Here is a 57671-nt window from a genome sequence, read left to right as displayed (position 1 = left end):
TTGGTTTCGATATTTATGTATTTCACACTTGGAACAAATTTTAAGTAACTATCTCGATTATCAACTCGGCCTGTTGCATGAACATAGCGTAGTGTTGATGCCGATAAATCAGCAAGAACATTCATATTCTGCTCGATGAGAGCCTTAGCTCGTGACAAATGTGCTTGCAAGACTAAGCCCTCATCCACTGAATAATAAGACGCTTCCATTTAGCCTCCTAAAAGTTCATTGTCAAAGAACACTAAAGTAATCCTAAATACCCAGGCAGCCATAACGACAACATGGGCACTATATTAATTAGAGCCATAAACAGAAACATAGCCAAAAGAAATGGCATCATCGCCATAAAAAGCCTAGACATTGATATATTCGTACCAGCCATAACCACAAATAATCCAGGACCTAAAGGCGGTGTCACTAATCCAACTAAAGTAGCTAAACTAATAACCACACCAAAATGTATTGGATCAATACCCATAGCGAGCGCGGCAGGTAATACAATCGGAACCATAACAATTAGAATGCTCATACTTTCTAAAAACATTCCTAAGAAAATAATCAGTAGATTTACCAACAATAAAAAAACCAATGGTGAATTAGTCCATGATGACATGGCTTCCACTATACGATCTGGAACACCCTCAAATGAAAGAGCCCATCCAAACATGGTTGCCGCGGCAATTAACCCAGTTATTAAAGCGGAATTAAGCGAGACCTGAAAAAGTGCATCAGGTAGTTCCTTCCATTTAATGGTTTTATAAACAAACTTACCGATTAAAAGAGAAAGTAAGGCGCCAATCGCGCCGGCTTCCGTCGGGGTCATTACACCCGCACCAATACCAGTAACAATCAGAATGGGGATCGACAATGGAGCGAGATTACTTAGCACTTCCGTAATGCGAACTTTAGGAACATCTTTCTCAGTATTTTCTGGAAAACCAGAAATCCAACCGGTTAAAAAAATGACAATTCCAAAGGCAAGGGTCAGAAGCAGACCGGGTAATACTCCAGCCATAAACAAGGTTCCTACCGGCTGATATGCAATAACACCGTAGATAATCATCACCATAGATGGTGGTATGATTGGCCCTAATAACCCACCAGCAATCGTCACAGCAGATGAAAAACCTCGGTCAAAGCCTTTTTTCTCCATCGCGGGAATCATGACTCGGCTCATGACGGCGATTTGTGCAAGTGCTGAGCCTAAAATAGAGCTGGCAATGGCGTTTGTTAAAAGGTTTACGTAGGCAAGCCCACCTTTAAATCGGCCCACAAACAGGAAAGCCAAACTAATCAATCGATCAGTTAGACCACCTCGATTCATCAACTCCCCTACCATCATAAACAATGGAATAGCCAGCAAGCCGCTTTTTTCAAGAGAACCATAAAACTGTAGCGGTAAAGACCCCATTAACATATTTAAGTCAGATTGCTCTAGGAACACCAATGACCCAATGAGTAAGGTGGTAAAAATAGGCAGACCTAAAAACAAAGTAATAAAAAAGACGAGTATCGTAGCCATTATGATTTTCCTCCACGAAACAGCTCGCTAAGGGATTTGAAACAGTGCCTTAACTGATGAAAGCTCATCGAACCTAAAGCAATCAGTAATATCGCATAGTTATACCAGCGTGGTAGCTGAGTCGTTGGAGACAGTTCATTTTGAACCATTGGCTCAGTTACCCATTGAAAGGTAAGAACCAGCATAACCATTAAGGTTAATAGCGAGATAATTTGAAAGGCACACTCTATTGCCAACCGAAAAGAGGATGGAAGTATCAGAGTAATAAAATCAATCACGACCAACTGTTTTTGATAAATAAGATAACTCACACCAAAAAAACTGATCGCCACAAAAACTTGAACAGCCACTTCCTCTGCCCAAAATAAAGGACTATTAAAAACATAACGCAAAAAAACTTGCGCAATAAGTAGAGTCACCAAACCAAAAGTTAACGTTATTAACAGTATTTTTTCTACCCGAGAGAGCCAATCATCAAACCAACTTAACAAAGCCAACATCACATTCTCCTCACTCACTGCAAAAGATTTCCAGTGAGTATCGATATATTATTTTTGTGCTTTCACTTGCTCATAAAATTCAGCAATGGTTGGGCTTTTCTTAACGTATTGATTAAGAATATCGGTCGCATTATCAACGTAACTACTCTTGTCTATTTGAGTAATCGCAACGCCAGCGTCTTTAAGAGCGTTTAGATTTCCTTCATCCGCCATAACTTGGGCCTTGACGCCCCAGGCTTCAGCTTCTGCAAACACATCACGAATAACGGCACGCTGCTCTACACTTTTGCTTTCCCACCATTTTTTCGAAACCACCACAATACCTGGGAATGCCATGTGGCTAGTCATTGCTAAGTTAGGAGCCTGTTCGTAAAGCTTTAAAGCAGCGACAAGATCTAGATCAGCATCCACTACCTCAATGAGATTGATTGCTAATGCTGACGCAATTTCCGGCATAGGTACGGCGGTTGGTATGGCACCAAAGGTTAACCACCAATCATTAAAGATAGGAACAGGGAAAATACTGATTTTTTTACCTGTGATATCACTCAGGCTCTTAACTGGATCAACTGAAATAAGGAGACGCATACCGGCAAATACATAACCTAACCCGACCATTCCTTGACGATCTAACTCGGCTAACATTTTTTTAGCGGCAGGTAACTGGGTCGCATCACCAGCATCCTGTACACTATTAAATAGTCCAGGTAAGAACCAAGCATTCAACGATTCTTCGCTGTTTGCCATAAACGCAGCAGGAATAACAGCGAAATTCAGCGCTCCAGTTCCAACCATGATGGCATTTTCAGGATCAGTGCCTAACTCTCCAAACGGGAAGACTTTGATGTCTAACTCACCATTGGTTCGAGCTTTTAAATCCTCTGAAAATTTCGTCGCAACCTTGGTGAAAATATGATTTGGCGGGACTGGTGTACTGAAACGTAACGTCTCTGCAAACAACGATTGGCTACTAATACCCATCATCAAAGTCGTTATAACGACACTAGAAAAAACACCGAGCGCTTTCAGGTTTAGATTTTTCATCTTGATTACCTTTTTTATTATTATAAATATTCGATACGTACATAATTTAAGAAATATCCAAACAACCTCAGTTCATTGAAAAAGATTCCAATGAACTGATCGTCGAGTTATTTCTGAGCTTTCACCTGCTCGTAAAACTCAGAAATTAACGGTGTCTTATTAACGTATCTATTCAGAATCTCAGCGGTACTGTCTGCGTAACTACTTTTATCAATTTTAGTTATCGCAACACCGGCATCTTTAAGCATTTTTAAGTTTTTCTCTTCTGCCATAACTTGGGCTTTTATCCCCCATGCCTCAGCATCTGCAAATACTTCACGAATCACAGTTTGCTGCTCAGCTGTTTTACTTTCCCACCATTTTTTCGATACCACCATAATGGCTGGAAACGCCATATGATTGGTTATTGCCAAGTTAGGAGCTTGCTGATAAAGCTTTAGAGCCGTTACCAGATCTAGATCAACGTCAACAATATCGATTAAATTTGTCGTTAATGCTGGTGCGATTTCAGGCGTTGGTAATGCGGTAGGAGCGGCACCAAAAGTTAACCACCAATCATTAAAAATTGGCCCTGGGAAAGTACGAATTTTTTTATCTTTAATCTCTTTCAGATTTGATATCGGGTAGACTGAAACAAGGTTACGCATTCCTGAAAAGACATAACCTAGCCCGACCATGCCTTGTTTATCTAATGCCGCTAACATCTCTCGAGCAGCGGGCAATTGGGTCGCAGCTCCAGCCGCTTCAACATCATCGAACAATCCTGGAAGCAGCCAAGCATTTAACGACTCCTCTCGATTAGCCATAAATGCAGCGGGAATAACGGCAAACTGAATCGCCCCAGTTTGAATCATTAATGTATTTTCAGGATCGCTACCCAGCTTGCCAAATGGGAAAACTTTAATCTTAAAGTCCCCATTCGTTCTAGCGCTTAAATCTTCGGCAAACTTCGTTGATACCTTAGAAAAAATATGGCTTGGAGGAACGGGCGTACTCAGACGTAAAGTTTCTGCAACCGTCTGCATACTAGTAACACTTATTGTCAAAGCAACGGCTGTTGCACTACAAAAAGAACAAAGCTTTTTCAAATATAATGTTTTCATCTCGATTACCTTTTTTTTGTTATTATCAATTTTAGATGCATCTCTATTTTTCATATTTCTATTAATTAAAATATTACCTAATTACTTACCTCATTCTTTTAAAATGATATTTAATACTCAAGAAGGAACATAATTAGGTAATGAATCAGCCATAGATGCTAAATTCTTTGGTGTTATTTCTGCGACAATATATCTATCTGGTCTTATTAGAAATATTGACGATGATGAACGATTAAAAATCCACTTTTGCGCTTCATCTTTATGATCTCGAACAACCGTCGCATCCTGAATTTCAACAGGATTCCAAGTCCTAGGAGTAATACAGACACGATGAATTTTGTCGTTATAAATAGCACTATAAGGTTTGAGCATATCGAAGGCGGATTCAGGGCAATCAGAATAGGCGACTAAACAAAACCCAGTTTGCAAAATATCATCCAACAACACTTGTTTACGGTCAGGTGTTTCTAAACAAGGTTGCGCAACCATCAATCCTGTTGATGAGTTTTTGTCAGATGCATCTTTAACGAACCAACCACTAGGAAATCGAGGTTTAGGTTTGTAACGCATTTGAGTTACATAATCACGGGCAGGTTTATAAAGACCAAGCAAACGGAAAAAGCCTTGGATCAACTTTGCTCTAAACACCGTTTTAGGCATCATTATCCGTCCTAGCATCTCAGCCATTTCGATCAACTGCCAAGAATGAGGCATACGCTCTTCTTCATAGGTTGCTAAAATTTTGTCAGACATGCCGTGTTTAATAACCCAGGCAAGTTTCCAAGCCAGATTAGCAGAATCTCGTAATCCACTATTCATGCCTTGTCCAGCAAAAGGAGGAGTTAAATGAGCAGCATCACCTAATAGGAAAATACGCCCGACTTTCCATTGCGCAGACTTACGAGCATGAAAGGCATACACTTGTTTTCTAACGATAGAGGCGTCACGATCTGGGCCGTACTGATCCATTAACCCTCTAACAAAGTCTTCTTCTACAACCTGTTCATCGGTTTCACCAGGTAAAACCATAAACTCAAATCGACGAGTGCCATTTGGCCCTGGTAAATTAATCCCAGGTCTTTTAGGGTTGCAATAGACTCGAGTCTGGCGGAAGGTATCTTTCGTGCCTTTTATATCGATTATTAGCCACTTTTGACCGTAGGTTAAACCTTCCAAAGGAATCCCTAACGATGTTCTAGTGAAGCTTCTTCCGCCATCAGCCGCCGCAAGATAATCGGCTCTGACCTCATAGGTTTGTCCTTCAGCCAAAACGGTAATAAATACTTCATTATCATCTTGAGTAAAATGAGTCACGACATGACCAAAGCGAACATCAACACTTTCGTATCTCGTTGCGCCTTCTCGCAAAGTCGCCTCTAGATCAGGTTGTGAAAAAGCATTACGACGAGGGTAACCATATTCGCTGGCAGTAGGCTCAATTTTGGCAAAAGGTTTAGCATCAACGCCGAAGTAAACAGACCCATAGTCCAATGCACAAAAAGACTTCACCTTTTCGTGTAATCCAATGGCCTGCATCGTTCTTAATGATTCATCGTCGATCGATACGGCTCTTGGCTCTAATACCGTGTGTTTATTTTGCTCAAGAACAAGCGTTTTCACACCGTATTTACCCAGTAGGTTAGCAAGCGTCATACCACTTGGCCCACCGCCAATAACGACAACTTCATACTTTTCGTTTAAGACTTTTTCACTCATATTCATTAACCGCTCCAGCCGCACGACTGAATTTCCATCATGCCCATGAAATTTTGTTGATACGCCTGTCTAGAAAAACGTTTTTAACTTCTTAAAAACGCTTGTCCCCAATAATTCAAGGTTTTAGGTTCATGAACCCACTCCCCTGCTGGAGCATCTACAGGAACAACTTGTAGCTCTGCGGAAATTTCCAACCAATTACCATCTGGATCATGAATGAAAATGAACAGGTTATTGCCTGGGCCATGGCGGCCAGGCCCCCATTTAAGTGGAATATCAAAAGTCGACAAATGGTCTGCCCAGTCACGAATGGCGTTCCAATTGGAAGATTCATAACAATGGTGATCGAACCATTTTTCTTTGGCTTGGAAGATAGCTAATGAATGGTGCTCGTTGTCACTTCTTAAAAAGGCGGTTTTTAATTTTTTATTTTCATCAAACACATTATCACTGATTAAATAACCAACAGTGTTCTGATAAAAATCTACCATCTCTTCAATGTTGTTTGTCGCAAAAGCAAAATGTTGTAAGCGAGCAGGTAATTCGGCTTGAGAGTTATTTTTTTCCTCAACGCCAAAGGTTAACCAGTTACCATCAGGATCTTGAAGGGCGAACGCTTTATCATCAAAAAGAGGCGATGGTGAAGCACTTAATTGAATATTCTTCGCCAATAAAGCATCACGTAAGAGGTCTAAATTTTCCTCAGTCATCCCCATGGCAAAATATTTAAGTTCTTTCGCTTTACCAGAAGTGAACAAAAGCTTTCTGCCTGGGCCAGTAGAAAGATAACCTTGGTCAATTTCTTCAATGGTGTTGCCCATGGTTTTTTCATAGAACTTTGCCATTACTAATGGGTCAGGACTACCAAGTGTCAAATGGCTTAAATGTGCATTAAGTGCCATACCAACTCTCCTTTAAAAAAGTGAGAATAAAAACTCTTTATTATTGTTAAGAAACCAAAAGTGCCCCATTGCTCCTTCTTTAAATACAAACAAGAAAGAGCAATGAAATGGGACTACTCTATTTTTGTTCTTCGTCTACAATCGTATTTCTCAAGATGCCTATTTCAGAGATTTCTACTTCAACCACATCACCAGGTTTCATCCACACTGGTGGCTGACGAAATGCCCCTACGCCACCTGTGGTTCCTGAAACAATCACATCGCCAGGAGCCAGTTCGGTAAAGGTGGAGCAATACTCAATCAACTTCTCGACAGAAAAAATCATGTCGTCCGTATCGGTATCCTGCATTACCTCACCATTTAAACGAGTTGTTAGATGAAGCTTTTGTGGATCTGGAATATCAGAGGTAGTAACAAGGAAAGGCCCGAAACCGCCAGTGCTAGGGAAGTTTTTTCCTGGCACAAACTGAATGGTGTGTTTTTGCCAATCACGAACACTGCCATCGTTGTAACAAGAGTAACCTGCCACATAATCTAAGGCGTCTTTCGCCGCGACATGGCGGGCTGTTTTACCAATAACCACAGCAAGCTCACCTTCAAAATCCAACTTGTGCGAGATAGTTGGTCGGATGATTGCTTGCTCATGTGCCACTTGAGTATCGGCGAAACGAGTAAAAATCATTGGATATACAGGCATATCACGGCCTGTTTCTTTAACGTGAGTCGCGTAGTTAATACCAATGCACAGCGTTTTGTTTGGGCTGGCAATGACAGGTAGATAACGAATCTCATCTAATTCAATTTCCGGCATATTCGATAAATCGAGTTGCTCTATCTTCGTCAAATTACCGTTTAACAAAACCTGCTGAAGGTCCTGTCCTAGCTTAGACTTCATTGACTCAAGGTCTTTCACTACGTGATCTACCACCACACCATAAGAGCTACGATTCTGGAACTCAAAAGACACTAACTTCATTCTTCCCCCTTATGACATCCTCACAATAGCGCGGTATGCCATTTTTTTGATTGTCAGATTTTTTGTTATGAACACACTATAATTTCAAATTGATAAAAAATCAACAAATCCTGCAATATGGGATTATTTAATTGTTTCATTTTTTATTTTGATATGTATCAACTACATTATTCAAGCAGGCTAAACTCTAGGAGGTTGATTTCATTACAAGGTATAATTCAACAGGGAATGGACACGCCAAGGTATTGCACTTAGTGAGTGGATCAGTATCGTTAAACATGACTAAATAAAATGGGCTGACAAAATTGGAAGATAAAAACACAGAAATTAATGATAGAGATGTAAAACGCAGCAGTTTAGAGCGAATGCTGCGCATTTTAGACTTGTTTACCCAAGAAAAGCCTATTTGGTCTGTGGACGATATCTGTACTGAATTTGACTACACCCGATCTACCGGATACCGATACACCAAAGAATTGGCAGATGCCGGATTGCTGTTTCAAACAGGAAAAAGCAATTACAGCCTTGGTTCACGTATTATTCAATGGGATCGTCAATTACGCTTATCTGATCCTCTTGTAAGATTGTCCAAAGAAATTGAGGAACAACCGTACGAGCTAGAAGGTAAACAAGCTTGGTTAGTTTGCAGACTATTTAAGGATCAAGTTGTCTGCGTTTATCACTTTGGTAATTTAGAAACTAGCCTTAGTTATTCAAGGGGAATTCCAAGACCCTTGTTCAGTGGAGCAACCTCTAAAGCCATACTGGCGTTTTTACCAAATGCTCAGCATATGCGTCTCTTTGTAGAAAACCCGAGTGAAATAGAACAATCCCATCTAGGTACAAACTGGAAAGATTTTAGAGCGAACCTGCAAAAAATCAGAGATGACGGCTATGCATTATCAATATCAGAAGTTGATAAAACAGTATTCGGTTTAGCGGTTCCTATTCTCAGTCAAGATGGCAAAATTCAAGCAAGCATCAGCTGCGTACGCTCTGTGAAAGATTATGATTCAGACAAAATCAAAGCTGAGGTTGAGGTTCTTAAAAAATACGCCATTAAACTAAGCAGCGGACTAATTTAATATCCCCCTCTAACAACCTATTAAAAAAGGCAGGGTGACTGAAAGTCACCCTGCCTTTTGCTTTTTTGTCTCAGCCTAAAAAGTCTGAGATCAATTAGCTTTACGCAAAAATTACGCCTAATATTATTGTTTTGCCTCAAGAATATTAGGTGTCGCGCCACCTTTCTCTTCGTCTTTTTTATCAGAGAAGCCTGCACCTGCGCCAATAGCGATTTGCAGTGACGCCCACTCTTTTACAGCTGAATTATGAGCGGATGCTGCATTAATTTGTGCCGACGCTTCAGAACGAACAGTGTCCAACAAGTCTAAAAGTGTCATCGCACCATTGCGGTAGTTATTACGACCTAACGCTAATGCTTTCCCATAAGAAGCAGCCGCTTTACTTAATAGCTCCGTCTGCTCTTGATATAAAGTAAAATTGGATTGAGCAACTTGCACATCTTCAACCGCTCCTCTCACACTAGAACGCCAATCTATTTCAGCTTGTTTTGCTACTGACACTTGAACGTCATGCTGTGCATGAAGCGCACCGCGATTAAATATACTTAGTGAGATGGATGGACCGAAGCTCCAGCCATTAACCGAGTCCGTGTTTGAAACGGTACCGTTCAGGCTAATCGATGGGTAAAGTGAGGCTTCATCTACACCAACTGTCGCAACCTGCTGATGAAGAATAGCCTCGTAATAACGAACATCTGGTCGATTTCGTAACAAATCAGCAGGCAAACCTATACTAATGCCAGTAGGAACAGCTAATTTCTGAGATGTCAATTGAACGTTTCTTAAAAAGTGAATTACCGATAAAAGAAAATCTTCGCCTGTTAATGTCTGATTTCATGCAAGCTGCGACATCAAATAGAGAAGAACTACTTATCGTATTAGAAATTGTTCGCACTCATCCAAAAGCAGGACAAATCCAGTTAGCCCGAATGTCAGAAGCTAGAAGCCATCTCAGCGAACTACTCGCAATGAAGATCGAAAACAACTCACCATTGGTACTAGATATTTTAGCTGAGGTGCTTTTGTTTAGTGGATGGACAGGCATTTTACGTTGGTTAAAGGAGTCAATAGAGCTCCAAGAAGCATTTGATGAGTCGTGGGAAGCACTAGGAGAAGTCACCAAGATTTTGGCCGTTTAAGCACAAAGAATACGTTAAGAAAATCAACGAGAAATTAGTTAATAATAAAGCAGCGGCCAATTTTACTTGACCACGGCTTTATTAAATTTAAAGACTATTTAGCTGCTTTTAGCTTCATTTCCATAAAAAAGAATAAAATTATCAACAGCATCAGCCACCAGCGCCTTGATGTCGTCCTCACTGGGTAAAGAATCGATTCCCCAGATCAGCTTTTCAAACATTGTCCCTTCACATAGGGCTTTAAAATGCACGGCCATTTTATTCGCATCTTGATCGACAAGGGCCCCTCTCACCACGAGAGAATCCACAGCCAAGATCAGGTTAGCAAGTGTCCGTTTAGGACCAACAGCATAAAAACGCTGAGCGAGCTGTGGAAACCGCTCCGCCTCACCAATGATGAGTCGATTTATTGAAATAACCTCTTGTTTTGTAATCAATTTTAAATAAGCCGTTCCTACCCTAAATAAAACGTCACGGGGAGTCATGTTCTCATCGATCGCCGCAACCAGCTGCTCAAATGCCCCCTTTCCAGCCTCAAAAGCCCAAGCTTCAAATAGCTCTTCTTTAGAAGAAAAATAATTATAAAGTGTGACTTTAGAGCTATTTGCTGCTGCAGCAATAGACTCCATAGTAACCGCTGAAAATCCATAATTCAGAAATAGGCTACCTGCGGCCTCTACAAATACCAATCGTTTTGCTGCTGTTTTTCGTCTCATACCAACCTCATTCATAACTGTACTAGATAGTACAAAAAAGTTGACCTTTGATCTAGATCAGATCTAAACTGTACATAGTCGTTCATTTATAAAAATTATTACGTGACGCTTTAATAGGAAGTTATCAGACTTTACTTAGGCTCATCTTCTTTAAAAGGTGATAAACGACAGCCTCAGTCGCTACTATAGGAAATGAATCTTTTCAGATTCTCTATTCAGGCGAATTGTTTAAAACACCACGTAAATTTTCTAATATGAAACCTCATTAAGGAGGCTTATATGAGCTTTACATTCCCAAACACACCAGAATTTACTGGTCTTTATAAACCCAGCCGAATAGAAGCAGAGGTGAAGGATCTCGAAATTGAAGGCGAGTTACCAAAGGAAATTAACGGGACTTTTTACCAAGTTGCCCCCGACCCTCAGTATCCACCAATGTTAGGCACTGATATGTTTTTCAACGGTGATGGCATGGTAAGTGCTTTTCAATTTGATACTGGGAGTGTGAGCCTTACTCGTCGTTACGTAAAAACAGACCGTCTGATGGCACAACGCCGTGAACAACGCTCATTAAATGGTATTTATCGTAACCAATATACAAATGATCCTCTTGCGGCAGACAACAACACCACAGCAAATACCACTGTGATTGAGCACAATGGCGTACTTCTAGCGCTTAAAGAAGACGCCTTGCCTTGGGCAATGGACTTAAACACTCTTGAAACATTAGGCGAATGGGATTTTGATAAACAAATAAAGTCAGCCACCTTCACCGCACACCCAAAAATAGATGTCGATAATGGCGCTCTGCTTTGTTTTGCTTATGAAGCGAAAGGCGATGCCACCCCTGATATCGCCTACTTCGAAATTTCAAAAGACGGTAAACTAACCAAGGAAATTTGGTTTCAAGCACCTTATGCTGCAATGATCCATGACTTTGCCGTCACCGATAACTATGTCATCTTCCCTGTTATACCCCTAACCGTTGATGTAGAGCGTATGAAAGCAGGCGGCAAACACTTTCAATGGCAACCAGATCTTCCACAGCTATTTGGTGTTCTACCACGAAATGGCTCAGCAGAGGATGTTCGTTGGTTTTATGGACCTAGCAATGGTTTTCAGGGGCATACATTAAACTCCTATGAAGAAGAAGGAAAACTGATTGTTGATATGCCTGTCACTTCTGGAAATGTCTTCTACTTTTTTCCTCAAGCAGATGGTCATGTTCCCTCTCCACAGTCGTTAAAGTCGGCTCTAATGCGCTGGGTATTTGACTTAAACTCAGAAGAATCTCAGGTAGAGCCTGTGATGATCACGGAGAACCCATTCCCTTGTGAATTCCCTCGTTGTGATGCTCGTTACAGTGGTAAAAAATACTCATGGGGGTTCCTACTTGCCTTTGATCCAAGCCTACCATTTGACTTTGCTTCACTAGGAGAACCCCCATTCCAGTTCTTCAATCAATTAGCGCGCATCAACATCAATACAGGCAAAAGTGAAACATGGTATCCAGGGGATGCACATTGCTTTCAAGAACCTATCTTCATACCACGATCAGCGACTGCCGATGAAGGCGATGGTTGGGTGGTTAGTGTGATGAATAACTTACGGGAAGAAAGTTCAGAATTGGTTGTTATGGACACTGCCAGCTGGAGTGATGGCCCAATCGCTAAAGTAAAAGTGCCTTTCAGACTAAGAATGTCATTACATGGCAACTGGTCTGGTGCTTGATAACGTTTGCGATTCAGTACTTCAACTACACTATGCGTAGTTGAAGTACATTTTATCTGGAACTCCATATTCAAACATTACTAGATTGTCGTACCAATAAAAGCAGATATAAGGTAGGTCTACTATCTGTGCAAACTGACTATATAAAATAAGGATAAAAATATGAGCGTTTTATTAAGCATTGGTGGCCATGATGTAAAGGCCAGTAATAATAAACAATATACACGTCTTGACCCTGTTACTGGCGAGGTTGCCTCTGTATCGGCAGCAGCGACATTAGACGATGTTAATACCATCACTAAAGCCGCTCACAAGGCCTTTACTTCTTGGGCTCAAGTGGGACCAACAGAACGTCGCACTTTATTAAATAAAGCCGCTGACATCATGGAAGCTAAACAAGCTGAATTCACCGCTGCGATGATTACTGAAACTGGCGCAACAGGACCTTGGGCTGGATTTAACGTCATGTTAGCCGCTGGCCATATTCGTGAGGCCGCTGCACTGACCACGCAAATCGGCGGCGAAGTTATTCCATCAAACAAGCCGGGTACCTTGGCGATGTCAGTAAATAAACCCAAGGGAGTTTGTTTAGCGATTGCGCCATGGAACGCACCTATTATTCTAGGCGCTAGAGCAATTGCCACACCGTTAGCATGTGGCAATACTGTTATCCTCAAGAGTTCAGAGTTTTGCCCACTAACCCATCGTTTACTCATTGATTGCTTTATCGAAGCAGGTTTCCCTGACGGAGTAGTTAACGTAATTTCCAATAATCCAAGTGACGCGCCTAACATCGTAAAAGCATTAATTGAAGCACCTGAAGTACGCCACGTAAACTTCACTGGTTCTAGTCCAGTTGGACGAATTATTGGTCGACTGGCTGGCGAAAATTTAAAACCTGCTCTGCTTGAACTTGGTGGTAAAGCACCACTTGTGGTGTTATCAGATGCCGACATAGATGGCGCTGTTAACGCGGCTATATTTGGCGCTTTCATGAATCAAGGCCAGATTTGTATGTCTACAGAACGCGTCATTGTTGACTCAAAAATTGCCGATGACTTTGTTAAAAAACTAAGTGCTAAAGCGTCTACATTACCTTGGGGTAACCCTCGTGATGTGGTTGTCTTAGGAGCTTTGGTTAATCCAGAAGTATCAGACAAAATGCACGCTTTGATTGATGATGCTGTTGCCAAAGGCGCCAAATTAATCTGTGGAGGCGAAAGTAAAGGTGCTCTTTTTTCCGCAACGCTACTAGACGGCGTCACCAGTGACATGCGTATCTATAGTGAAGAAAGCTTTGGCCCAGTTAAGTCTATCATTCGTGTAGACGGTGATGACGAAGCCATTAGAGTCGCCAATGACAGTGAATACGGATTATCTTCGGCTGTATTTTCTCAAGATATTAATCGCGCACTCGCCTGCGCTAACGCCATAAAAAGTGGCATCTGCCATATTAATGGCCCAACAGTAGGCGATGAGCCGCAAATGCCATTTGGTGGCGTCGGTAATTCTGGCTATGGTCGTTTTGGCGGCAAAGCAGCCATCGCAGAGTTTACAGATCAGCGTTGGATCACGGTAGAAGATCCTAACCAGCATTATCCTTTTTAATTCATACGCAATATAACAATAACCTAAAAGCAGCCAATACTCACTATTGGCTGCTTTTTTATCTATATCTTCCTCCAATCACTTCTAAAAAGCCTCCCAAAAAGTCTTTCAAGAAAATCCTTCAGCTTTAAATAGCCAAACCCAGAAAAATACATCTCAACTCGAGTTTTCCTCATTGGCATAAATTGATTTCAATCCCCATAATAATCTGCTTTCCATAAAACAAACAAAAGTCGATTATTATGAACATCAGCCAAGAAGAACGAGACGCGGTCTACAAAACAATTTTTTCGCGTCGTGATGTTCGCCGAGAATTCAAACCCGACCCTATTCCAAATGACGTTTTAGAGCGCGTTTTACTGGCCGCACACCATGCCCCTAGTGTTGGTTTCATGCAGCCTTGGGACTTCATCCTTGTCACCAAACCAGAATCCAAAAGCCAAATCAAACAAGGATTCCTGCAAGCGCACGCAGAAGCCACAGAACTGTTCGAAGGTGAGCGTCAAACGCAATATAAAAGCCTAAAATTAGAAGGGATTGAAGAAGCGCCATTGGGCATTTGCATTACATGTGATCGCAGCAGAACAGGCTCTGTCGTACTAGGGCGAACTGCGAAGCCTGAAATGGATTTGTTTAGCGCTGTGTGCGCGGTGCAAAACTTATGGTTAGCGGCGAGAGCGGAAAACATGGGCGTTGGTTGGGTGAGCATCGTCCACGATAAAGTCATACGCGACACGCTCAACATCCCCGAGTCCATCGATATCATTGCGTATTTATGCGTCGGTTATGTAGAGACATTTCATGACACGCCCGACCTAGAAAGAGCAGGATGGCTTCCCAGAAGAGACGTTAGCTCAGCGGTTCACTATGAATCTTGGCAAGAACCAGAGTCGCATGAACCAGAGTCGCATGAACCAGAGTAATGACACGCAAGGCGGATGACGTTCATCCGCCTTATCAAATTGGATTTCAATTAAGCGCAACATCCAAAGCATGAATCAACTGATCCATTTCTTCTTCACTGGTATAATGCACGAATGACAAACGAACCACGCCGGTTTCTGTGTCCACGCCCATAGCTTCTAATAGACGCACTGCATAAAAGTGCCCTGCCCCGCAGATAATCCCTTGATCAACCAGCTTCTGGGCGAATGCTTGAACCGTTTGACCTTTAGGAATAATTGACACCGTAGCGGCTCTTTTGGTCGGATCAGTGCCTCCAAGCAAAGTCAGCTTGGGGTGCTGCTCAACAAAATTAAGCAGCTTAGCCAACAAGATTTGCTCCGCATCATGCAGCAAATTTCGCACACGCTGAGCTTTTTCGGCAACAGAATCCGTCGCATCAAAGTGATGATCGTGCAGGGCATCAAAATAATCCAATACCCCACGACTCGCGGCTATTTGAGCGTGATCAGGCCCCGCTGGTACAAACCATTTTTGGCGATAAGCCTGATTAAAGTAATGCGCCTGATTGCCGAGTTTATCCGCCATATCATCTCGAATAACCATAACACCAAGGTGCGTGCCATAGGCCTTGTAAAGAGAGAACAAGTAAATATCTGCGCCCAAAGCACCAACATCTGGCAAACCATGACCAGCAAAAGAAACGCCATCGACCAATGTGACAACGCCAGCCACTTTTGCGCGCGCGCAAATATCCGCGACAGGGTTAATGTCTGCAACAACATTGGAACAGTGGGTAAAAGCCAACAGCTTAGTGTGCTCAGTAAACAGTTGCTCTAAATCATCCGGGTTTAATGATCCGGTTTGAGCATCCACTTGCCACTCTTTAATGACCACCCCGCGCGAGGCTAAAGCACGCCATACACCAATATTTGCTTCATGATCTTGATTGGTCACAATGATCTCATCACCCGCTTTCAAAAGCTTACCGAAGGCTTGCGCCAAAACATAAGTGTTCTGAGAGGTAGAAGGCCCAAGGTGTACGTCTTTGACATCAACATTCAAATAAGAGGCTAAGCGCTCATGCGCTAAATCCATCTGTGCCCCCGCTTTTTGGGCCGCAGGATGAAGGTGGTAAGGCTGAAGTTTGGTTTCTCGGTAATATTGATCTAAATGATCAATAACGGCCTTACATGCGTAGGAGCCGCCGGCGTTATCGAAAAAGGCCTGACCAGACAAAGAAGGCTCTCTAAAAGCAGGAAATTGAGAACGTACAAACGCTAAATCTAATAAAGATGCCATAACCTTATTCCTTGATAAAAGTAGTGTGAAATCGCCCATAAAAAACAAGTGGACATCACAAAAGTATAGAGAATACTGCACGCAAGTTGTTTGCTATTTACAGGTAAAACTCATAACTTAATACAAGATAATTGTTTAAATAGAGACTGATATGAAAGAAATCACCTTAGACCGTACAGACTACAAAATAATTCAAGCACTAGAGCTGGACGGCCGAATGAGCAACACACAACTTGCTCAAACGATCAACCTCTCTCAGTCTCAGTGTTTAAGACGCTTACGCCAACTGGAAGAGATGGATATTATTAGCGGTTATCGTGCGCAGGTAAATTATCAAAAACTGGGTTATAGCGTGATGGCATGGACACTAGTGACCGTCAGTAAAGATGTGCCTAATGCGCGAGATAATGTGATGTATTTTCTACAGCAGCAAAGCGCTGCGATCAATGTTCATGGTGTCACTGGCGATGTGGATTTAATGGTAGAGATTTGTACCGAAGACATGACACAGTTTACGAATCTAGTAGTAAAACAGCTCTACGCCCACGCCGATGTCGTCAGTACAAAATCCTACATTCGATTAGACACCGCCAAACAATACGGAAGCCCGCTGGATTCAATGTAAAATCCAGCCTCTTTTTTAAAACGCTACACTATCCCGTCGTAACATCATCGTTTTATTCGATTGGTTAGTTTTATTCAGCTATTGGCGTATTTTTTATCGTTTGTCTAATTTACCTGAGGTTTCTATTATACAAGCATCAAAACACAGATTGTTTTGATGCAGATTTCAAACAACCATAGACGAGGAACACACCATGAAAAAGAATCAAACTATTGCTGAATTATTAGCAAACGTAAACTCCGCTTACCTAACAGACGCAGAAAAATACGAAGCAATCGCTCGTGCAGAACGCGCTGAATATATTGTTGAAGGCATTTCTTCTGCATTTAAAGCGATTAAAAAAGCGGCACTAAAACTTAAAGCGGCTTTCGTACCGACTTCTGCTCAGCACGCTTAATTACTATCGTTGCAACAACGTTCAATTGGGTAAGCGTCTTCTATTAAAAAGCAGACATTTTGGCTTACTCCATCAGGCTTCATGAAACAGGCCTTATGACACAGGAAATGGCGCGAGAATAATACAATAAGCGCTACCTGCTCCTTTCCCCCTACTTTTCCTTGTCACTTTGTTCTCCTCAATCATTACTTTACTTATTTTTCATTACTTCATTTTGTGCTTCGCAAAACTGTTCTATCGACTTTTTCCAATCCTGCTTTAGCCCTAGTAAAAACAGAAGTTCAACAAAGACGAATAAGGGCCCGATAATCAATCCTGTTACATCGTCTAGAAATGCTGGTTTTTTACCTTCGAAAAAATGTCCTATAAATTGAAAAATCCAACCAACCACAAACAACCCTATTCCTGATACTAGCCAAAACGTCGTACTCTGTGAGGCCGCATTCTCAGCAACACCAATAGACAACGCAAACAAAACCGTCATTGCCGCACCGACCGCTTTATCCAATCGTAAATAAAACACACAACTGGCAAGTGCAATAATCAGGGCTGGCGTAAAAACAATGTCTAACAAGGTAAAATGCGGGCGAGACAAGAGAATAGTAATACCAACAACAATCATCGGAATGCCCACAAAGTGCGTCGCCACATTACGACGGTCTTGGTGATAAAAGGCGTATTGGGATAAGTGATCAAGTATCGTTTTCATTGAATAGACCTCGTTGTTATTATTTTATAGGTATTAGTAAAACGTATTTCTAACCATCTTTGAAGTGATTTATTGTTATATCTTTTATGAGATTTCTACACTGTCTTAAGGTAAATGAACGCATAACCACATCAACGCTTTCATGTTCATGATGCAACATACTAGGCATAATATAGACGGGTATAATTGAAAGAATAAGATAGGAAAAAGTAATGGTAACTTGGCATTGTCAGCGGTTTGATGAGCTTTCGACACACACGTTATATGACGTTCTGAAACTGCGCTGTGATGTGTTTGTGGTTGAGCAGAATTGTGTCTTTCCTGATTTAGACGATTTGGACACACTCGCCGACACTCGACACCTTTTTGCAATGCAAAACAAGAAAATTGTCGCCTATGCAAGACTGCTCGCCAAAGGTGATTGTTATCCAGAACACAGCAGCATAGGTCGCGTCGTGGTTGCTAAACAAAATCGTAAAGACAAAATGGGTCATGAGCTAATGAAGCAGGCCATTAACGAAACCGTGACGTTATGGCCAAACAGCCCAATCAAAATTGGTGCACAATCTCATCTTGAAAGATTTTATCAATCCCATGATTTTGTCACAGTTTCTGAACCATACATGGAAGATGGCATTGAACATTACCATATGACACGTCAGGCGAAATGAGCGGCAAACCTCTAAGTTGCAGCGTAAACTAAAGTCAGGTTACAACTCAAAAAAAAAGCGACTTTCGTTTCCAAAAGTCGCTTTTCGTTAACGCTGTTTAGGCTTATAACCTAGTGGTGATGACCGCCTTCACCGTGCACATGGCCGTGCTCTAGCTCTTCAGCCAATGCTTCACGTACATCAACAATTTCAACATCAAAATTTAATGTTTTGCCGGCTAAAGGATGATTACCATCCAACATAATACCGTCGTCTTCTACCGCAACCACCGTCACTGGCTGTTGACCACCTGGCGTTTGCGCCATAAATTGCATGCCAACTTGGATATCATCAACGCCTTGGAAATTTTCCGTCGGTACTTTTTGGATGAGCTCTTCATGTATCGCGCCATAACCTTCTTCAGGCTCTACGGAAACAGCCAACTTATCGCCTGCCGCTTTACCTTGAAGTGCTTTGTCTAAACCATCGATGATGTTTTGTGCGCCACTTAGAAATACTAAAGGCTCTTGACCAACAGAAGAGTCTAGCTCTTGGCCTTGTTCGTCTGTCAACGTGTAGTGCATGCTCACAACGGCGTTTTCTGTAATTTGCATTGTATTCTCCTGCGTATAAATGAATAAGGGAACGAGCGCTTGATACCAGCAAACAATTTGCGCCACACCGCCACAACACGAACCCAAACAATAGTTTGTAGCAATATGATAACGTTCCATAAGCGCAATAACTACCGTATAAACCTAGAAGTTTGGTACGTTCGACGATTTTTAAAGGGATGTTTGCATATTTATTTGAAAACCCACAATAAGATGTATGAGATTGATCAGATTTAAAACGAAATTTGAAAGACTGACTGTGTTTTTACTAACGAAAACCCTAAGGCCGAATAGAACTTCTTCGCGTCATATCGAATGTCATTTGTTCGAACTCGCAAAGACACATGTTCCTCCGATGCCCAGGCCTTAACGCGTTCCACTAATGCTCGCCCTGCCCCCTGAAAACGACTCTGCTCAGACACAGACAACCCTAATATTTCAATAAAATCTACAGAAGCCATCCGAAAAGCATGTTGCGCATGAAGCCAGCCAATAACAGTACCATTCAGCTCAGCAACCCACACACGATCATATTGAGCATCAAGTAAGTACCCAAGTGCGTTTTCCGTTAGGCTTTGCTGCGCTTCCATTTTATAACCCAATGACAAGGCTATTCCAGCAATAGCCGCGGCATCATTGACACTGGCGAGTCGAATTATCATGGCTGCTTTATACTCCATTTTTTACTCTAATAGCGCATTCGATGGTTTGAATTGTGACACATCCAGAGTGTACGCCCGCCCTAGCCAACTCACACCTTGAGTATGATCAAAATAATCATCTCCCGTTACAGGATGAACAAAAACACTTAAAGTCTGACGATTTAACATCAACCAAGGGATAATTTGACCGAAGTTTTCGGACGCAAACGAAAGCTGACAGCTCCAAACAGGGTGTGGGCCAACGGGCTTCTCGTGGAAGCGACCAATGCGAATATCAAATTTTTCCGCCGCTTGCTCTGCCACTAACTTAGCCATGATGACGCCCGCATCATCTGTGTAATAAAGGTGCGCATGAAAGGCTTTTATATGCGGTAGGGAAACCTGTTGATTCATAATAATTCCTAATTGGTTCTAATCGAAGCAAAGTTTAACACTCCTCTCTTTTCAGCCAATGACAACCAGATCAAAAAAGAGTATTTCCAGATAAGAAACAACAATCTAGTCTCACTACGCGACCTAAGTCGTAGAGGATTGTTATATTGACTGTGCTACATTAAGTGTAAAACAACAATGACGTTTCAGCCTTCGTTCAGGTAATTTATTCAATGACTGTTTTCTGGATCCTGTTAGCCATTCTCTATGTCCTAGGTTTATTCTGGATTGCCATCTGGGGTGACAAAGAAAGCCCAGCCGCCAAAAAATTGACTCGCCACCCGCTGGTCTACAGCTTGTCTTTGGCTATTTACTGTACTGCGTGGACATTCTACGGCTCGATCGGTGAAGCGACCCGTTCTGGCTGGAGTTATTTACCCATATTGTTGGGGCCAATTCTGCTGTATGTCTTTGCCTTTCCCCTATTACGTAAAATGATCACCGTCAGTCGAAAGCAGAACATTACCTCCATTGCCGATTTTATTTCTTCTCGATACGGTAAGCGCCCTATTACCGCTCCCTTGGTCATACTCATCAGTATGCTCGCGGTTATTCCTTATATCGCCTTACAGCTCAAAGCCATCGGCTCTAACTTTGCCTTATTTGTGAATCAAGACGAATCTTCTGCCAGCTTAGTGGTGTTTGTCGCGACCATATTAATTGGTATTTTTGCCATGTTATTTGGCACTCGAAAAGTCGAAGTAACCGAATATCGCTCTGGCATGATGCTCGCCATTGGTACCGAGTCATTGTTTAAATTAATCGCGATTGTCGCCGTTGGCCTCGTTGCGATCATCATGACGCAAGACCTAAATATGGAAGAGCTTAGTCAGAATGTGGATTATTCCGTTTGGCACTCTGAGCAATTTTTGTCTTTCCCCTTTCTGATGCAAACTTTCATGTCCGCAGCCGCCGTCATTTGCTTACCGCGACAATTCCATGTCACCGTGGTTGATCATCAAAGTGATAAACAATCCAATATGGCGCGTTGGTTGTTCCCATTATATTTGCTGATTTTCGCGTCCATTATTCCGCCTATTGCCATTGCTGGTCAGAGTCTTTTTTCCGCCGATATTAACCCTGATACCTATGTGATTCAGTTTGCTTTGGTATCTGACAATCTACCATTGCAAATACTGATTTTTTTAGGCGGAATGTCCGCGACAACCGCGATGATCATTGTGGCGACATTCGCCTTAAGCATCATGATCAGCAACGATGTGATTTTACCCATTATGTTGGCGCGAGCCAGTGCGCAACAACAAGCTTTACCCCTATACCGACGTCGCATATTAACCATTCGGCGCTTAGCGATGACCGGCATTTTACTATTGTCCTTTTTGTACTATCAAAAAATGGCCAACAACGAATCTCTCGCTGGCACCGGAGTCTTAGCGTTCTCCCTCGTACTTCAACTCATGCCTGCCGTGCTAGGCGGTTTGTACTGGAAACGTGCACACGCCCACGGCGTATACACTGGCTTAACATTGGGTTTTTTATGCTGGGTATTGCTCATGATGCTGCCTCTTTCTGGCAACATGGATTGGGGGTTAAACAGCGCACAATCTCGTTCAGAACTGATCAGCTACGGCGCATTTATCAGTTTATTGGCAAACATTTTTGGCTACGTGGTTGGCTCTTTGTTATCGACTGAACGCTTGATCGATAGAATCCAAGCTACGGCGTTTGTCAGCCCAACCACAGAACTTGAAAAGGGCTTTTTCAAACCAAAAAGCAAAGCAACCAATGGGGATTTTTTTGTTCTACTGGAAACCTTTTTAGGCAAACAAAAATGCCAACAAGTGCTGCTAAACTTTGAACAAGATTACAGCCAAACCATTCCTGGCAACGCTTCGCCGAACCGATTATTTGTCGATTATTGCGAACGAATTTTAGGCGGTGTTTTAGGCGGTTCTTCCGCTCGCACCATCATCAACTCCATCTTGGTTGACAAACAAATCAAGGTAGAAGAAATGGTGACGTATCTGGATGAAACCACGCAAGCCATTCAGTTCAGCCAAAATTTACTGTTTGTCTCCATGGACAATTTAGACCAAGGCATCAGTGTCGTCGATAAAGACCTAAGAATTGTCGCGTGGAATAAAACCTACCTATCGCTTTATCCTTATCCAGAAGGCATGCTGACGGTTGGTTTGCCTGTTGAAGAGCTGATTCGCTTTAACGCTGAACACGGTGAATGTGGTGTGGGTGATATAGAAGAGTTGGTCAATAAACGTTTAGAACATCTTAGAAAAGGCACCACGCACCGATTTTTACGCCGCCGCGCCAGCGGTCGAGTCATAGAAATGGTGGGTAACCCTCTACCGGATGGCGGCTTTGTGACCAGTTTCACTGACGTCACAGAACACATTGAAAGTCAGCAAGCGCTCAAAGAAGCCAATATTGATTTGGAGAAACGAGTAGAAGCTCGCACCGAGGAAGTTCAGGGTGTTAACCATGAGTTGATGCAAGAAATAGAACGCCGCAATCAAGCCGAAAAAGCGTTGATTAGCGCCAAAGCTGAAGCCGAACAAGCCAATGCTTCTAAAACAGAATTTCTTGCTTTGGCCAGCCACGACATTCTACAACCACTGAATGCAGCCAAACTCTATATGGGCATATTGCAATCTACGCAACTTCCTAATGACACCAACCAAGTCATTGATCGATTATCAGATTCTCTAGAATCCACCGAAGCGCTCATCTCAACCTTGTTCGAGATTGCGCGCTTGGACCAAGGTGCTATTCAGCCAAAATTAGTGGATTGTAATCTACAAGACATTCTCACTCCGATTGTGGCGGAGTTCGGGGTTATTGCGGACAGTAAAAACATTCGATTAACCACACACATGCGCCCTTTTCGAGTACACACCGATCCTATTTATTTACGTCGAATCATCCAAAACTTCGTCTCTAACGCGGTGAAATATACTCAAAAAGGACGTGTATTATTAAGCGTAAGGCCGCGTTCAGGTGCGGTGTATTTACAAGTAAGAGACACAGGAGTAGGGATTCCTGCGTCTGAACAAACCAAAATTTTCGACGACTTTTACCGCTGGGAAAACACGCAAGAACCCGGTATGGGGTTGGGGCTTGGCCTTGTTCGACGTATGCAAAAGCAGCTCGGCTTGACGACAGAAATACATTCTGTTCCCGGTAAAGGCAGCTGCTTTAGTATAAAAATACCCTTAGCTCAAAGCGATCTGGTGGTAGATTTGCCAACTCCCCCACCCGCTTCAATACCTCAAGAAAAACTGGCGCATTGTTATGTCTGGTGTATTGATGATGAACGAAACAATCTAACAGCAATGAATACGTTATTAACCCACTGGCAGTGCGATTGTCGTACATTCAATCACTTTGATGACGCTATAGAAGCCGAAGGTGAAGCCGAGTTATTGCTGGTGGATTATCACCTTGATGAAAACAAAGACGGCTTGTCTTTGATTAAGGCACTAAGAACGCGAGCAGGCAAAGACATTCCTGCCGTGCTGATTACCGCATTACGCGATCCTGAATTGATCAGTGAATGCAAAAAACAGCAAATTACCTATATGGCAAAACCAGCAAAGCCCGCAAAATTACGGGCTTTGGTTCAACACATTCATCAATTAAGAGAAGCCAAAAAATAACATAAGAAGCAACGCGACGAACTAGCTTTCGGTGGGTAAACTCAGGCCACAACCAGCAAGAATAATCCCGCTTACGGTGTCACCGATCCGCTGTAAATCTCCGTCGGTCAGCGATTCAACACCGCTTAGCGCTAACACTTGCGCTTCGAAATCGGCGTAATGTTGCGTGGTTGACCAGATCATAAAGATCACACTAGCAGGGTCACATTGACGCATTTTCCCCGCGTCCATCCAACCTTGAAGCAATGCCACTCGTGACATAAACCAAGGCCTAAGCTCTTCTTTCAAATAGTCGCCAATGTGCAGCGCACCACCAATCACTTCCATCGCAAACAACCGCGACGTCGCACCTTTCTCGAAACTTTGCTTGAGCTTCACTCGAATAAAGCCGTCCAAGACATGCGCCGGATCATCGTTTATCGTCGCGCGATCAAAAAGGTCGTTCCACCCCATCAATGTTTGATCAAGCACTTGTTTATACAAATTGGCCTTAGACTGAAAATAATAAATGATATTTGGTTTAGGCAAACCCGCACGCTCAGCAATATGCTGCAGGCTGGCGCCATTGTACCCTTTCAAGCCAAATTCAATTTCAGCGGCATCCAATATTTTAATAAAGACTTCTTCACGGTGATTTTGACGTTTGCTCATGGGAAAACTGAGTCCTTAGTTCTATTGTTTTAAGCCAGTAATGCAGTGAGTTCTTCCGCTGTCGACAACATACCTTCGTCTTCGATATTCGGGAAAACCGCTACTGTCACATTGTCTGCCATAAGGTTGGGCAACCACTCGGTTTTAAATGTATTAAGAGACACAGATACTGGCTCGCAATCCTCCCAATCTTCCGTTGCCCATTGGGCTGCAAACGCTTCATCAGGCCAAACCATGACACAATCACCATCGTCGGTTTCAAGCATTATGAAACCTTCTTTGTCACTCAAGCTCCACACCAATTCAGTGGCTTTAGTGTGTTCAACAAAATACGCTAAACGTTCGCTGTCAGGCGCAACCAAGAGTTGAACGCGCTCATCTATCGATAATTCTTTCATGCTTACTTCTCTTATAAAATCGTAATTTATCAAACGGCTAAGTGATTAAAAGTACGCGACTTCTTCTTCAGTCAGCGCACGGAACTCACCAATGCCTAAGTCTGTATCAAGCGATAAAGCACCAATCTGATCACGATGCAGTTCTTCTACTTTGTTACCGACTGCCGCCAACATTCGTTTTACCTGATGATATTTCCCCTCTTGAATCGTCAGATAAATATCACATTCACTAATACGCTCAGCCACAGCAGGTAACGTCGGTTCTGATTCACCGTTCAGCATGACACCTTCTTCCAACTGCTTTAGCGCTTCATCACTGATGCGTTCACTCAACATCATACGGTAACGTTTGTTACAAGCACTACGTGGCGATGTAATTCGATGTAGCCATTGTCCATCGGTTGTCAGCAGCAATAAACCCGTTGTGTCTTTGTCTAAACGCCCAACAATGTTTAAGGTTTGGCCAAGGTGCGAAGGAATAAGGTCTAATACCGTTGGGTGTTCTGGGTCTTGGTTTGCACATACATAACCAGCGGGTTTGTGCAGCATGTAATAGCCTTCTGAAGGCCATGCTAACAAAGTGTCATCAAGACAAATTTTATCGCCTTCCTGCACTGTGTAGTTGGCCTTTTTTACCACCTCACCATTTACGGTAACACGGCCTTTTGATGCCGCAATTTTGGCCGCTTTACGTGCTAGTTCAGTCACGTGGGATAAATAAAAATCAAGTCTCAATGGAGTCGCCTATGGCTTTATAAGGTTAAGAAAATACTTCGTGGGTGGTTTCAATTTCTTTGTAGAAGAACGTGGCATTGTGCAACATACCGTTTGCGCTGCGAGTGTATCCAGGCACTTCACCAAAGGGAATATAGCCCATATTAACATACATATCATGGGCAATATCGTCGCTTCTGACTTCCAACATGAGGAGCTGCCTTTGCATGGCGGCAGCAACACGTTCAACACCTTGCATCAATATGCTGCCAAGTCCGTTCTCTCGTGCTTGAGTATGAACCATCAGCTTTTCGACATCGCAACGGTGCAATGCATTGGCTTTTGGCGACATCGCAATTTGTACACTGCCGACCACTTTATCGTCTTCACGAACCAATAAAACTTGGCGGGCATTTTCTTGCAAATCATCATGAATGGTTTGCCAGTAAGCTTTCGCTTCTAACTCGCTCATTGGTGGTAAAAACCCAATCGGAGCGCCGGAATCAACGGCGTCACACAGCAACTCAACAAGATCATCTAAGTAGGGATTAAGATTGTCTACTTTAAGTAACTCCAAACTCTATTCCTCTGTCTTTTTGATAGGCGTAATATTACCTGATGGACAGCCTCTTAGGAATCGTCACCTCAGCTTAAGCTTTCATAGGCACAAAAAAAGCGGCTAATATATAGCCGCTTTCACAGTATCCATCACCGTAATCGATACGCTCTAGACATTTCCCATGTATCGACCCGGTTTATGATTGACCGCAATGATCATGTTCAGCGCAATCGCTCCCACGATAGAGATAATGATTAAGGTGTAATCCACTACAAACACGGAGAGTAGCACGATCATACAATCCACCATCATCTGAAATTTCCCCATTGAGATACCATATTTTTCTGATAAATAGCGCGCCAGAATGTTTAAGCCACCCAAGCTTGCGTTATGACGGAACAGCATCAAAAAACCCACCCCCATCAGGAAACCACCTGCAACACTGGCGTAAATAGGATTTACCTGTTCAAAGGTAACTAACATCGGCGTCACATCAGAAAAAACAGACAGACAAAAAACAGACAAAAACGTCTTGATCGTAAATTCCCAGCCAAAGTGGATAACCGCTAGAAGATAGAAAGGAATATTAATAATGAAAAACGCCTGACCAAACGTCAAAGACGTTGAGTATTGAATCAAAAAAGCCAGTCCAGCTGAACCACCCGTTAACAAACCAGCATGAGTAAAAAGATTAACACCTAACGCGATAATTAAGGTTCCAAGAATGACGGCTTGGGCATCTTCAAGACGCGTGTGTTTTTTCACCTTAGGTAGCTCTGCTGTCGACATGGATTTCTCTCTGACTTAATAAAATAGTAAGGATTTTGAAGCGAGGATTCTAGAGAAAAATAACCGTAAGACCAACATCAGAGCGCAAAGCAATTTTGATCAGATATAAGAAAGTGTCTTGTTTTTTGTACACCTAATTAAGACGCGCAGATACGCCCTATAACCTTACCTATAACCCGTCGTGACGATACCCAACCAATACGCTCAGATTGCAGGCTCTTATTACTTTCACCTCCTAACCAAAGCTGACCATCTGGTGCGATATGCAGAACTTTTTTTACAATAAACCCATACAATGCATGGTCCACTACAACAAGATGTCCCACTTTTAGTTTTTTATACCAGCGACTGGTAAACACAAAATCACCATTGCATAAACGAGGGGCCATACTTTCCCCTTCTACTTTAATTAAGTGAAGCATATTTGACTCCTTTCATCATTTCACAGTAAGCCAGTGATATTAAGGGCATAAATAATCCCTTAATATCACACGTTAAATCACCCTTTTAAATCTGGGTATACGATATCTAGCATAGGCGGATATGGGCAAGACGCACGATACGTCGGTACGCCTTTCGTCAACCAAAAAGCTTCTGCAAATTCATTCACTAAAGCAACTAACTTTTCACCTTCCGCTCGGTCAATACCTTGCTTACACTTTGACGCCTGTAACATAATGCTGTGCGTTAAATTATGCGCACTTGGTACCTGCTCAAATTGAGGCGCTTTAAAATAGTCTCCCCAGATAATGCGAATCGCGTCTTTAACCTCGGTGCTAGCAGACTCTTTTTCACCCACTAAACGAGCTATCTGTGCGTAATCCGCTACAGCCAATGCGCCTTTGTCTTCGACCTCTTTGATCAAATCCATCAAACGAACACAACTTAACGCCGCTAACTGAGCCGTCGCTGGGTCATAAATTTTGCAGGGGATATCGCAATGGGCTTGTGCTGTTTTAAAGCGAATAACTTTGTCGAGTGTTTTAATCAAACTATGCATCATGGTTAATATCCTTCTGCTCGAATTTTTTACGACGGCGAATACATTGCTTATAAATCAAGCCACTCACTATGAGTCCACCAATCGCGGACATGGTCAAAATATGGATAGGTTCACTTGACCAATGGGAGTGGTCATGGCCGGGGTGCGCCTGAGCTATTTGGCTCATAACCACAAAACAACTGAACAACATGGTAGTAAAAACAGATTTCATATAATTATCCTTATGAATCATGTTAGATGGAGAAAACGATTAATGGCGAACCATTACTTTTGAACCAGAACCAGAAACGGCATGAGACAAGGCCTGCATTAAGGCTTTGCTCTGAGCGGAGACATGCTTACTGTGGCTTTGCGTGAACAACTCCCATTCGAAACGAATATGCGTCGCTGTTCTCATAATCAAACCTCTTTGCTCATCATCCACATCAGGACGAACAATAATGGCTTGTAAAAAGTTGACCGCATTTTCATATTGAGTATTCGCAGAAATGAAATCGCCCAGCGCGGTATACGACTCAGCGATGTTTAGAAAGCTAACCGCAGCCGCCGCAACAGCCGATTCAGCATCACGATAAAAATCATCATCAAATGACATTTCTGCTTGCGATAATGCCTGCTGATTGAGTTCAACAGCTTCCGAAAAAGCATGATTTGAAAAAGCTCTATTTGCTTGTCTTGTTAAACGCTCCCAGTTCTGCATTATTTTCTCCGCGATCTTTGTAATGGATTAATAAAACCTAATGAGAATCATTATCGTAAAAGATCTGAAATAAATCCAGCTTATTTGAGAATAAATCTCATTTAATTTTTAGCGCGCGGTGGTTACATCAAGATAGACAAGACGATGGTCAGATGTGTTTTTAAGAAGAGAATATGTAGCGTCGTGCAAGCTTGGCCAAAAGACCGCCTGCCCTACCGTTTTTAGCAAATAGCTAGGCCTAACGTAATCAGCCTGCATTCGCCACACGGCAGTATGATAAGCACTGTATTTTTTATTGCCTTTTGGAGAGTGATCAATGCCACCCACGCTGCGTGGAAAATCTATTGCAGACATCATAGGGTGTGTTAATAAATTGTGAATCGCTGATCGATCCGAATCACCCTCATAGGATGATGCATTCAAATCGCCCATCAACACAAAGTCGGCAGAATTAATATCATCAAAAGCAAACCCACCTCGACGTCCTTGATCGTCAATAAAATAAGGCGCCTTTGAAAGGTAGTCTGACCAAAAACGAATTTCGTCTTGGTTGCGACAAAAGTTTCTCCGTTCAGCGCCATCAAAAACAGGCGGTGTAGGATGAGAACACAAACAATGCAGATCTTGCCCGTTCACCTGAACCACAATATCCCAATGCGATTTAGACGATATTGGCAACACCGCCAAATCACCCTCATCAAACCAAGCGTCACCAGATGGGTGTTTTGGTAAACGTGCATTTGGCATATCACGCCATAGGAAGTGTTGAAAAGTCCGAGAAGCCGAATGATTTATTGGAAAGCGAGACAATAACAGCATGCCATATTGGCCAGGAAAATCCCCAAAACCTAAGGCATCGGCGCCTTTATTCGTAGCAACGCCGTCTTTGTCAAAATCTCGACCTGAAGGCATGCCAGTATTGACTGGCTGACAAAAAGAAAAGGGGTAGTCTAAACCCGGATTGGAAGCGGAAGGTTTTCTTAGTAAGCCTTGTAAAAGACGGGCGGTCTCGCCAGAAGCATCAAAATCCACCTCATTCAGCAAGAGTATATCGGCGCGCACTTCTTGCAATAGCGCGACAGTGGCAAGTACCTGTTTGTCCTTGCCAGATTGTATTGCGGTTAACAGCCCTCCGGAATGCGTTCGGCTCAGTGCGGTATTGTAGCTCGCAAAGCGAACTACCATTCAATGCCCACTTGCGCTTTCACACCATGTGCAAAAGCATGACGTTCATTTGCAATCTTGCTGTGCGTATCAACACTATCTAATAGCGCTCTTGGTGCTGTGCGGCCTGTCATCATCACATTTTGATGAAGCGGACGTGCCGCTAACGCAGCGATCAAGTCATCTTCATTCAGATAACCATATTTGTACATGTAGGTAATTTCATCTAGCAAAACAAAATGCACGCTTGGATCAGACAACATTTTCTTCGCTAAAGCCCAAGCTTGTTCTGCCGCTTCTTTTTCCAATTCAGGGTTACGAGTTTCCCACGTGAAACCGTGTCCCATAACATGAAAATCCACCAATGGATGTGAACCGAAAAACAACTGCTCACCCGTCGCTTTGCGGCCTTTGATAAACTGAATGACTGCACTTTTTTGACCATGACCTAATGCTCTCGCCATCGTACCAAACGCACTGGAACTTTTGCCTTTACCGTTGCCAGTCAGCAAAATAGTCACACCGCGCTCTTCCGTTGCTGCCGCGATACGCTGGTCAACTACCGCTTTTTTTTTCAACAAGCGAGCTTCATTTTTTTCAGCTTGTTCTGTTTCTTGCGCCTTTGCTTTTTGTTCTGGTGAAAGCGTCATCATCATTTATCTCTTTTATGCTATTTTTTTTGTACTATCGTTTTTTGTACAACAACCAACTGGGATAATACAAATCTTTGTGTATCGCAAACACCCTAAGTATAAAGACTAATGCCACGGCGTAAATCGAGTTAAATTCATGTGTGGGTATGTTTTTTTCAAGCAACACTAACAGCAGCGCGCCCAAAAATGCGGGCGTAGCATAAAACTCTCGCCCCAACACCAAAGGCGGACGATGGCTCAATACATCACGAATAATACCGCCAGCCACCCCAGTTATAATCCCCATGGTGATCGCTATTGTTGGTGGAAAACCAAGATTCAATACCTTTTCGGTCGCCACAACGGTAAACAAAGCCAAACCAAATGAATCGGCATAATGGAAAACGGTTTGCCTATTTTCAATCAATCGCACGGTAAAAAATGCCAACACAGAAGACAAAAATGCCACCCACAAATAGGAGGTATCTTTTACCCAATATACGGCTTCGACGGACAACACAGTATCTCGAATTGTACCGCCACCAAGCGACGTCACCATGCCCAAAAATACCACGCTAAAAAGATCCATGTCTTTTTTACCTGACGAAATAACACCTGTGATGGCGAACGCAGCAATCCCAAACATACCCAAAAAATATAGTAGCATTCTCTTTTATATCTCAAAAAACCTAAGCAGAAACCCAGTCACCCGCGCCCAAACGCGTCAGTGATACAAAGTCGCCTTGAATCGAAAATTCCGTCACACTGCTGAAACCGACATTAATACGATGGCATTGTGCCAAAGGCCATTGGCAAAGCAAACTGACAAACACCTTGATCACACCAGAATGAGCGACCACGACAACATTGTCGGCTGGCGAGTCTTTCACCGACAACCACCATTGCCAAACGCGGTCCGCCACAGCCTGTAACGACTCACCATTATAAGGTGTCGCATACACGATATCGTCGGCCCAAAGATCGATTTCAGCCTTGGGAATATCCTGCCAACACACGCCTTCCCAATCTCCGAAATCCAGCTCTTTAAGAGCATCAACAGATTGCGAACGGCCATCACAAACAAACTCAGCGAGTTGCGCTGCGCGACTCAATGGACTGTGATAACCAATCGTTGAAACCGCATCAAAGGACAAAGACAATGACTCTTTTAACGCCTTTGCGCCCTCTTCCCAACCTTGCACTAGCGGCACATCCATATCACCGTAACACAAGCCTTTTTGTACATCAGGACGTGGGTGGCGAACCAAAAACAATTTCACGAATAGGATACCAGCAAACATGTGATGATAAGAATTTCGCCTATTTGTTCACTCGCTCCTAATGTATCACCGTTAAAACCTTCTATTTTTTGACGCAAATACATTCGCATCAAAATAGTCAGACCGGTTGCAATTAATAAGACAGTAATCAAATCCAAAACGTTAAATGCTAAAAAGCCAATAACAAGACAAGGCGCCAACGCGACACCCCACTGGCACGGCGTTAGTTTGGCAATCATAGTAGATGCTTTGCTCTGCCCCATGGTCACATAGTCAAGGCAACTCATTAGACCTAAGGGAATCACTCTCGCCATCACATGCACGGCACACCAAGCCGACAGAGTATAAATAAACCCTAAAAAAGAAGGTGGAATGATGTCCAACAGCTCACTAAGCAACAGCCATTTTAGCGACAAAGAAAACCAAATTGATAAAGCAGCATAACTGCCGATTCGTGAATCTTTCATGATAGTCAAACGCTGCTCTTTGTCCCAACCACCAATCAAGCCGTCACATGCATCCATTAGTCCATCTTCATGAAATCCGCCCGTCAACAACACCGCGGTCAATAGCATCAAGATTGCTTGCAACGAAGAAGACCAATCAAACCAAAGCGGCCAAGCGCTGATTAACGCAACAACGATACCGATCCATGGCAAAAAGCACACCGCTGGGATGTGCTTTATATCATCACTCCAATCCACTTTTAATGGGATTCGAGTGTAAGTAACAAGACTGCGTTTAAAGCCTTGCCAATAGGGGCCAACTGCCATGCCTTTCATTTATATTTACTTCTTAATGTTGTGGTTTCATGCAGCAATTGCCATTAAAACAAGCCGCATGACTGTCACGAGGTAGAGTCGCTCACACCAGCGCTTTCAAAGCTGGCCATTGTAGTCAAAAACACACAAGCACTCTTAATCAAAGGGTACGCCAAGATGGCGCCAGAACCTTCTCCAAGACGCAAATCCAAGGACAAAATCGGTTCTGCATTTAAGTGCTCTAGTAGCAGTTTGTGGGCTTTTTCATTCGACTGATGGGCAAAAATGGCGTATTCACGCACATTCGACGCGATCTTCTGGGCAAACAACAAAGCCACAGAGCAAATAAATCCATCCACAACAAAAGCCGTACCACGTTGCGCCGATTGCAACATAGCGCCCGCCATTGCCAAAATCTCAAAACCGCCCACTTGTTCAGCCAGCGTTTGCGCACTCCAGTCTGACATTGATTGATCGGTTTCTTGCTCAGCCCGTTTTAATGACTGCTCAATAACCTTGGCTTTATGAGAAACGCCTGCGACATCTAAGCCAGTTCCGCGTCCTGCACTGTCCGATGCACTCGTGCCGATCAACGCCGTCATCATACAAGATGACACACACGTATTGCCGATGCCCATTTCTCCAAACATCAACAAATTCACACCGTCATCGATCGCAAGATCAGCTTCATCAACACCCGCTTGAATAGCGCGAGCCGCTTCGTCCGCTGTCATCGCCGCTTCTTGACTAAAGTCTTTAGACGCCATTGCCACTTTGCGAGCACCCAATAAAGGATGATCGTCCAGTGCCGCATTCACGCCTACATCAACCACTCGTAAAGGCACATTGTGCTGATCGCAGAAAACACTCACCGCCGCGCCACCCATCAAGAAGTTCATCACCATTTGGGGCGTCACCTCCTGAGGAAACAAACTAATGCCTTGCGCTACAACACCATGGTCGGCGGCAAACACAATCATTTTAGGCTTTGACACATCCGGCATGACTGTTTGCTGGATTTTCCCCAATTGAAAAGCAATCTTTTCTAATTCACCCAACGCCCCTAAGGGCTTGGTTTTATTATCAATTTTCTGCTGTAACTCGGAATCAATCGCAGACAATGGCGCTTGAATTGTGAACTGCTGAAACACGCCTTACCCCTTACGCTTTCACTTTTGCGGCACGCTGACGAACCACTTCAAACAAGCAAATTCCAGTCGCAACTGACACATTCAAACTGGACACCACACCTGCCATTGGCAGCTTAACCAGATAATCACATTGTTCACGAGTTAGACGACGCATACCGTCACCTTCCGCACCCATCACAATGGCCGTCGGAATAGACAAATCATGTTCGTAGATGGTTTGTGTTGCTTCGCCTGCCGTACCAAAGATCCAAACACCTTGATCTTGTAATTTCTTCATTGTACGAGCAAGGTTGGTCACCGCATAAACGGGGATACTTTCCGCGGCACCGCAAGCCACTTTACTGACCGTTGCATTTAACGGCGCAGAATTGTCTTTCGGCATAACCACCGCATGAGCGCCCGCCGCATCAGCACTTCGTAAACACGCACCCAAATTATGTGGGTCGGTTACTCCGTCCAAAATAATGATCAGTGGCGTTTCATCTAACCCTGCAACCAACGTGTGTAAATCCGCTTCATTACCCGCTTTGGCCATGGTGGTATAAGCCACGACGCCCTGATGAACCGCTCGCTCTTTGTTTTTCGTAAAAAGCTGATCCAACTCTTTACGAGGCACCACGCTGTAACGCACTTTATTGGATTTACAAAGCTGTACCAAACGTTGGTTTTTCTTGTCATCACGACCTTCTTGAAAGCGCACTTCTTTGACGCGTTCAGGCTGTTGGGTCAACGCATTTTCCACGGCATGTATACCGTATATCCATTCTAAATCTGACATGTTTTACGCTTTACTCTATAAATTCGAATTTTCTAAAACCAAAGGACTTTTAATCAATCTTTCGCTTTTGGTTTAGCGTTGCTCTTTTTCGGCTTCTTTGGTTTTTTCGGCTTTTTGGCCGCTGAAGCTGGCTTACCATTCGCCCCTGTGCCGTTTGTTTTTTTCAATCGAATGCGCTTGCCTTTGGAAACAGGAGGACGGCGCTTTTTCTTCGCCTTACCGCTCGAGTCTTTGGCGTCCTTACCGTCTTTCGATGATTTTTCGTCTTTCGACTTATCACTTTTCGCAATCGCTTTGTCAGCATGCTTTGGCTTAGAGCGTCCGCCTAACTCAATCGGAGGCAATTGCGCCAACTGCATTTCCAATTCCGTTTTATCGTTGCGCTCCACTTTCTTACGAGAACGCGATGGTGCAGCACCGGCATCGTCTAAACTTAAATCGATTTTGCGTTGCTCAAGATTGACGCTGGCTACGCGTACTTTCAAGGTATCGCCCAAGCGGAAAACTCGGCCGGTACGCTCGCCAATAATCGCCTGATGTTCGATGTCGTGAACAAAGTAATCCTGCCCAAGACCCGAAATATGCACCAAACCATCGACGAACAAACCTTGCAACTCGACGAATAAACCAAACGACGTTACCGCGGTAACAACACCATCAAACGCTTCGCCAAGATGCTGCTCAACGTACTGACATTTTAGCCACGCTTCTACGTCACGCGTTGCTTCATCGGCACGGCGCTCTGTAACAGAACAAGAATCACCAAAGCCATCCATGTCGGCTTGATCGTAACCGTAGATCTTACGCTCTTTTAGTTCAGGGCTACCCGCAACACGATGCGCTTGACGCACAACCGGACGGCCTTCACCACGAATCAAATAACGAATCGCACGATGCACTAACAAATCTGGGTAACGACGAATCGGCGAAGTAAAGTGAGTATACGCTTCGTAATTCAAGCCAAAGTGGCCTAAGTTATCCGCTTGATAAACCGCTTGTGACATAGAACGCAACATCATCACTTGAATGCTACGAGAATCCGCACGCTCTTTCAGCTGCTCGGCCAATTGTGCGTAATCATCTGGTGTTGGTTTCGCACCACCAGATAACTCCAACCCCAACAAACCTAAGTATGTACGAAGTGTTAACAAACGGTCTTCTTTTGGCCCTTCATGAACACGGTACAAGGCTGGCAAATCGGCTTTAATTAATAGCTCTGCGGTCGCCACGTTGGCGCACAACATACATTCTTCAATAAGCTTATGTGCATCGTTACGCTCAACCGGAATAATGTGTTCAATTTTCGAATTTTCATCGAACACCATACGAGTTTCAACCGTATCAAACTCCATCGCACCACGCTCATCGCGCGCGCCTTTTAGCGTGTGATAAAGCCCATTCAAATCATCGATATGAGACACAATAGACGCATAACGCTCACGCAATTCAATACCTTGCTCTTCTGGCTCGGCGGCGATCATCTTCGCCACTTTTGAATACGTCAAACGAGCATGAGAGCGAATCAAACCTTCATAGAATTTGAAGCCACGCATCTTGCCTTTCGTCGTCAACGAAATTTCGGCCACCATCGCCAAACGATCAACGTCTGGATTCAAGGAGCACAAACCGTTCGACAACACTTCCGGCAGCATTGGAATTACTTTGCCAGGAAAGTAAACGGAGTTACCGCGAACAATCGCTTCTTCGTCCAGCGCGGTGTCTTTCTTCACGTAATGAGACACATCCGCGATGGCAACGAAAAGCTTCCAACCGCCAGCGGTTTTTTCACAATAGACGGCGTCATCAAAATCGCGGGCGTCTTCACCATCGATCGTCACAAACGGTGTGTCGCGAAGATCAACGCGATGCGCTTTGTCTTCTTCTGATACTTCTGCAGTGAAACTCTTAATTTGTTTTTCAACCGCGGCTGGCCATTCGTTCGGAATCTCGAAACGATGCATCGCCACTTCGATTTCAACACCCGGTGCCATAAAGTCACCGAGGATTTTTTTAACTAACCCTTGTGCAGGCTTACCGCGCTCAGCATAAGACACTATCTCAGCCAAAACATACTGACCGTGTTTTGGCGTTAAGCCAGAATCCGTAGTAATCAAGATGTCTTGCGCTATGCGAGGATTTTCTGGTGTCACAAACGCCGTGCCACTTTCTAAATAATAACGACCAACCATCTGGCTGTGCTTGCGTTCTAGCACTTCAACTACCACGCCGTCTAAACGACCTTTTACACTACGACCAGAAAGACGCGCTTTTATTTTGTCGCCATCCATCACGTTTTGCATTTGACGAGCAGAAAGGAAAATATCGTCATCGCTTTGACGCAACAAGAAACCATGACCTTCTTTATTGCCCTGAACGTAACCTTCAATCAGGTCACTTTCTAAAATGGGCGTGTATTCATCATTTTGGTTGCTGGTCATCTGGTTATCGCGACACATAGCGATAAGACGGCGACGGAGGGCTTCGATTTCATCTTCGCCAGTCAGCGAAAATGCGGTGCATAAGTCCAAATGGCCCATGCTTTTATTTTGGGTCGCAAGAAATTCTAGGATGAATTCACGGCTCGGTACTGGATTGTCGTACTTAGACGCTTCTCGCTGCTTGTGGGGGTCGTTAATTTTTTTATTACTCAATGTATTTTTATCCTTGGTTTTTTAATAAGACGCCCTTTTATAAAGTAGAAATATGAACATCTTACTATTTAGAACGATTACAGCGCTTGGTTGTCATTTCTGACAAGTCACTTCCAATAAGCTACTTGAGCCAAGTCACCAATACGTTCAATTACTCGATATTATAGAGCATATTCACCAAATACTCTCCAAGTTCGCACTGCTCTTAGCATTATCTGCACACTCTATTGAGGGAAATTTGGTAATTACACAACAAAATGTCGTTATCACGACAAATCGTCCGTACCACCAACGGCATCTCTCATGCCTTTTAGGACCAAAACAAACATTTTCATTACTTTTTTGTCTATATTTCCACCAAAAAGCACCAACCTATCGAATTATTCGATCTTTTAACGTGAAAAACTTACTGGCGATGGCGAACCAAATTCATCTCTGCCATCACTTTGGTGGAAATTTCTTCCACAGACAGTTTTGTCGAGTTTAAAAAAGGGATGCGTTCTTGGCGATATAACGACTCGACTTCATCTACTTCATAGCGACACTGACGCGCCGACGCGTATTTGCTCGCCGCCATTCGACCAGTACGAATTTCGTGCAAACGCTGAGCATCGATGGTCAAACCAAACAGTTTCTTCTTATGTTCTTTTAGAATTTTAGGCAGACCAGGAGAAGAGAAATCGTCTTCGGTGATGGGGTAATTTGCCGCTTTAATACCGTATTGCATTGCCAAATACAGACTGGTCGGCGTTTTGCCTGAACGAGACACACCCAGCAAGATGATATCCGCTTGATCGAAATTTTTGATCGATGCCCCATCGTCATTTGCCAGTGCGTAGTTGATAGCGTCTATGCGCCCGTCATAAACCCCCTCTTTCATACCGTGGGCTTTTTGTGCTGTCGGTTGCGCCTTTACACCCAAGGCTTTTTCGATCGGCAAGAGCAAATCGCCAAACAAATTATAACAATGACAATCACACGACTGAACAATGTCACGAATGGCTACGTCAGATACAGTATAAAAAACCAGCAGTGCAACGCCTTGTTGCACCTCTAAATTGATCTGCTGCTTTAACCCTTCCGCCTGATCTTTGGTGGTCAAAAAAGGCACACTTTTTGTTTCTACCGCCACATCAAAGAAAGACAACATTGCCGAACCAAACACCTCCGCCGTGATCGCCGTTCCATCTGAAACAAAATACACTTTCATCCCATTTCCACCCATTTTGTTGTTATCTAACGACATTCATTTTTCCGATTGAAATAAAACTACATCGAATAATCGATTTTATTCAAGGCCACTCACCTACATACAATGAACTCAGACACCGCGTTTTGACAAGTCTCTGTGATGCGTAAACTCACAGCACTCGATCTACAGTGGATGACATTAAGCAAACTGACCGTAACACTATTTTTGCTATTCTTTATATTAAGAAAAAACAACGGGAGTCTCTTGTGAGCAAGTTTATTAAGTGGTTTAAAGATCTTCATATGGAAGATGTCGGTGAAGTTGGCGGCAAAAACGCCTCTTTGGGAGAAATGATTTCTAACCTGACAGACCTAGGTATTCAAGTACCAAACGGTTTCGCAACTACTTCCTATGCTTATCAAAGTTTTATTACAGAAAGTGGCTTAGATGACAAAATTCATAAAGCACTCGACGAATTGGATGTCGACGACGTTCACGCTCTTGCTGAAACCGGCGTGAAAATTCGCCAATGGATTGCCGACGCTACTTTCTCTGCGGAGTTTGACCAAGAAATTGAAGCCGCCTTCACCGTATTATGCGATGACAACGCCGACGATGCCTCTTTCGCCGTCCGTTCATCTGCTACCGCGGAAGATCTACCCGATGCGTCTTTTGCCGGTCAGCAAGAAACCTTCCTAAACGTCAAAGGCTTAGCCGACATCAAAGCGTCGATCAAACGCGTGTTTGCGTCTCTCTTTAATGACCGCGCGATCTCTTACCGCGTACACCAAGGCTTCGAACACCAAGGTGTTTCCTTGTCTGCTGGCATTCAAAAAATGGTGCGCAGTGACATTGGCGCTTCTGGCGTGTTGTTCACCCTAGACACAGAATCTGGTTTTGACGAAGTGGTTTTCATCACCGCTGCTTACGGTCTTGGTGAAATGGTCGTACAAGGCACGGTCAACCCAGACGAATACTACGTTCACAAACCAACCCTTGCGGCCGAACGTCCAGCGGTGGTTCGTAAAAGCCTTGGCAGCAAAGCACAAAAAATGGAATACGCCGAAGTCGATGGCGACGACGAATTTGTCAAAATCGTCCCAGTGGCATTAGACGATCAAAATCGCTTTGCACTGAGCAACGACGAGATTGAAGACCTTGCTCGCCAAGCCTGCATTATCGAAAAACACTACCAACGTCCGATGGACATTGAGTGGGCGAAAGACGGCATTGACGGTAAAATCTACATCGTTCAAGCGCGACCAGAAACCGTTCGCAGTCAAGGTAACGCGCAAAGCATGGAACGTTACAACCTAAAACAGACCTCTAACGTGATGATCACAGGCCGAGCCATTGGCCACAAGATCGGCACAGGTGAAGTGAAGGTGTTGTCTTCTATTACCGAAATGGATCGAATCAACCCTGGTGACGTTTTGGTCACCGATATAACCGATCCTGATTGGGAACCCATCATGAAGCGCGCCTCTGCGATTGTCACCAATCGCGGCGGACGGACTTGCCACGCGGCGATCATCGCTCGCGAACTTGGCATTCCCGCTGTTGTTGGTTGTGGCGACGCAACCGACGTGTTAAAGGATGGTCAAAAAGTCACCGTTTCTTGCGCACAAGGCGACATGGGCTTTGTTTACCAAGGCGAATTGCCATTCGACATCATCACTTCCGAAGTCAGCAACATGCCAGAACTGCCAGTAAAAATCATGATGAATGTGGGTAACCCAAACCGTGCCTTCGACTTTGCCATGCTGCCAAACGCGGGCATCGGCTTGGCTCGCTTAGAGTTCATCATCAACCGCATGATCGGCATTCACCCAAAAGCTTTGTTGAACTACGCAGACATGACACCCGCCTTGCAAGAAGAAATCGACCATCGCATCGCCGGCTACAACAGCCCTGTGGAATTCTATGTCGACAAACTGGTTGAAGGCGTCGCGACACTCGCTTGCTCATTCTCCAACAAGCCAGTCATCGTGCGTTTGTCTGACTTTAAATCGAACGAATACCACAACCTTGTGGGCGGTCCGTTGTTTGAACCAGACGAAGAAAACCCAATGCTTGGTTTCCGTGGTGCCGCGCGCTACATCGACGACTCGTTCCGCGATTGCTTCGCCCTAGAATGCGAAGCCATTCGCCGCGTTCGTAACGTCATGGGACTGACCAACGTACAAATCATGATTCCATTTGTACGCACACTGGAAGAAGCACAGCAAGTTACCGAACTCCTAGCGGAACAAGGTTTGGCTCGTGGTGAAAACGGCCTGAAAGTCATCATGATGTGTGAACTACCGTCTAACGCCCTACTGGCTGACGAGTTCCTACAATACTTTGATGGTTTCTCAATCGGCTCGAACGATTTGACTCAATTAACACTTGGACTAGACCGCGACTCAGGATTGATTGCCGACAAATTCGACGAACGTAACCCAGCGGTTAAAAAGCTACTCAAAATGGCGATCACCGCCTGTCGTGAACAAGGAAAATACGTGGGTATTTGTGGCCAAGGCCCATCCGACCACGCCGACTTCGCCGACTGGTTAGTGGCTCAAGGCATCGAAAGCATGTCTCTTAACCCAGACACCGTAATCGAAACATGGCTGCACCTTGATGAAGTATTGAAAAATGCGGAATTGAATAACAAAGCCATTTAATGGAACACCTCTGTTGGGCCGCTGTAAGCGGCTCTACTGGCAACCGACTGCATCTCGGTGGCGTATTGAAAAATACGTCGTTGGATCAGAATGCTGTGTAACAACAGCGCGTGACCTTATCGTACGTCACACTCTAGTTTTATAGCCCCGCTCTGCGGGGCTTTTTTTTAAGTCCCTCAAGGGGTCAAACCCCTTTTTATCCCCTATCACTTTAGACACTAAAAACGCTTTTTAAAAAGGGCTTTGACCCCAACTTTTGGGCGTACTTTGGTTCCATTCAAACACTTTGCATCCCCAACCTTTATTCCGCTCTGCTGAGCGGGTAACTTTTTGCTAGCGCCCAAAAAGTAACCAAAAATTCGCTTTAAGACCTTTAATGCCTGACTTTTTTCATAGGCACATAATTGTCCCCCTACGCTCGTTGTGTCGTAAGGCATAGATTGTTTATTCGGTGGGAGATAGCTCGTCAAACAATGACTCTGAAACTCCATAAAGTCGCGCAATCGGGATTGCGTCGAACTGACTGCTTAGAGATTTCAAGCGCAGAAGGTAATGCCTACCGATCACCAAGTCCCTTCCCCTTTTGTCTTCAAGGGGAAGGCGGAGGATGGGGTTGATCTCTTATTCAGACTCGATTCAAATGCTTTACTCAACTGCTTTTTTGAACCACAAATCAAAACACAATATATGGGCGAATATACAGTCTATTTTTGAAATAGACGCATTTTTGCGCGTTTAGCCATTTTAAATAAACCAGATATGCGCGTTTTGTACTGGTAGAAAGCAAGAAAGTCTCCTAATATCAATGAAATAATGACCTACTGTGTGGGAATAATGCGCTGTGGATAAAAGGAATAACACGCATGCTCATTTTTCTAGATATGGCTTTTTTGTATCTATATTAATCGTTTTAGAATCAATGACTTATAGCTACACGAAGAAAGCTTTTGAAATGGGTAAACGCGCATGCGCACTATTAAAATGTTAGGCATACAAGGAGAGTTTGGTGGAATTAAATGAATTTTTCGCTTCAATAGACTGGGCAATTGTTGTTGCGCTATTAGCCGTTTTTGTTAGTGTGCTCACTAAAGTAGATCAGAGAAAGCTACAAAGGGAATCTATTGAGCTGCAAAAATCACAATCTAAACTAGCGGAAAAACAATTAGAACTAATTGAAAGCGAAAAGAAAATTTCGCAAAGTACAGCCGAGTTGCAAAAAGCACAAGCTACATTATCCCAAAAGCAATTAGAGTCATTTGAAAAAGAAGAGGCTCAAAAGTTACAAGCATCTGTTCGTTTAGACTTAAGAAAGGTTTCGAGTAATAGCTATAAGTTTTTCTTATCAAATAATAGCCAGAAAAATGCTAAAAATGTTTCCTTTGAGTTAAATATTCCTTCAAATTATTCTAGCCCACTCATCAGTAGTGAAGTAGAAGAAAAGCTTCCTATATCTGTTCTTAGTTCTGGAAGCGATGTTTCTTTTATAGCCGCAATTTGTGATGACACTCCTTTGGGATTTAATGCTACAGTTTTCTGGACAAATCCTGATGGTTCACAAGGTAAGTCAGAAATATATGTATCTGCGTAAATGTATGCCTAACAAGGCGCTCAAGCAGGACAAAATACAGTTGGTTTTTTGCTCGTGCCTCGCTTATTTTAACCAACTATATTTTGCCTCTTAGCGGGGCGTTATTTGCTCACGGAGAGCCCATGGAATCAGAATTTGATCGGCTTTTAGAGTTTTCTCGTTCGTTCGATTACGAGCATGACAATGACCGTGAAATCGTCATCGTTGGCTGTGCTTATATCGAAAGCTTGATCAAGGAAATTCTCGAAGCTACTTTCATCGATGACCTCAACGAGGCCAAGGCTCTCTTGAGTGACTCTACGGGGCCTCTTTCTGGGTTGGTTCCAAGGGCAAGGCTCCTCTATCTGCTTGGGGTGATTCCTGAACCGGTTTACAAGGACATTAAAACAGTCGGAAAAATCAGAAATGAGTTTGCTCATAAAGTAACTGCGTCATTCTCCGACAACAGAGTTCAACAGCTCTGCAGAAATCTTGAATGGCATGTGCAGAGCATGTTTATAACGCCGCCTCCAGAAGCTACGGCTAGAGATATTTATCAGGTTGGAGTCAACCAACTAGTTTCGCATCTTGGGGCGTTGCCAGGGTTTCAGAGGTTCAACCGTGAGAGAAGCAACTAACCATGCCAGTCACGGCGACGGTTTTTACATTGCGGCTGCGCCTCCATTCCAAAACCGCGCGTGCTGAGCGGCGTTATACGCCATGGAAAGGATGAAAATATGATTAGCAAATTCTCTAAAAATATTGCCCCTGATGTGCAATCAGAAATCGCTCTGGCAAAGGAGCTGGAAACAGCAGGTGACCTTGCAGAATCTTTTCATCATTTAGAAAACGCACATGTCCTAGGACAGGAATCTACATGGTTGCATGTCAAAGTACATGTCCTTATGTTTCTTTGGGCTATTCGTCAAAGAGATGCCAAAGAATGCATTGGTCAAATTGTTCGTATCGTCGGCGCAGCAACTAAAACCGCAATTGGTTTGGTTCCAGCGGGGAATACTGGCGGCTCAAACATCAGCCCTTTTAAAAAGTTGTCTATTTCACCAGAGCATCAGGCTGCCATTATCAAAGCAAAAGGCAGCGTATAACAAACCGCTTTAGCTGGTCGCAAGCTCCCCGGGACAATTACACGTGGGCTCATTCGCTTCGCTCCAATTTTAGCCAACATATTATTTGCCTCTTAACGAGGCGTTGGGAGCTTCAAGGTGATTTCATATCAACCTGCCTGTGATTTATCCAAATCGGCAGAAATTACATATAACAATATGCACCCATATTATGAGCACTATTTAGTTGATTGGGAGCAGCCTAAAATACTCGAACAAATTTTGAGTTTAGATAATTGGGATATCTTATCTGAGGGTGAGGTGGTAGGAGCTATTCGCCTATCATTTGATAGCGACGAGGGTTACTTACGTGGCCTTCAAGTCAACGAAGAATTCCAAAAAAAAGGTATTGGTGCAGCTGCATTAGGGAACATGCGATCAAGTCGAGCTGAGCGCCTTAACATTCTGAAAAGCCCAACGAACAATCAGAGCCAGATGAAAATTAAACTTCTGAGTTAAGCTTGCATAAAGGCCATTCATTGACCGACGACCTGTTTAAGGACTATATTTGGTCATAACGCAGAGGTATTTATGAAACTATCAGATCAAATCAAACCTATTAGCTATTTGAAATCACACGCTGCTGAGGTAGTGCGCAACCTGTCTACAAATATGCGACCTATGGTGATCACTCAAAACGGTGAAGCTAAGGCGGTTATACAAGACATCAAAAGCTATGAGCAAACCCAAGAAACTATGGCGTTACTTAAGATGTTAGCCCTAGGTCAGCGTCAAATAGAAGAAGGTAAAGTTCAGCCCGCTGGTGACGTTGTAGCCAAGCTTCGTAATCGGAGTAAAAGCCGCTAATGAGCTATCAGGTTTTTCTCACTGATGATGCTGCTTACGACCTTGAGGTTCTATACGAGTATATCGAAACTCATGATGCACCAGAGAAGGCAGATTACATTCTCGACAACATTGAAGAGGTATTTTTAAGCCTTGCCGATAATCCCGAGCGCGGGACTTACCCAAATGAGTTGCTAGCTGTCGGCCTACGGGAGTATCGAGAAATCTATTTCAAACCCTACCGTATTATTTATCGAATAAGTTCGCAGTCTGTTTATATCATGGTGATCGCCGATGGTCGTCGTGATATGCAATCACTTCTCGAATGCCGTTTATTCCAAGCCTAAGAAATATTCGCAACCATTGGAGCAAGCTTGAGCATTATGGCTCATGTCCTCTCAAACAATATTTTTCACATCACGGTAAAAGTTTTCATGACAACCTAACGCCATAAGTTCGAGTGTAACGGTGCCATCTTCGTAGCTGTAGCCAAGTAATGTAAGTTGTTTCACCATGTTAAATTTGTAGACACGGAGGAAGGATAAAACGCCTTTCTTCTGTTGTCCTAGAAGCGGATCTTTAATCAATTCTCTGATCGCGTTATCTAGGTCGGCTTTTTGGTTTTTATGCAGTTTTTTAAACGTTGATGTTTGAAGAACCTGAGTAATGTTAGCCAAAGCTGTAGGTCTCAAGTTTTCCGGCTTCTTTTTCAGCCTTGGCAATGATGGCTTGTTTTACGAACTCATAAGGCAAGTCAGGGTTATCTTCCATCATTTCACCGATTTTCGTCCAGTGTTCAATTTGTTTAGGTGTTGTACGGCTTAGGGCTTTAGCCATGATAGCGGCTTTATCCACTAACTCTTGGGCAAGTCGAATACTTGCTGTAGACATAATAAAATCTCCTTAATGTATTACTTCAAATGTAGCGAATTGCCACATATGAAGCAATGTGCGTCAACAACATGCCTCCCATATCTCACATCTTCTGTCCTTCCATTAAAAAGAGAAAAAACTAAGACCTTGATGAAACCAACGCCCTCTCAACACAAATAGCCGAATGCACATCATTAGCGGCATAAAAGATTGGCGATAGCCCAGTAATGGATCTTTTGGTTACTTTTGTACTTTTCTGAATTTAGCAGCAGATAACAATTATCCGCTCAGCTTTTCTCAGTCACCTTTTACATCGCACTGGACTACCTAAGCTACGCTTAGGTAGCTATTTCTCTTGGCATTAGGATGCAAAAAACCATACAAATAGATGCATCACGCTATAAGCAAAACCCAACAACAACAAAAGCAATGTGGTATTCACTAATAGCTTAATTCGTTTATACATTTTTCTATTTGTTTTTTTCAACTCTTTGCTACGATTTAAGATTGGAGTCAGTTTTCGAAATGTATGATTCGCCAAGCCTGCTTTGTCTTCTATGGTATTTGGAACAATAGAAGCAGCCATTAATACCTTATAAAAAAAGTTAATTCCTTTTCCAAAAATATTCATTGGTCGCTCAAAATCACACATAAGAATCAAGCGACTTTCATCGGAATTATTTTTAACATAATGCAAATAGGTTTCATCAAACAAAAGGTCTTTACCATCACGCCATGAGTACGTATGGCCATCTACATTTATAAAACAATCGTCCGAGTTTGGTGTCTCTAAACCTAGGTGATACCTCAATGAACAAGCAACAGGGTCTAGGTGGCGAGTGAGCTCTGAGTTCGCTGGCATATACGCAAACATTGCGCCATTAACATTGTTTATTTTGCTCAATATTTCGGTCGTCTTGGGACACATTGTTTGAGCGGAAGAGTGCGTGTAGCCATACCATTTCAAATAAAATTTTCGCCACCCATACTTATGAAAGGTACGAAAGCCCACATCATAATATGCAGCAGACCCAGGTTCGTTGATCGTCTCTAAATCTCCTTTTTCTTGCAACGCCATGGCTTCATCGCGAATAACTTCCCAATTATTACGCAACTCATCCAACTCTTTAAATTGGGCAGTATCAATAATAGGCTTAAGCGCTTTTCTGTCAGAAAAAGCGTAGAGCAAACAATTTAGCGGTGCAAAAATGGGCCAACCTTTACGAAGGTATTCACTCCGGCTTACATAGCGCGTTTGACCTCGATAGCGATAAATATAGAGCATTGAAGCGAATGTAAATAAAACCAAAATAAATAAAACCAATGGAAGCTGCACTTTCAAATTACCCTATTCAAATGTATCACTGATGCATCTAGCAAAACCCAAATGCACTACAAGCGTAAAAGGTAATATAAAAAGCAAAGATCGTGCAAGCAAACAGCAAAAAATACGCAAGAAAACGACATTTTCAATCGATTCGCATATATCGCTATTTAGCCGCCTCGAGTTAATTATTACGTTATCGACTAGTTCGGCGAGTTGATATTAACAATATCTAACCCACCAATTCATATGAAATTACGTACAAGCTTTCAATATTTGGGTAGATTTCTTGAATAACGGTTTTTAGTGCTAGCAGTGTCATATTTTCTTGCTGGGCGTGAAACTCTGACAGTTGGCTATAGGGAAGGGATATAACACTGTGTATTTTTAATGCGCAAAACCATCGATTCGTTTCATAGGTAGACACTTGCACTACGCTGTCTAGCGCATAGTCTTTTTCTGATTCGTCTCGAATCGTTATGGTTTTTTTACCTGATAAAATGTCGGCTTCAAATCGTTCGAAAAACGTTATTTTGGTTAGACTCAAGATCCTTTCCTTTTACTGTTTTTGCGGATCAATGCTTGTTCAATGCAGATAGCCGAATGCGCGTCATTAGCAGCATAAAGAATTTGGTTGTTTTTGAGTGGGTAAGCGCCCCAGTTGGATTTTTGGGCGCCTTTACCAAGGCGTTTCCCCAGTACCATGGCGACGGCAGCGCGGGCGCCGATGCTGTTTTTTTCTCCCGCAAGTTGCTTCAAGGTGACGGATAAATCTTTCGTGTTAACGATGTCTATGTTCAGTTTATTGCGCAATTCTTTGTTGTCATCTTTAAGTCCAAAGCCCACTTTTTGGATGTCTGGGTTGGCCAGTATTGTTGCTACAGCCGCCACGGCTTCGGGGAATCTCGTTGGAAAGAGAAACCCTTTTGTTTCGGTCGCCAGTTGGATGAGCGACGGGCCTGGGCTCACTTGGCCTTTTTGAAAGATCGGTTTACTTTCTGTATCGAATCCTAAGCAGGTTTCGTTTTCTAGTATTTTTAATGCCTGCTCGGCATCGTCTTTGTTTTCAACAATAATAATGTTTGAAAGATCAAGGCCCGCATACATGGGCAATGCTATGATCTCTTCCTTAGTAGGACGTTCCATATTGTGTCTCTTAAATGTTTTTTACTTAAATATTCTGAGGTCAACAGCGGCGGAAATAAGGTTACAACAACAAATGACAATCTCGTCTTATGCGACGTGTGGACTTCTCAGTGTTATAGTCCGCACCACGTTATAATCAGAGACTCAGGCCACTCAATGGCAATTTCCAAATACCCTTCAAAGCTGAGTTTACCTCAGACCAACCCCGGCGTCGCCACCGTGCTGGACTACCTGATTATTAAGTTCCCCTATGTCGATGCTCACCTTTGGCGACAACGCATTGAAGATGGCAAGGTGCATTGGCATGACGGTTCGTTGATCTCACTTCAAACGCCCTTTCTGCCGCAGCAACAGGTTTACTATTACAGGGAAGTCGAAAGCGAACCGATGATTCCTTTTAAAGAGTCGATCGTCTTCCAGGATGAACATATTTTGGTGGCGTATAAGCCGCACTTTCTTGCGGTGATTCCTGGTGGCGCTTATGTGAATGAATGTTTGCAAAACCGTTTACGTCACAGCACCGGTATGGAGGATTTACAAGCGCTGCACCGCTTAGATCGCGTCACAGCAGGCTTGGTGATGTTCTCTATTAATCCAGACTCTCGACATCGTTACCATGATGTATTCAAAACGCGACAAATCCGTAAAACCTATCAAGCCGTTGCCCGCATTGGTCACCATGACACAATTGTCGATCAGGAGTGGGACGTGAAAAACCGTATCGAACGATCCGATCCACGCTTTCTGATGAAGGTCACAAAGGGCGAAGCCAACAGTCATTCTGTGATTCGCTGTGTGCAGCAGACGGAGAAAAACGCGTTGTTTGAATTAAACCCAATTACAGGCAGAACCCATCAATTACGTGTTCACATGCAGTCATTGGGTTGGCCTATTTTGAACGACAAATACTACCCAGAATTACAACCACTCAGTGCAGACAATTACGCTAAACCATTACAACTGCTGGCAAAAGAACTGGCGTTTATTGACCCATTAACGCAACAAGAAAGATGCTTTCGGTGTGACGAAAACCTGTCTTTAGAGTAAGCATCGCGCCATCCAATATCTCTTGGACGGCGTATTTTTCCTGCTCTTATTTTCCCTTACTCTCAGCCTTCTTTTAGTTCATACAGTACGTCGTGAATCTCGGCCTTAAGCTCTTTGTCGATGATTTTATTACTGTGGATTTTGGCTTGCTCTAAGTATTCAATCGCGCCAGCATTATCGCCCAATTCTATTTTCAGTTGAGCGGCCGCAAAGCCAATAGACGAAAGGTAATCTTTCGAATTGATCGCGCCGGCTTTTACTAACGCCTTGTCATAAATCACAATGGCGCCTTCTAAATCATCGGTAAAATCACCCAGAGTTTCCCACTGTACTGGATGGTCTTTGTCCGTACCGTCATTGTCATCGCAGAGTTGTTTCAACTCTTGATAAAAAGCATCAAAGCCAGCTTGATCCTTTTTATGAGCGCAACTCATTAATTCTTTGGCCAAATAAAGGACGTCTTTATAAATTTTTGTGTTCATATTCTACCCAGCTTGATGCATTCAATTGTGTCATTAGATTATAGAATCTAACAAAAGGCCTATGGTAGTTTTTATAGACCATTTATGACAGCGTTTGTCGCGCTTCCGCCATGTTGATTAGGTGTATATGGATTTAGTCTAGTGATATAAGAAGATTATTTTTTCTAATTCACGGCATAAGGTTAACGCCTTTCAAAATCAGAAAATTCATCTCTTCCTGTTAAACGCTGCTTTACCGCATGAATATGCTCATCATCATCTTTCGTTACGCGAGGTACACAATAAACATGCTTTAGAAAAGAAAAAAACTTATCTCGTAACAAATCATTCATTTTCCAGCCTTGATACACTTCATTCAAACAGTCAGCAAGCTGCTGGCGGTCATTAGCGTGCAACACTAGGCCATCGATGTTGTAGCAAGCATCACCTAAGGTAATCACTTGCTTATTTAGCAATAAAGATTCCATGCCGACAGTCGAGTTAATCGTCAAAACCACTTCGGCTTTTTCAATAAGCTCCGTAGTGGCATTCCCATTAGCAAACAGCGCAATATCATCTTTATCATATAAGGATATGTAATGTTTACGCCAAGAAGGATGCTCTTTAAAAACCACTTTTAATGAGGGATCGTTTAATGTTTTTACGGCTCGTATTGCCTCTTCATAAAACCTTTCCATGGAATCAATCCAAGAGGAATAACAAACAATTTGCGTATCATGAGGCACTTGAAACGGAACAAAGACAAATCGTTCTGGTAACACGATACGATCGAAATTTTGACGCTGTGGTACATTGCTTCGAGGCACAATCTCAGGCGCGGAAAAAACACAGTCATTTTCCGGATCAAATGACAAATAGAAGTTCGGATCGCTACTCAATGACGACGCAAAGTTAACCCCTTTTGGGTCTAACGAAACAGTCTTGGGCAACAACCCATTTTCGAAATAAAACAGCTTAATACCCAACGTCTTCGCCGCCATCACTATGGTGATATTTGGAAGTTTCCGGCCATTCCAAACAACAACATAATCAGGTCTTTTCTCACTCAATACGGCAAGACACTTTGCGTACCTTAACCTTTCAATACACATAAGTACTAAGCTATATACACGGCTTAGCAGAGCATGATCCCAGATAGGATTATCAGCCTTTTTACGCAGTAATTGCTCATGACGAATATCTCTAAAATCAACCAAAAATGCTTGTCTCAAATAACGCAAAGACGATAACTTTGGCAATCCCATAATGTATAACTGAGCATCCAATTTCAGACGTTTTATGATCATTTTGTAATAACGAGAATGTACATTTTTGCGAGAAATAAATAGGTAGTTCATACACCGTCCACTTACTGTTTTGTCTTTCTCTGTTTATAGCATTCTAGTAAGACAAAAATATGACGTCGACTAAGTAACTCAAGTGTCTACGTTTGCTTCTCTCCTCTTCTCGATTCAGCCAACCCTATCTGTCTCAACAAATCCATTGCGGCTTGCTTAGGGTTTGGCGCATGACAAATTGCAGAGACGAGTGCGACACCATCGACGTTGGTGGTAATAATATCGTCTAGGTTAGAGGCATTAATGCCACCGATCGCGACAATAGGAAAGGAGCTTTGCGCAACCGCATAGCGCAAGCCTTCAATGCCCCATTCTTTTTTGGTGTCACTTTTGGTTGGCGTGGCAAAAATTGCGCTCAATCCCAAATAATCCACCGGCAGCGATTCCGCTTCCATAAGCTGCTGCTCGTTCTCAACAGAAAGGCCAAGCAGTTTGTTTTTCCCAATCAGGCGCCGAGCGGTTTCGGCCGACATATCCGATTGACCAAGGTGCACGCCATCGGCGTCCACCGCCAAGGCAACATCGATTCGATCGTTGATGATTAAGGGCACGCCGGTGCCCTGTAAAATCGATTTAACCGCCAATGCCCGTTCGATAAAAGCACGCACATCACCGTGTTTTTCTCGAACCTGCACCATGGTTACGCCACCTGCGACCGCGCCTGTTACGACGGTTTTTAGCGTTTCTAGGTCTTGCTGATCATCGGTGACTAAATACAAACGATATGGGTTCATGCCACTCTCAGGATTCGGTCATTTTTAAACGACGGATAAGCGTGACGTCGTCCAACAAATACAACGCGTCCAACACGTTAAGTTGCAAGCTTCCGGGCCCTTTGGATTGCTCAGCGGCGATTTCCCCTGCCACGCCAAACACCGCCGTCGCGGCCAAGCCGGTTTCTTCTCCAACCGCTGCAAACGCGCCGGTTAATGCGCTTAATGAACAGCCCATTCCCGTAACAAGAGGCATCATGGCGTGTCCGTTATTCAGTTTGATTTGGCGGTCTGCCGTAATAACAAAGTCCGTTTCACCCGACACAACCACATTGCATTGATAGGTTTTCGCGAGGTATTGCGCAGCACCAACGGCGGCATCACTGCTGTCCATCGCATCCACGCCCTTGCTGCTCCCTTGTTCTCCCGCTAAGGCGATGATTTCCGACGCATTGCCTCGAATGATCAACTTATTCGCGGCTTCGGCAATCTGCCGAGACGTTTGTGTACGCAATGCACTGGCGCCACAACCCACAGGATCAAGTACGACCATTTTATTATGGTGATTTGCATGCTCTACTGCCGCGACCATGCGAGGGATCCAAACACTGTCTAGGGTGCCAATGTTGATCACCAAGGCACCGGAAAAAGACATCATTTCGGCCATTTCTTCGCGAGAATGCGCCATGATGGGAGACGCGCCAATGGCAAGCAACGCATTGGCTGTATTGTTCATTACCACATAATTGGTGATGTTCACCACCAGCGGTTTCTGCGCGCGCACGGCGTGTAATGCGCTAATAATGGTATCGATTGTCATAGTATTTCCTTTTGCTGTTAAGCGAATAGAAAGTGCGCCAGTGTTTTATTGAAAGCTCGGCACGTAGTCTTGCGCTTTTGGTAAGGTGTTGATGATTTTTTGCTCATACATAAACTGGGCATAATCGTCATATCGCTTCAAATCAACCGCAGAGGGACGCAAAGCAAATCGCGTCAAGGTCGCTTCCCAAGCCAACTCGTTGAGTTCGTTATTTAGAGTGTCCGGTTTGTAGGCAACAAACTCTTTCCAGGAATCTTGCGGGTGATTGACGATGTAAATCGTCGCTTGCTCTATGGCTTTGTTAAAGCCTTGAATCGCGGCTTTGTCGTAGCTATTAGCATTGGCAACCACAACCAGCTCGTCATACACAGGCACGCCGTGCTCTTCTGGGAAAAAGGCTTTTGCTTCTATGCCTTCCAAAGCAAGCTGGTTGGATTCAAAGTTACGAAAACCACCCCAAGTCGCATCCACTTTTCCTGACGCCAACGAGGACGACAGCGCCCAGCCAACATTAATAATCTGCACGTCTTCGTATTTCACACCGTGGGTTTTGAGCATGGTGCCAACGATGGCTTCTTCATTGCCCGCCACAGAAATGCCGATTTTTTTGCCTTTCAAATCCGCAATGCCGTTGATCTTTTTATTGTCCAACACGGTCAAGGTATTCAACGGTGTCGCCACCAAAGTCGCGGCACGAATAAGTGGCAAGCCGGCGGCCACATCCATGGTTAAATTTGGCTGATACGACACGGCTAAATCGACGTTACCTGCAGCGACTAATTTCGCGGGTGTGCTAGGATCAGACGGTTCTTGAATCACCACGTCCAGACCTTCTGCTTTAAAATAGCCGTGCTGTTTGGCAATCACGATCGGGCCGTGATTTGGGTTTACAAACCAATCCAGCATCAAGGTGAGTTTTCTCTCTTCGGCCTGCACAGACGTAGACAACAACGACGCAGCAAGCACCGCTGTGCTTAATAGTATTTTCGTGTTCATTTGTTTTCCTTTTATTATTTCTTATGAAGAGCGGTTTTACGAAACACCCCACGGGATATATTTTTTGAGTAACCTATCGGTGACAAAGTACAGAGCAACGGACAACACAGACAAAATTAGCAAGGCGGCAAACATTTCATCGATCATCATCCGCGCGTTGGCCTGCAACATCAGATAACCCAAACCTTCACTGGAACCTACCCACTCTCCTGCCACCGCGCCAATCGGAGCGATCACCACGGCAACACGAATACCTGACGCCAGCGTGGGTAACGACGCTGGAAATTGAATATGACGAAGCCTCTGCCATTTGCTTGCGCCCATGGTTTTGACAAGATCGAGGTAGCACGACGGCGTATTTCGCAAACCGTCGTAGCAGCAGGTCGTGACAGGAAAGAAAATAATGATCGCCGCCATGACGATTTTGGAGGCAATGCCATAACCCAGCCAAATCATCAACAGTGGCGCGATGGCAAAAACGGGGATCGCTTGGCTCGCGATTAAAATCGGCAATAACCAGCGTTTGATCGGCTTAAACAGCAACATCTGCAAAGCGAAGAAAAAGCCCATAAACAGGCCCAATAACAAGCCGAAAACGATCTCAGTGGCGGTGACGAATGTGTGTTTTAAAAGCACGTCTCGTCGTTGAATCAGCTTTTCAAACACCTCTAAAGGCGCAGGTAAAATGAAGCTCGGCATGGCAAAAATCATCACCACGACTTGCCATAACCCCAAAAGCACGCAGAGCGTCACCGCGACTTTAAACACAGATTTTAACCTCACCTTATTCATCATCGTCATACTCCAAGCGTTCCATAATACGCTGTTGAAGTTGTGCGCCTGTTGCATCAAATACGCGTGGTGTCGAAGACAATAACGTGGTGAGAAGCTCCGCCGTACTTGGGCTGCCTCGTAAAAGGTAGATTTGATGAGCGAGGCGAAATGCCTCTTGTGGGTCATGAGTGATCAAGACCACGGTTTTATCTTTTAACAACGTACAAGCCAGATCTTGTAAACGATATCGCGTGACCGCGTCCAATGCCGAAAACGGTTCATCCATTAACACGACTGGTTTGTTTTGCATTAGGGTTCTTGCCAGCGCGACACGTTGGCGCATGCCGCCGGACAATTGTTGAGGTAATTGGTGGGCATTATCCGCCAACCCAACTTTTTCCAATAACGTCAAAGCCTGCTCTTTTTGGTCACGGGCCTTATGAGTATTTTTCACAGAAAAACCAGTCTTGGCAGACTCACCAAAGCGAGTGCTTAACAACACATTGTCCAATACCGACAGCCAAGGCATCAGTAAATCTTGCTGCGCCATGTACGCCACTTGGTCTTTCAACTCGGCTTGAGCGGGATCAATTCGCAATTTTCCCGACCAATTTACTCGCTGGTCTAACAGACCTGCTAGATAGCGCAGCAACGATGTTTTTCCGCAGCCGCTACGACCTAAAATGCAGGTCCATTTCCCTGCGGGAATGAAAACATTTAAATCCATTAACGTTGGCATCTGACTATTGAAATAACGCAAATACCCTTCTGTGATTGAAATACTCACCGAGGTATTTGACAAACCAGACATAGGAAAAGACAGCACATTATCCGGCATTGGCATGACCTTGAAAGAAGTGATTGACTGGACCGTGACCTGCGCCAATGTTTAACTCATCTGCGTGTTCAATCGCTTTCGATATGTAGTTTTTGCCTAACTGAACCGCGTGCAGCAGATCATGGCCTTGCGCTAAATACGAGGCAATCGCCGACGACAATGTGCAACCCGTGCCGTGCGTATTCTGAGTAGGAGTGCGTTTCGCACTGAGTTCTTCGATACGATCGGCCAGAATAAGAAGGTCTGTGCTGTTATCTTCTTGCTCTAAATGCCCACCTTTAAGCAGTACGGTTTTTACTTCTAGCTGACGCAATTGATCGACCATGGCGCGCATGGCCAGATCATCGGTTGGCAATGGGGAATCCGTCAACGCCGCTGCTTCAGGCAGGTTGGGTGTGATTAAATCAGCAAGGGGTAAAAGCTCAGATTTCAACGTGCTGATGGCGGAAGCTTGCAATAACAAATCCCCACTGGTCGCCACCATAACAGGATCCACCACTAAAAAAGCAGGTTGGTATTGCTTGAGCTTCGCAGCCACTAATTTGATGGTATCGCTGTCCGCTAACATGCCTACTTTGACGGCAACAATATTCAAATCTGAGAATACAGCGTCAAGTTGTTTTTCAATATGCTCAAGGGGAATAGGGAAAATGGCGGAGACGCCGAGGGTATTTTGTGCGGTAATCGCGGTAATCACTGAACAAGCGTAGCTTCCGGTCGCAGAGATGGCTTTTATATCGGCTTGAATGCCCGCTCCGCCACCACTGTCAGAGCCCGCAATCGTTAAAACGATCGGCGTTAATACAGTATGAGCAGAATGGGTTGTGGTATGAGTTGGCATAAAAGCTCCAAAACGGACGTTCTGGAACTAGATCGAGTTACATTAAGACAGGAGTAGGATCACAAATCATCAATAACAAGATTTATAGTTCCCTACGCCAGTGTTAACTGAATCAGGTTCAACGGGTCTGCAAAAAATGCACTCTCAGCCTTACGGCCCCCCGACTATATGCGAATCATAGTAACAAGATTCATTGAAAGCGCAACCAAGGATCTCACGCGATACAAAGAAACAACCGGCCTACTTTTCTTTATTCACTCTTCTATATAAAGAAACTGAATCGCGACATTATTGCGTCGCCTTCATTTGAATCGCGCGTTTATTGTCTTTTATTAAACTCACACCCGCCAATGCCACAACACCCAATATCAGCCAAGACCCCATAACCACCCCCGTCCAGCCATTTGCTTGCCAGAATGGATCAAGATAAAAGCCGCCAAGGCTAGCGCCCAAATAATAAAACACCAAGTACAATGAAGACGCGCTGGCTTTCGCGTGTTTCGCATGTCGGCTGACAAAGCTGCTGGTCGTAGAATGGCATAAAAAGAAACCAAAGCTGTTAATCAATAATCCGATAATAATCGCCAATAAAGAATCACTGAGCGTCACCAAGGAACCAAAGATAAAAATACAGGTACCCAATACCATGATGTTTGGCTGACTCCAACGCTTGGCAAGCTTGCCAGAAATAGCCGACCCCAAGGTGCCAGACAAATAGGTTAAAAACAGCAAACCGACGTATTTTGCCGTTAAATGATAAGGCGCGGCTTCCAGCACGAAGGTCACATAGCTGTATTGATTAATAAAAATAAAGAAGCTGAACCCCCCAATCAGATAGCAGGTAAGCAGACGACGATTCTGTAGGTGATCTTTCATGTTATTTAGAATATGTCCGACGCGCAGTGGCTTTGGCTCAAAATGCTGAGATTTGGGCAATAAAAAGAAAAACGCCAACAAACAAACAAGACTAACCGCGCTCATTACTCCAAATGTCGCAGAACGACCTTGCCATTCGCCTACAAAACCACCAATCAAACGACCGCCAATGCCGCCTAATGTGTTCCCGCTTATGTATAAACCGACCGCGACCATCAAGGCTTCTGGTGTGTATTCATCCCCCAAGTACGCTACGGCAATGGCGGGCAATCCCGCAAGGAAAAAACCCTGCAACCCTCGTAATAACAAGAGTGATTCGTAGCTTTGCACTAGCGACAAACAAAAAGTCGTTAAGGTAATACCAACCATGGTCATCACCATGATGCCCTTTCGGCCTAAAGCGTCCGAAATTGGCCCGTAGAAGAGCAATGAAATCCCCAAGGTTAAGGTCGTAATCGTGAAGCTACCGCTGGCTTGCAGCGGGCTAATGGAAAATTCCTTCGCGATCATCGGCAATAAAGGCTGAGTGACATACACGTTGGCAAAAATCATAAATGAGCCAATCACAAGGGCCAAAGTCCCTCGCCAAAAAACAGAACTACCTACTTCTATCACAACAACGCTCCACGTATCACAGCAACACTATTCGAAATGACGTCCGAATAAGACCAATAGTATTGGCACACTATACGCCTCGGCATTTTATCAATAAAATATATCTATCTTATCCAATCCATAAGGATTATTGATGGACATTAAACCGCTGCGTTATTTCATCGCCATCGCCAAAACAGAGAGTTTTACCCAAGCCGCTCAGCAGCTTGGCGTCGCTCAGCCAGCCGTCAGCATGGCGATCAAAAAGTTAGAAACCGATTTGGGATTAACTCTCATCCACCGAGCCGATCGAAACATCGGGCTGACGGACGAAGGCAAAAAATTGCTGTTGCACGCCGAAAAAATCATTCAAGCGACCGATGATGCGCTGTTGGAAATGAGCGAGCTGAAAGGCTTAAGCCAAGGTGAAGTACGTGTGGGCATTCCCAGCATGTTGGGGTCGTATTATTTCCCGC

At 43.7% G+C, this 57671-nt stretch carries 65 protein-coding genes and 1 riboswitch (2 of these 66 cut by a window edge); of the genes, 18 read left to right on the top strand and 47 right to left on the bottom strand.

All coding sequences use genetic code 11. The features are described 5' to 3' along the window. From D104_RS19740 to D104_RS19705, 8 genes are all read right to left on the bottom strand, one after another. Positions 1 to 209, bottom strand: partial view of a nuclear transport factor 2 family protein gene (locus tag D104_RS19740; protein WP_024022339.1) — the 5' portion only. It extends 181 nt beyond the left edge of the window; the window shows 209 of its 390 coding nt (coding positions 1–209); it begins with the start codon at positions 207 to 209; the stop codon falls past the left edge of the window. Positions 210 to 241: 32 nt separating this feature from the next. Beyond that, the gene (locus tag D104_RS19735) at positions 242 to 1522 is read right to left on the bottom strand and encodes a TRAP transporter large permease (protein ID WP_024022338.1); all 1281 of its coding nucleotides are present in this window, start codon (positions 1520 to 1522) and stop codon (positions 242 to 244) included. After that, positions 1522 to 2022, bottom strand: a complete 501-nt coding sequence (locus tag D104_RS19730) for a TRAP transporter small permease (RefSeq protein WP_024022337.1) — start codon at positions 2020 to 2022, stop codon at positions 1522 to 1524. The genes D104_RS19735 and D104_RS19730 overlap by 1 nt, the downstream gene beginning before the upstream one ends. Positions 2023 to 2070: 48 nt before the next feature. Continuing rightward, positions 2071 to 3066: a TRAP transporter substrate-binding protein gene (locus D104_RS19725; RefSeq protein ID WP_024022336.1), complete on the bottom strand. Its 996-nt coding sequence runs from the start codon at positions 3064 to 3066 to the stop codon at positions 2071 to 2073. A gap of 107 nt (positions 3067 to 3173) precedes the next feature. Then, positions 3174 to 4169, bottom strand: coding sequence for a TRAP transporter substrate-binding protein (locus D104_RS19720; RefSeq protein WP_024022335.1), 996 nt, complete (start codon positions 4167 to 4169; stop codon positions 3174 to 3176). A gap of 117 nt (positions 4170 to 4286) precedes the next feature. After that, positions 4287 to 5885, bottom strand: coding sequence for a bifunctional 3-(3-hydroxy-phenyl)propionate/3-hydroxycinnamic acid hydroxylase (locus tag D104_RS19715; RefSeq protein WP_407635735.1), 1599 nt, complete (start codon positions 5883 to 5885; stop codon positions 4287 to 4289). Between the two features lie 83 nt (positions 5886 to 5968). Further along, a complete protein-coding gene (locus D104_RS19710) occupies positions 5969 to 6787 on the bottom strand; it encodes a VOC family protein (protein ID WP_024022333.1) in 819 nt (272 codons plus the stop codon). Between the two features lie 118 nt (positions 6788 to 6905). Beyond that, entirely contained in the window at positions 6906 to 7763 is an 858-nt protein-coding gene (locus tag D104_RS19705; RefSeq protein ID WP_024022332.1) for a fumarylacetoacetate hydrolase family protein, read from the bottom strand. A 305-nt stretch (positions 7764 to 8068) separates the two neighbouring features. Between D104_RS19705 and D104_RS19700 the strand changes: the two genes are divergently transcribed. Beyond that, on the top strand, positions 8069 to 8848 hold the full coding sequence (locus D104_RS19700) for an IclR family transcriptional regulator (protein WP_024022331.1): 780 nt from the start codon (positions 8069 to 8071) through the stop codon (positions 8846 to 8848). 123 nt (positions 8849 to 8971) lie between these two features. Here the strand turns inward: D104_RS19700 and D104_RS19695 are convergent, their stop codons facing one another. Continuing rightward, positions 8972 to 9619 carry a TolC family protein gene (locus D104_RS19695; protein WP_024022330.1) on the bottom strand — a complete coding sequence of 216 codons (648 nt, stop codon included), beginning with the start codon at positions 9617 to 9619 and terminating at the stop codon, positions 8972 to 8974. Here D104_RS19695 and D104_RS19690 point away from each other — a divergent pair. Beyond that, complete coding sequence (locus tag D104_RS19690; protein ID WP_152531127.1) at positions 9613 to 9987, top strand: hypothetical protein; 375 nt, start codon at positions 9613 to 9615, stop codon at positions 9985 to 9987. The genes D104_RS19695 and D104_RS19690 overlap by 7 nt on opposite strands. Positions 9988 to 10085: 98 nt before the next feature. Here D104_RS19690 and D104_RS19685 read toward each other — a convergent pair whose 3' ends face one another. After that, complete coding sequence (locus tag D104_RS19685; protein ID WP_024022328.1) at positions 10086 to 10703, bottom strand: TetR/AcrR family transcriptional regulator; 618 nt, start codon at positions 10701 to 10703, stop codon at positions 10086 to 10088. Between the two features lie 279 nt (positions 10704 to 10982). On the opposite strand from D104_RS19685, the gene D104_RS19680 reads away from it, so the two are divergent. From D104_RS19680 to bluB, 3 genes are all read left to right on the top strand, one after another. After that, a complete protein-coding gene (locus D104_RS19680) occupies positions 10983 to 12434 on the top strand; it encodes a carotenoid oxygenase family protein (protein ID WP_024022327.1) in 1452 nt (483 codons plus the stop codon). Between the two features lie 162 nt (positions 12435 to 12596). After that, entirely contained in the window at positions 12597 to 14042 is a 1446-nt protein-coding gene (locus D104_RS19675; RefSeq protein WP_024022326.1) for an aldehyde dehydrogenase, read from the top strand. Between the two features lie 242 nt (positions 14043 to 14284). Next, entirely contained in the window at positions 14285 to 14965 is a 681-nt protein-coding gene (gene bluB, locus D104_RS19670; RefSeq protein WP_024022325.1) for a 5,6-dimethylbenzimidazole synthase, read from the top strand. Between the two features lie 46 nt (positions 14966 to 15011). Here bluB and D104_RS19665 read toward each other — a convergent pair whose 3' ends face one another. Continuing rightward, positions 15012 to 16247: an aminotransferase class V-fold PLP-dependent enzyme gene (locus D104_RS19665; RefSeq protein WP_024022324.1), complete on the bottom strand. Its 1236-nt coding sequence runs from the start codon at positions 16245 to 16247 to the stop codon at positions 15012 to 15014. A 151-nt stretch (positions 16248 to 16398) separates the two neighbouring features. On the opposite strand from D104_RS19665, the gene D104_RS19660 reads away from it, so the two are divergent. Both D104_RS19660 and D104_RS19655 read left to right on the top strand, forming a co-directional pair. Continuing rightward, positions 16399 to 16872: an Lrp/AsnC family transcriptional regulator gene (locus D104_RS19660; RefSeq protein WP_024022323.1), complete on the top strand. Its 474-nt coding sequence runs from the start codon at positions 16399 to 16401 to the stop codon at positions 16870 to 16872. Between the two features lie 193 nt (positions 16873 to 17065). Beyond that, on the top strand, positions 17066 to 17269 hold the full coding sequence (locus D104_RS19655) for an RSP_7527 family protein (RefSeq protein WP_024022322.1): 204 nt from the start codon (positions 17066 to 17068) through the stop codon (positions 17267 to 17269). Positions 17270 to 17459: 190 nt separating this feature from the next. On the opposite strand, the gene D104_RS19650 is transcribed toward D104_RS19655, so the two are convergent. Next, entirely contained in the window at positions 17460 to 17978 is a 519-nt protein-coding gene (locus D104_RS19650; RefSeq protein ID WP_024022321.1) for an Mpo1 family 2-hydroxy fatty acid dioxygenase, read from the bottom strand. A gap of 212 nt (positions 17979 to 18190) precedes the next feature. On the opposite strand from D104_RS19650, the gene D104_RS19645 reads away from it, so the two are divergent. Next, positions 18191 to 18649: a GNAT family N-acetyltransferase gene (locus D104_RS19645; protein WP_024022320.1), complete on the top strand. Its 459-nt coding sequence runs from the start codon at positions 18191 to 18193 to the stop codon at positions 18647 to 18649. Positions 18650 to 18759: 110 nt separating this feature from the next. Here D104_RS19645 and D104_RS19640 read toward each other — a convergent pair whose 3' ends face one another. The 3 genes from D104_RS19640 to D104_RS19630 form a co-directional block, all read right to left on the bottom strand. Then, positions 18760 to 19242, bottom strand: a complete 483-nt coding sequence (locus tag D104_RS19640; protein WP_024022319.1) for an FKBP-type peptidyl-prolyl cis-trans isomerase — start codon at positions 19240 to 19242, stop codon at positions 18760 to 18762. A gap of 233 nt (positions 19243 to 19475) precedes the next feature. After that, the gene (locus D104_RS19635) at positions 19476 to 19922 is read right to left on the bottom strand and encodes a GNAT family N-acetyltransferase (protein WP_024022318.1); all 447 of its coding nucleotides are present in this window, start codon (positions 19920 to 19922) and stop codon (positions 19476 to 19478) included. Positions 19923 to 19925: 3 nt separating this feature from the next. Continuing rightward, positions 19926 to 20297, bottom strand: coding sequence for a DOPA 4,5-dioxygenase family protein (locus D104_RS19630; RefSeq protein ID WP_024022317.1), 372 nt, complete (start codon positions 20295 to 20297; stop codon positions 19926 to 19928). A gap of 212 nt (positions 20298 to 20509) precedes the next feature. Here D104_RS19630 and D104_RS19625 point away from each other — a divergent pair, with 212 nt between their 5' ends. Then, positions 20510 to 23968, top strand: coding sequence for a PAS domain-containing hybrid sensor histidine kinase/response regulator (locus tag D104_RS19625; protein WP_024022316.1), 3459 nt, complete (start codon positions 20510 to 20512; stop codon positions 23966 to 23968). Positions 23969 to 23989: 21 nt separating this feature from the next. On the opposite strand, the gene D104_RS19620 is transcribed toward D104_RS19625, so the two are convergent. From D104_RS19620 to D104_RS19535, 18 genes are all read right to left on the bottom strand, one after another. Then, on the bottom strand, positions 23990 to 24619 hold the full coding sequence (locus D104_RS19620; RefSeq protein ID WP_024022315.1) for a TetR family transcriptional regulator C-terminal domain-containing protein: 630 nt from the start codon (positions 24617 to 24619) through the stop codon (positions 23990 to 23992). A gap of 29 nt (positions 24620 to 24648) precedes the next feature. Continuing rightward, the gene (locus D104_RS19615) at positions 24649 to 25017 is read right to left on the bottom strand and encodes a DUF2750 domain-containing protein (protein ID WP_024022314.1); all 369 of its coding nucleotides are present in this window, start codon (positions 25015 to 25017) and stop codon (positions 24649 to 24651) included. Positions 25018 to 25062: 45 nt separating this feature from the next. Further along, a complete protein-coding gene (locus D104_RS19610; RefSeq protein WP_024022313.1) occupies positions 25063 to 25752 on the bottom strand; it encodes a pseudouridine synthase in 690 nt (229 codons plus the stop codon). 25 nt (positions 25753 to 25777) lie between these two features. Beyond that, a complete protein-coding gene (locus D104_RS19605) occupies positions 25778 to 26308 on the bottom strand; it encodes a GNAT family N-acetyltransferase (RefSeq protein WP_024022312.1) in 531 nt (176 codons plus the stop codon). A 150-nt stretch (positions 26309 to 26458) separates the two neighbouring features. Then, positions 26459 to 27079 carry a YitT family protein gene (locus D104_RS19600; protein ID WP_024022311.1) on the bottom strand — a complete coding sequence of 207 codons (621 nt, stop codon included), beginning with the start codon at positions 27077 to 27079 and terminating at the stop codon, positions 26459 to 26461. A gap of 137 nt (positions 27080 to 27216) precedes the next feature. Beyond that, positions 27217 to 27501, bottom strand: a complete 285-nt coding sequence (locus D104_RS19595; protein ID WP_024022310.1) for a S24/S26 family peptidase — start codon at positions 27499 to 27501, stop codon at positions 27217 to 27219. A gap of 77 nt (positions 27502 to 27578) precedes the next feature. Continuing rightward, a complete protein-coding gene (sodN, locus tag D104_RS19590; protein ID WP_024022309.1) occupies positions 27579 to 28082 on the bottom strand; it encodes a superoxide dismutase, Ni in 504 nt (167 codons plus the stop codon). Continuing rightward, the gene (locus D104_RS19585; RefSeq protein WP_024022308.1) at positions 28072 to 28293 is read right to left on the bottom strand and encodes a hypothetical protein; all 222 of its coding nucleotides are present in this window, start codon (positions 28291 to 28293) and stop codon (positions 28072 to 28074) included. Before D104_RS19585 ends, sodN begins: the two co-directional genes overlap by 11 nt. A gap of 39 nt (positions 28294 to 28332) precedes the next feature. Continuing rightward, a complete protein-coding gene (locus D104_RS19580) occupies positions 28333 to 28782 on the bottom strand; it encodes a hypothetical protein (RefSeq protein WP_024022307.1) in 450 nt (149 codons plus the stop codon). Between the two features lie 108 nt (positions 28783 to 28890). Beyond that, positions 28891 to 29967, bottom strand: coding sequence for an endonuclease/exonuclease/phosphatase family protein (locus D104_RS19575; protein WP_024022306.1), 1077 nt, complete (start codon positions 29965 to 29967; stop codon positions 28891 to 28893). Then, a complete protein-coding gene (gene cobO, locus D104_RS19570; protein WP_051997721.1) occupies positions 29961 to 30596 on the bottom strand; it encodes a cob(I)yrinic acid a,c-diamide adenosyltransferase in 636 nt (211 codons plus the stop codon). The genes D104_RS19575 and cobO overlap by 7 nt, the downstream gene beginning before the upstream one ends. A 34-nt stretch (positions 30597 to 30630) precedes the next feature. Continuing rightward, a complete protein-coding gene (locus D104_RS19565; RefSeq protein WP_024022304.1) occupies positions 30631 to 31245 on the bottom strand; it encodes a trimeric intracellular cation channel family protein in 615 nt (204 codons plus the stop codon). Positions 31246 to 31267: 22 nt separating this feature from the next. Continuing rightward, complete coding sequence (locus D104_RS19560; RefSeq protein ID WP_031214367.1) at positions 31268 to 31858, bottom strand: histidine phosphatase family protein; 591 nt, start codon at positions 31856 to 31858, stop codon at positions 31268 to 31270. Next, complete coding sequence (locus D104_RS19555; RefSeq protein WP_024022302.1) at positions 31855 to 32640, bottom strand: adenosylcobinamide-GDP ribazoletransferase; 786 nt, start codon at positions 32638 to 32640, stop codon at positions 31855 to 31857. The genes D104_RS19560 and D104_RS19555 overlap by 4 nt, the downstream gene beginning before the upstream one ends. Before the next feature lie 65 nt (positions 32641 to 32705). Then, complete coding sequence (gene cobT / locus D104_RS19550) at positions 32706 to 33770, bottom strand: nicotinate-nucleotide--dimethylbenzimidazole phosphoribosyltransferase (RefSeq protein WP_024022301.1); 1065 nt, start codon at positions 33768 to 33770, stop codon at positions 32706 to 32708. A gap of 10 nt (positions 33771 to 33780) precedes the next feature. Next, a complete protein-coding gene (gene rlmB, locus D104_RS19545) occupies positions 33781 to 34548 on the bottom strand; it encodes a 23S rRNA (guanosine(2251)-2'-O)-methyltransferase RlmB (RefSeq protein ID WP_024022300.1) in 768 nt (255 codons plus the stop codon). A gap of 53 nt (positions 34549 to 34601) precedes the next feature. Further along, a complete protein-coding gene (gene rnr, locus D104_RS19540; protein WP_024022299.1) occupies positions 34602 to 37199 on the bottom strand; it encodes a ribonuclease R in 2598 nt (865 codons plus the stop codon). A gap of 406 nt (positions 37200 to 37605) precedes the next feature. After that, positions 37606 to 38445, bottom strand: coding sequence for a pyruvate, water dikinase regulatory protein (locus D104_RS19535; protein ID WP_024022298.1), 840 nt, complete (start codon positions 38443 to 38445; stop codon positions 37606 to 37608). 212 nt (positions 38446 to 38657) lie between these two features. Between D104_RS19535 and ppsA the strand changes: the two genes are divergently transcribed. The 7 genes from ppsA (at position 38658) to D104_RS19495 (ending at position 44881) form a co-directional block, all read left to right on the top strand. Beyond that, complete coding sequence (gene ppsA / locus D104_RS19530; RefSeq protein WP_031214365.1) at positions 38658 to 41057, top strand: phosphoenolpyruvate synthase; 2400 nt, start codon at positions 38658 to 38660, stop codon at positions 41055 to 41057. Between the two features lie 1006 nt (positions 41058 to 42063). Further along, positions 42064 to 42645: a hypothetical protein gene (locus D104_RS19520; protein WP_024022295.1), complete on the top strand. Its 582-nt coding sequence runs from the start codon at positions 42064 to 42066 to the stop codon at positions 42643 to 42645. 122 nt (positions 42646 to 42767) lie between these two features. Continuing rightward, positions 42768 to 43262 carry an MltR family transcriptional regulator gene (locus tag D104_RS19515; RefSeq protein ID WP_024022294.1) on the top strand — a complete coding sequence of 165 codons (495 nt, stop codon included), beginning with the start codon at positions 42768 to 42770 and terminating at the stop codon, positions 43260 to 43262. Between the two features lie 99 nt (positions 43263 to 43361). Beyond that, entirely contained in the window at positions 43362 to 43730 is a 369-nt protein-coding gene (locus D104_RS19510; RefSeq protein ID WP_024022293.1) for a DUF3703 domain-containing protein, read from the top strand. Between the two features lie 117 nt (positions 43731 to 43847). Then, positions 43848 to 44207, top strand: a complete 360-nt coding sequence (locus D104_RS19505) for a GNAT family N-acetyltransferase (RefSeq protein WP_024022292.1) — start codon at positions 43848 to 43850, stop codon at positions 44205 to 44207. A gap of 72 nt (positions 44208 to 44279) precedes the next feature. Then, on the top strand, positions 44280 to 44555 hold the full coding sequence (locus D104_RS19500) for a type II toxin-antitoxin system Phd/YefM family antitoxin (RefSeq protein ID WP_024022291.1): 276 nt from the start codon (positions 44280 to 44282) through the stop codon (positions 44553 to 44555). Then, positions 44555 to 44881 (top strand): type II toxin-antitoxin system RelE/ParE family toxin, encoded by a 327-nt coding sequence (locus D104_RS19495; RefSeq protein ID WP_024022290.1) that lies wholly within the window; start codon positions 44555 to 44557, stop codon positions 44879 to 44881. The genes D104_RS19500 and D104_RS19495 overlap by 1 nt, the downstream gene beginning before the upstream one ends. Before the next feature lie 51 nt (positions 44882 to 44932). Here the strand turns inward: D104_RS19495 and D104_RS19490 are convergent, their stop codons facing one another. The 5 genes from D104_RS19490 to D104_RS19470 all read right to left on the bottom strand — a co-directional run bounded on the left by D104_RS19490 (position 44933) and on the right by D104_RS19470 (position 47877). Further along, positions 44933 to 45226, bottom strand: a complete 294-nt coding sequence (locus D104_RS19490) for a type II toxin-antitoxin system RelE/ParE family toxin (protein ID WP_456085346.1) — start codon at positions 45224 to 45226, stop codon at positions 44933 to 44935. After that, positions 45204 to 45425, bottom strand: a complete 222-nt coding sequence (locus D104_RS19485; protein WP_024022288.1) for a TA system antitoxin ParD family protein — start codon at positions 45423 to 45425, stop codon at positions 45204 to 45206. Before D104_RS19485 ends, D104_RS19490 begins: the two co-directional genes overlap by 23 nt. Positions 45426 to 45768: 343 nt before the next feature. Continuing rightward, a complete protein-coding gene (locus D104_RS19480) occupies positions 45769 to 46731 on the bottom strand; it encodes an aspartyl/asparaginyl beta-hydroxylase domain-containing protein (RefSeq protein ID WP_036200424.1) in 963 nt (320 codons plus the stop codon). Positions 46732 to 46963: 232 nt separating this feature from the next. After that, a complete protein-coding gene (gene yqfB / locus D104_RS19475; protein ID WP_024022286.1) occupies positions 46964 to 47278 on the bottom strand; it encodes a N(4)-acetylcytidine aminohydrolase in 315 nt (104 codons plus the stop codon). Continuing rightward, positions 47275 to 47877 carry a 3'-5' exonuclease gene (locus D104_RS19470; protein ID WP_024022285.1) on the bottom strand — a complete coding sequence of 201 codons (603 nt, stop codon included), beginning with the start codon at positions 47875 to 47877 and terminating at the stop codon, positions 47275 to 47277. Before D104_RS19470 ends, yqfB begins: the two co-directional genes overlap by 4 nt. Positions 47878 to 48033: 156 nt before the next feature. Here D104_RS19470 and D104_RS19465 point away from each other — a divergent pair, with 156 nt between their 5' ends. After that, the gene (locus tag D104_RS19465; protein ID WP_024022284.1) at positions 48034 to 48924 is read left to right on the top strand and encodes a pseudouridine synthase; all 891 of its coding nucleotides are present in this window, start codon (positions 48034 to 48036) and stop codon (positions 48922 to 48924) included. A gap of 62 nt (positions 48925 to 48986) precedes the next feature. Here the strand turns inward: D104_RS19465 and D104_RS19460 are convergent, their stop codons facing one another. The 9 genes from D104_RS19460 to D104_RS19420 form a co-directional block, all read right to left on the bottom strand. Further along, complete coding sequence (locus D104_RS19460) at positions 48987 to 49406, bottom strand: hypothetical protein (RefSeq protein ID WP_024022283.1); 420 nt, start codon at positions 49404 to 49406, stop codon at positions 48987 to 48989. Positions 49407 to 49588: 182 nt separating this feature from the next. Next, the gene (locus D104_RS19455; protein ID WP_024022282.1) at positions 49589 to 50743 is read right to left on the bottom strand and encodes a capsular polysaccharide export protein, LipB/KpsS family; all 1155 of its coding nucleotides are present in this window, start codon (positions 50741 to 50743) and stop codon (positions 49589 to 49591) included. A gap of 86 nt (positions 50744 to 50829) precedes the next feature. Next, complete coding sequence (thiE, locus tag D104_RS19450) at positions 50830 to 51477, bottom strand: thiamine phosphate synthase (protein WP_024022281.1); 648 nt, start codon at positions 51475 to 51477, stop codon at positions 50830 to 50832. Between the two features lie 7 nt (positions 51478 to 51484). After that, positions 51485 to 52276, bottom strand: coding sequence for a hydroxyethylthiazole kinase (gene thiM, locus D104_RS19445; RefSeq protein WP_024022280.1), 792 nt, complete (start codon positions 52274 to 52276; stop codon positions 51485 to 51487). Positions 52277 to 52321: 45 nt separating this feature from the next. After that, a complete protein-coding gene (locus D104_RS19440) occupies positions 52322 to 53272 on the bottom strand; it encodes an ABC transporter substrate-binding protein (RefSeq protein ID WP_024022279.1) in 951 nt (316 codons plus the stop codon). Positions 53273 to 53308: 36 nt separating this feature from the next. Beyond that, entirely contained in the window at positions 53309 to 54067 is a 759-nt protein-coding gene (locus tag D104_RS19435; protein WP_024022278.1) for an ABC transporter permease, read from the bottom strand. Continuing rightward, positions 54057 to 54884: an ABC transporter ATP-binding protein gene (locus D104_RS19430; protein ID WP_024022277.1), complete on the bottom strand. Its 828-nt coding sequence runs from the start codon at positions 54882 to 54884 to the stop codon at positions 54057 to 54059. Before D104_RS19430 ends, D104_RS19435 begins: the two co-directional genes overlap by 11 nt. Beyond that, entirely contained in the window at positions 54874 to 55725 is an 852-nt protein-coding gene (gene thiD, locus D104_RS19425) for a bifunctional hydroxymethylpyrimidine kinase/phosphomethylpyrimidine kinase (RefSeq protein ID WP_024022276.1), read from the bottom strand. Before thiD ends, D104_RS19430 begins: the two co-directional genes overlap by 11 nt. A 72-nt stretch (positions 55726 to 55797) precedes the next feature. Then, positions 55798 to 55898, bottom strand: a riboswitch (TPP riboswitch). Positions 55899 to 56013: 115 nt separating this feature from the next. Next, positions 56014 to 57216 (bottom strand): MFS transporter, encoded by a 1203-nt coding sequence (locus D104_RS19420; RefSeq protein ID WP_024022275.1) that lies wholly within the window; start codon positions 57214 to 57216, stop codon positions 56014 to 56016. A gap of 133 nt (positions 57217 to 57349) precedes the next feature. Between D104_RS19420 and D104_RS19415 the strand changes: the two genes are divergently transcribed. Then, on the top strand, positions 57350 to 57671 hold the 5' end (the start) of the coding sequence (locus D104_RS19415; protein ID WP_024022274.1) for a LysR family transcriptional regulator. The gene runs 560 nt beyond the window's last position; the window shows 322 of its 882 coding nt (coding positions 1–322); its start codon is at positions 57350 to 57352; its stop codon lies off the right edge, out of view.

The sequence above is a fragment of the Marinomonas profundimaris genome (assembly GCF_000508165.1).
GTDB classification, from domain to species: domain Bacteria; phylum Pseudomonadota; class Gammaproteobacteria; order Pseudomonadales; family Marinomonadaceae; genus Marinomonas; species Marinomonas profundimaris.
The sequence above is the reverse complement of the archived record's forward strand: the minus strand, read 5'-3'. Positions and strand labels throughout refer to the sequence as shown.

What these genes read in the sequence shown, in the direction of transcription:
- D104_RS19735 (WP_024022338.1), bottom strand. Translation starts at nt 1,522, where the DNA reads ATGGCTACGATACTCGTCTTTTTTATTACTTTGTTTTTAGGTCTGCCT.
- D104_RS19730 (WP_024022337.1), bottom strand. Translation starts at nt 2,022, where the DNA reads ATGTTGGCTTTGTTAAGTTGGTTTGATGATTGGCTCTCTCGGGTAGAA.
- D104_RS19725 (WP_024022336.1), bottom strand. Translation starts at nt 3,066, where the DNA reads ATGAAAAATCTAAACCTGAAAGCGCTCGGTGTTTTTTCTAGTGTCGTT.
- D104_RS19720 (WP_024022335.1), bottom strand. Translation starts at nt 4,169, where the DNA reads ATGAAAACATTATATTTGAAAAAGCTTTGTTCTTTTTGTAGTGCAACA.
- D104_RS19715 (WP_407635735.1), bottom strand. Translation starts at nt 5,885, where the DNA reads ATGAGTGAAAAAGTCTTAAACGAAAAGTATGAAGTTGTCGTTATTGGC.
- D104_RS19710 (WP_024022333.1), bottom strand. Translation starts at nt 6,787, where the DNA reads ATGGCACTTAATGCACATTTAAGCCATTTGACACTTGGTAGTCCTGAC.
- D104_RS19705 (WP_024022332.1), bottom strand. Translation starts at nt 7,763, where the DNA reads ATGAAGTTAGTGTCTTTTGAGTTCCAGAATCGTAGCTCTTATGGTGTG.
- D104_RS19690 (WP_152531127.1), top strand. Translation starts at nt 9,613, where the DNA reads ATGTCAATTGAACGTTTCTTAAAAAGTGAATTACCGATAAAAGAAAAT.
- D104_RS19685 (WP_024022328.1), bottom strand. Translation starts at nt 10,703, where the DNA reads ATGAGACGAAAAACAGCAGCAAAACGATTGGTATTTGTAGAGGCCGCA.
- D104_RS19680 (WP_024022327.1), top strand. Translation starts at nt 10,983, where the DNA reads ATGAGCTTTACATTCCCAAACACACCAGAATTTACTGGTCTTTATAAA.
- D104_RS19675 (WP_024022326.1), top strand. Translation starts at nt 12,597, where the DNA reads ATGAGCGTTTTATTAAGCATTGGTGGCCATGATGTAAAGGCCAGTAAT.
- bluB (WP_024022325.1), top strand. Translation starts at nt 14,285, where the DNA reads ATGAACATCAGCCAAGAAGAACGAGACGCGGTCTACAAAACAATTTTT.
- D104_RS19665 (WP_024022324.1), bottom strand. Translation starts at nt 16,247, where the DNA reads ATGGCATCTTTATTAGATTTAGCGTTTGTACGTTCTCAATTTCCTGCT.
- D104_RS19660 (WP_024022323.1), top strand. Translation starts at nt 16,399, where the DNA reads ATGAAAGAAATCACCTTAGACCGTACAGACTACAAAATAATTCAAGCA.
- D104_RS19655 (WP_024022322.1), top strand. Translation starts at nt 17,066, where the DNA reads ATGAAAAAGAATCAAACTATTGCTGAATTATTAGCAAACGTAAACTCC.
- D104_RS19650 (WP_024022321.1), bottom strand. Translation starts at nt 17,978, where the DNA reads ATGAAAACGATACTTGATCACTTATCCCAATACGCCTTTTATCACCAA.
- D104_RS19645 (WP_024022320.1), top strand. Translation starts at nt 18,191, where the DNA reads ATGGTAACTTGGCATTGTCAGCGGTTTGATGAGCTTTCGACACACACG.
- D104_RS19640 (WP_024022319.1), bottom strand. Translation starts at nt 19,242, where the DNA reads ATGCAAATTACAGAAAACGCCGTTGTGAGCATGCACTACACGTTGACA.
- D104_RS19635 (WP_024022318.1), bottom strand. Translation starts at nt 19,922, where the DNA reads ATGGAGTATAAAGCAGCCATGATAATTCGACTCGCCAGTGTCAATGAT.
- D104_RS19630 (WP_024022317.1), bottom strand. Translation starts at nt 20,297, where the DNA reads ATGAATCAACAGGTTTCCCTACCGCATATAAAAGCCTTTCATGCGCAC.
- D104_RS19625 (WP_024022316.1), top strand. Translation starts at nt 20,510, where the DNA reads ATGACTGTTTTCTGGATCCTGTTAGCCATTCTCTATGTCCTAGGTTTA.
- D104_RS19620 (WP_024022315.1), bottom strand. Translation starts at nt 24,619, where the DNA reads ATGAGCAAACGTCAAAATCACCGTGAAGAAGTCTTTATTAAAATATTG.
- D104_RS19615 (WP_024022314.1), bottom strand. Translation starts at nt 25,017, where the DNA reads ATGAAAGAATTATCGATAGATGAGCGCGTTCAACTCTTGGTTGCGCCT.
- D104_RS19600 (WP_024022311.1), bottom strand. Translation starts at nt 27,079, where the DNA reads ATGTCGACAGCAGAGCTACCTAAGGTGAAAAAACACACGCGTCTTGAA.
- D104_RS19595 (WP_024022310.1), bottom strand. Translation starts at nt 27,501, where the DNA reads ATGCTTCACTTAATTAAAGTAGAAGGGGAAAGTATGGCCCCTCGTTTA.
- sodN (WP_024022309.1), bottom strand. Translation starts at nt 28,082, where the DNA reads ATGATGCATAGTTTGATTAAAACACTCGACAAAGTTATTCGCTTTAAA.
- D104_RS19585 (WP_024022308.1), bottom strand. Translation starts at nt 28,293, where the DNA reads ATGAAATCTGTTTTTACTACCATGTTGTTCAGTTGTTTTGTGGTTATG.
- D104_RS19580 (WP_024022307.1), bottom strand. Translation starts at nt 28,782, where the DNA reads ATGCAGAACTGGGAGCGTTTAACAAGACAAGCAAATAGAGCTTTTTCA.
- D104_RS19575 (WP_024022306.1), bottom strand. Translation starts at nt 29,967, where the DNA reads ATGGTAGTTCGCTTTGCGAGCTACAATACCGCACTGAGCCGAACGCAT.
- cobO (WP_051997721.1), bottom strand. Translation starts at nt 30,596, where the DNA reads ATGACGCTTTCACCAGAACAAAAAGCAAAGGCGCAAGAAACAGAACAA.
- D104_RS19565 (WP_024022304.1), bottom strand. Translation starts at nt 31,245, where the DNA reads ATGCTACTATATTTTTTGGGTATGTTTGGGATTGCTGCGTTCGCCATC.
- D104_RS19555 (WP_024022302.1), bottom strand. Translation starts at nt 32,640, where the DNA reads ATGAAAGGCATGGCAGTTGGCCCCTATTGGCAAGGCTTTAAACGCAGT.
- rlmB (WP_024022300.1), bottom strand. Translation starts at nt 34,548, where the DNA reads ATGTCAGATTTAGAATGGATATACGGTATACATGCCGTGGAAAATGCG.
- D104_RS19535 (WP_024022298.1), bottom strand. Translation starts at nt 38,445, where the DNA reads ATGTCGTTAGATAACAACAAAATGGGTGGAAATGGGATGAAAGTGTAT.
- D104_RS19515 (WP_024022294.1), top strand. Translation starts at nt 42,768, where the DNA reads ATGGAATCAGAATTTGATCGGCTTTTAGAGTTTTCTCGTTCGTTCGAT.
- D104_RS19510 (WP_024022293.1), top strand. Translation starts at nt 43,362, where the DNA reads ATGATTAGCAAATTCTCTAAAAATATTGCCCCTGATGTGCAATCAGAA.
- D104_RS19500 (WP_024022291.1), top strand. Translation starts at nt 44,280, where the DNA reads ATGAAACTATCAGATCAAATCAAACCTATTAGCTATTTGAAATCACAC.
- D104_RS19495 (WP_024022290.1), top strand. Translation starts at nt 44,555, where the DNA reads ATGAGCTATCAGGTTTTTCTCACTGATGATGCTGCTTACGACCTTGAG.
- D104_RS19485 (WP_024022288.1), bottom strand. Translation starts at nt 45,425, where the DNA reads ATGTCTACAGCAAGTATTCGACTTGCCCAAGAGTTAGTGGATAAAGCC.
- D104_RS19470 (WP_024022285.1), bottom strand. Translation starts at nt 47,877, where the DNA reads ATGGAACGTCCTACTAAGGAAGAGATCATAGCATTGCCCATGTATGCG.
- D104_RS19465 (WP_024022284.1), top strand. Translation starts at nt 48,034, where the DNA reads ATGGCAATTTCCAAATACCCTTCAAAGCTGAGTTTACCTCAGACCAAC.
- D104_RS19460 (WP_024022283.1), bottom strand. Translation starts at nt 49,406, where the DNA reads ATGAACACAAAAATTTATAAAGACGTCCTTTATTTGGCCAAAGAATTA.
- D104_RS19455 (WP_024022282.1), bottom strand. Translation starts at nt 50,743, where the DNA reads ATGAACTACCTATTTATTTCTCGCAAAAATGTACATTCTCGTTATTAC.
- thiE (WP_024022281.1), bottom strand. Translation starts at nt 51,477, where the DNA reads ATGAACCCATATCGTTTGTATTTAGTCACCGATGATCAGCAAGACCTA.
- thiM (WP_024022280.1), bottom strand. Translation starts at nt 52,276, where the DNA reads ATGACAATCGATACCATTATTAGCGCATTACACGCCGTGCGCGCGCAG.
- D104_RS19440 (WP_024022279.1), bottom strand. Translation starts at nt 53,272, where the DNA reads ATGAACACGAAAATACTATTAAGCACAGCGGTGCTTGCTGCGTCGTTG.
- D104_RS19435 (WP_024022278.1), bottom strand. Translation starts at nt 54,067, where the DNA reads ATGATGAATAAGGTGAGGTTAAAATCTGTGTTTAAAGTCGCGGTGACG.
- D104_RS19430 (WP_024022277.1), bottom strand. Translation starts at nt 54,884, where the DNA reads ATGCCGGATAATGTGCTGTCTTTTCCTATGTCTGGTTTGTCAAATACC.
- thiD (WP_024022276.1), bottom strand. Translation starts at nt 55,725, where the DNA reads ATGCCAACTCATACCACAACCCATTCTGCTCATACTGTATTAACGCCG.